We start from the raw sequence: 57,075 nt of genomic DNA on the forward strand, positions 1-57,075 counted from the left end.
GGTTCAAATCCAACCCCCGCAACCATCAAACCACACACAGCCGCCCCACACCGGGCGGCCTTTTTATTGCCCAACGCAGACGCAGCCAGGTCAGCCGATCAGCGCCGCGAAGAATTCGGGCTTCAGCGCGACGAACAGGGCCAGGACCAGGCCGATCGTCAGCCCGGTGATCGTACCGGCGGCAAGGCCGCGGCCATGCGCCTTTCGCTCTGCTTCGGTCATGTCTCTCTCCATGCCTGGATCCACAATCTACGCCCAAATTCCGGTGACCGTAAGCCCGCTTTGCGCTGTCCGCCCCGGCGAGCCCCCGCTATCCTGCGGGGGACGATCAGCAGGGACGCGGCATGCCGGCACAGTATAATCTTCATCGCCGGATCTTCCTGACCGGAGCACTCGCATCGGGCGCCCTGCCCGCCGTCGCCCGGGCCGCGAAGGAAGCCGACGTCCCCTATGTCCCGACGCCTCCCGAAGTGGTCGAGGGGATGCTCGACATGGCGGCGCTCAAGGCCGGCGAGCGGCTGATCGATCTGGGCTCCGGCGATGGCCGGATCCCGCGTGCGGCCGCGCGGCGTGGCGCGAACGCCCTGGGCGTCGAGATCGATGCCGCGCTGGTCGCACGCGCCCGATCGCTCACCCGGCTCGAGGGGCTGGAGGAGCGCGCCCGTTTCATGCGCAACGACTTGTTTACCGTATCGCTGCGCGACGCCGATGTGGTCACGCTCTATTTGCTTCCGGACGTCAACGAACGGCTGAAACCCAAACTTCTCAGCGAGATGAGGCCCGGTGCGCGCGTCGTCAGCCATGCCTTTGACATGGGGGACTGGCCGCCTGAAGAGCGTCGCGAGATCGCTGACAAGCGGGTCTATCGCTGGACGATTCCAGCGGTAGCAGGCGGCGAATGGCGGCTGATCCGCGCCGACGGGTCGATGGCTCTGCTTGTGATCGACCAGCGCTACAGCCGCGTCTCGGGCGCATTGGATGGTCGCCCGATCCGCGAAGCCACGCTTGTCGGCGCAGCGTTCCGCTTCGTTGCGGACGGCGCCGCCTATCTGGGCATCGTCGGCGACCGGGGGATTTCCGGCGACAATTGGCGCGCTGAGCGGATCGATTAGATCCGACCCGCTCGACCTTGGTGGTAACCGCCACTAAACCACCTCCCATGCACTACGACGACAATCTCACCGCCGCCCGCCCGACCTTTGTCACCCATCTCGAATGCTCGATGACAGGGGAGCGGTATGAGGCCGATACCCTCCATGGTCTGTCGCGCGTCGGGCGGCCCTTGCTGGTCCGCTATGATCTCGATGCGATCCGCAACGCGGTCTCGCCCGCGGATCTCGCCGGCCGCCCGGCCGATCTGTGGCGCTATCGTGAACTGCTGCCTGTTCGCCGGGCCGAGAATATCGTCAGCCTGGGAGAGATAACGACACCGATCGTGCCGCTGACCAAGATTGCTCAGGGTGCCGGGGCATCGACCTTGCTGGTCAAGGACGAGGGCCGCCTGCCGACCGGATCCTTCAAGGCGCGCGGGCTGGTCATGGCAATTTCGATGGCGAAGGAACTGGGCGTAACCACCATCGCGATGCCGACCAACGGCAATGCCGGTGCCGCCGCTGCGGCCTATGCCGCGCAGGCGGGGATCGAGGCGGTGATCTTCTGCCCCGACGACACGCCGGAGATCAATGTGCGCGAGATCGCTGCGCAGGGCGCGCGCGTCTATCGCGTCAACGGGCTGATTGACGATTGCGGCAAGCTGGTCGGCGCGGGGAAAGAGGCCAATGGCTGGTTCGACCTCTCGACGCTCAAGGAACCCTATCGGATCGAGGGCAAGAAGACGATGGGGCTGGAACTGGCCGAACAGCTTGGCTGGGAGCTGCCCGACGTCATCTTCTATCCCACTGGCGGCGGCACCGGCCTGATCGGCATGTGGAAGGCGTTCGACGAGCTCGAGGCGTTGGGCTGGATCGGATCGAAGCGCCCGCGCATGGTCGCAGTCCAGGCCGAGGGCTGCGCGCCGATGGTCCGCGCATGGGAACAGGGTGAGCGCCACGCTGCCCGTTGGGAGGACGCACACACCGTTGCCGCCGGCATCCGCGTACCGCAGGCGGTTGGGGATTTCCTCATTCTGGACGCGGTGCGCCAGTCGAACGGATTCGCGATGGCGGTCAGCGATGCCGCGATCCTTGAGGCGGTTGACGACGCCGCGCGGCTCGATGGCCTGCTGCTCTGTCCCGAAGGCGGAGCGACGCTTGCCGCGTGGCGCAAGGCATTGGCGGAGGGGCTGATCTCGCCCGACGATCGCGCAGTGCTGTTCAACTGCGCGACCGGCCTCAAATACCCGATGCCCGATCAGTCGCGCACGCTGGATCGTCACGGAGAGATCGACTTCGCTTCGCTTTAGGATGGGACGGAATCCTAGGCTTTCTTCCACCCGTCATCCCGGCCCGGGATGACGGGTGGGGCGTGGCTAAGCCTCCTTCACCCGCAGCATCGCCACCGCCGCGACCAGCAAAGTCACCGCGGCGAAGGCCATCGTCCAGATCGGCTCGCCGGGGAAGAAGCGCTTCATGATCGATCCCATCACCGTCGCGACGAGCAATTGCGGCACGACGACGAATACGTTGAACAGGCCCATATAGATGCCGAGCTTTGCCTGCGGCAGGCTTGAGGCGAGGATGGCATAGGGCATGGCGAGGATCGATGCCCAGGCGATGCCGATGCCGATCTCGCTCAGGATCAGCCAGTGCGGATCGCTGATCGCGAAGAAGCTCGCAAACCCCGCGACGCCGCACAGCAGGCCCACGATGTGTGTCCGTGCCTTGCCGATCCGGCCGGCGAGCAGCGGCAGCAGGGTCAGCGCGGCGACCGCCGCGACGCCGTTATAGACGGTGAACAGCACGCCCACCCAGTTCGCGCCTTCCTGAAAGCGCGGGTCGGCGGCGTCGGCCGCGCCGTAGAAATATTGCGCGACCACGGGCGTGGTGTTGATCCACATGATGAACAGCGCCGACCAGCTGAAGAACTGTGCGAGCGCGAGCTTTTTCATCAACGGCGGCATGCCCGCGAAGTCGCCGACGATATGGCTCAGCATGTTCGCGCCGCTGCCGCGCCGGGCGAGGGCGATCGCGATCAGGCTGGCCACGCCATAACCGGCGAGCAGGCCGCCGAGCAGATAGACTTCCTTCTCCAGTCCCAGCGCTCCGACCGCGACGATCACCGCCGCACCCGCCGCGATCCAGATCAGGCTGGACGTGTTGCCGCGTGCGGCCAGCACGCGCATCGTGCTCTCGTCGGCTTCGGCGCGCGGGCCGTCGAACGCCGCCATTTCCTCCGGGCTGTATTCGCTGGTGCTGAGAACCGTCCACAACACCGCCAGGAACAGTGCTGCGCCGCCGAACCAGAAGGCATAGCGTACCGTGTCGGGGATCCCTCCACCCGGCGCGACGTTCGATACGCCCAGATGCTCGAGCGCCCAGGGGAAGATCGATCCGACCACCGCGCCCGCGCCGATGAAGGCGGTCTGCACCGCATAGCCCGCGCTGTGCTGATCCTTGCGCAGCATGTCGCCGACGAACGCGCGGAACGGCTCCATCGACACGTTGAGCGATGCGTCGAGCACCCACAGCATCACCGCCGCGAACAGCAGCACCGGTGCCAGCGGCATCGCGAACAGCGCCAGCGCGGCCATGATCGCCCCGGCAAGGAAATAGGGCCGCCGCCGGCCGAGCCGGCCGAGCCAGGTGCGATCGCTCATATGGCCGATCACCGGCTGGACGAGCAGGCCGGTCAGCGGCGCTGCCACCCACAGAGCAGGGAGGTCGTCGATGCTGGTGCCGAGCGACTGGAAGATCCGGCTCATATTGGCATTCTGCAACGCAAAGCCGATCTGGATGCCGAAAAAGCCGAACGACAGGTTGAACAGGCCCCAAAAGCCCTGACGGGGTTTTTCCATTATATGTCCTTGAAGAACGCGCTTGGGGTCGCCGCCCCATCAAAGGGATCGTCATCCCCGCGAAGGCGGGGATCCATTCTGGCTGGCCAGGCGGCAAGAGCCTGACCGGAAGCGGCAATGGATTCCCGCCTTTGCGGGCATGACGGTGAAGTCTGAATTGGCCGGCACGATCAACCGCCCGACCCGCACGAGCGGCGGACCACCAGCTTTGCGGGCAACAGCACGTCGTTCACGCGCTCCTCGCGAATGCGGCCAAGCAGCGTCTCGACCAGTGTCCGCCCCGCCGCTCGCGTGTCCTGCAAGACGGTGGTGAGCGGCGGGTTGGTGAAGCTGGCCGCTGCGATATCGTCGAAGCCGACCACCGCGATGTCTTCACCCACCTTGATGCCGCGCGCGGCGAGGGCACGCATCGCGCCGATCGCGATCAGATCGCTCGCAGCAAGGATCGCGTCGAACGTCTCGCCGCTCGCGATCAGCGCTTCGGCCGCGGCGGCGCCGGCTTCCTCGGTTGTGAGCGCGTCGAACTGCAGCCGCTTGCGCGGGATGATCCCGCCTTCCTTCAGCGCCGCGACATGGCCGCGATAACGGTCGTGGAATTCGGGATAGTGGCTCGACGCATGGCCGAGGAACGCGATGTTGCGCCGCCCGAGGCTCAGCAGATGCCGGGTCGCCTCGCGCCCGCCGCCCTGATTGTCGCAGCCGACGGTGAGGCCCAGCCCCTCGGATTGCACCGACCCCCAGCGCACGAAATGCGTGCCCTGCGCCATCAGTTCATTGAGCTTGTCACGGTACAGCTCGTAATCGCCATAGCCGAGCAGGATGAGGCCGTCGGCGCGGCGGCTGTCCTCATAATCCTGATGCCAGTCGCTGCCGAGCTGCTGGAACGACACCAGCATGTCCTGCCCATTGTCGGCGCAGGCGCGCATGATCGATCCCAGCATCGACAGGAAGAAAGGATTGATCGCGCTGTCGTCGGCGCTCTCATCCTGGAAGATCAGGACGGCCAGCGTCTCGGCATGGCGGCTGCGCAGGTTCGATGCGGCCTTGTCGACGCGGTAGTTGAGTTTCTGGGCGATCGCCTCGATCCGCTTGCGCGTCGCCTCGTTGACGCCGGTGCCGCCGCGCAGCGCGCGCGAGACGGTGGGCTGCGAGACCCCCGCGAGGTGCGCGATATCGAACGATGTCGGCTTGCGTTGCATGGCCGCGGCACTTCTCCCCTGGGCGTCCACGGATGTGCCCTCCGCTTGACCCGGCGATGTTCACCCCGTTTCGTCCCCCGCGTCAATGTTGCGCAGCGGTCACGCAGCATGATCGCAGCGTTGAATACGTATGCCGTCTGCTGGCCGCAGCGGCGGCTTGGGGGGCATAGGAAGATCAACGCGCTTTCAACCGGCGCGATCCGGTCAGACATGGGCCGGCATAGGGGAGGAACTATGCGTTACATCGCCACTGGCCGTCTGGCCGCCCGTCTCGCCGTCACCGCCAGCGGTACCGCCATTGCCGCCACCTTGCTCGTCGCTTCACCCGCCTTCGCGCAGGATTCGGAGCAGCCCGCAGCCGAGGAAGGCACCGAGGTCACCGTTACCGGCTTCCGCCGCGCGCTCGAAACCGCGGTCGCGACCAAGCGCGATTCCAACCAGATCGTCGAATCGGTCTCGGCCGAGGATATCGGCAAGCTCCCCGACAATTCGATCGCCGAAGCGATCGCCCGCCTGCCCGGCCTCACCGCACAGCGCCTTGACGGGCGCGCGCAGGTCATCTCGGTGCGCGGCCTCTCGCCCGATTTCGCCGCGACGCTGCTCAACGGGCGCGAGCAGGTCACGACCGGCGACAATCGCGGCGTCGAGTTCGACCAGTACCCGTCCGAGCTGATGGGCGCCGTCGATGTCTACAAGACGCCGTTCGCCGGCCTGATCGGCCAGGGTCTGTCGGGCACGATCAACCTGCGCACGATCCGCCCGCTCGACTATGGCAAGCGTGTGCTCGGCGCCAATGCGCGCGGCGAGATCGTCTCGCCCGGCAAGCTCAACACCGGCACCAACGACAAGGGCTATCGCGCCAGCCTGACCTATATCGACCAGTTCGCGAACGACACGATCGGCATCACGCTGGGCGTCGCCCATCTGAACTCGCCCACCCAGTTCGAGCGTTTCAACAGCTGGGGCTATCCCAGCTTCGACACCAACAACGACCTCTACGGCATCCGCGACACCAAGGGGACGGCCAGCCAGGCCGACGATACCTTCACCCCGCGTCCGGCCTATGCCGCGGCACAGGGCGCAAAGATCATCGGTGGCGCCAAGCCTTATGTGCAGTCGACCGAGCTCGAGCGCACCGGCGTGATGGGCGCGCTCCAGTGGAAGCCGACGCCCGAACTCAACATCGTGCTCGACGGCTATTATTCGAAGTTCAAGGACGCGCAGACGCTGCGCGGCATCGAATTCCCACTGCAATGGGGCGGGGCGGTGCTCCAGCCGGGCTTTACCGTCAAGGACGGCATCATCACCGACGGCACCTGGAGCGGGGTCAAGCCGGTGGTGCGCAACGACGCCAATCTGCGTGAGGCGGATCTCTATTCGGGCGGCCTCAACATCAGCTATGTCACCGGCGGCTGGAAGATCACCGGCGACGCCAGCTATTCGCGCGTCGATCGCGAGGACAAGGTGCTGGAGACCTATTCGGGCACCTCGCGCGGCAACAGCAACGGGCCGTTCGACACGCTCGGCTTCAGCCGCGATGCCGAGGGGCGCTACAGCTTCAAATCGTCGCTCAACTATGCCGATGCCTCGCGCATCTTCCTGACCAGCCCGCAGGGCTGGGGCGGCGACAACACGCCCGGCGGCCAGGACGGCTTCCTCAACAACCCGACCACCAGCGACGAACTGATGGCCTTCCGCCTCGATGTCGAGCGCGAGCTGGGCGACAATCAGGGCAAGCTGGCCTTTGGCGCGAACTACAGCAAGCGCGAGAAGTCGCTCGACCTGAAGCGCTGGTATCTGGGCCTCAAGGCGAATGCCGCCGATCCGCTGCACAACACCAGCGTCGCGATCCCCGCCGACCAGTTGCTCGATCCGACCAAGCTCGCCTATCTCGGCATTCCGGGCATGGTCAGCTACGACCCGCTCAAGCTCGCCTATAGCGGCATCTACAACTTCAACGCGGCGACGGACGCCAACCTCTTCGCCTTTGGCTGGGGCGTGCGCGAAGAGATCCTGACCGGCTATGCGCGCTATGACATCGACGTGGAGATGTCGAACGGGTCGAAGCTCGGCGGCAATGTCGGCATGCAGCTCGTGTCGGTCGATCAATTCTCGAACGGCCAGGGTGCGAGCGGATCGCCGGTCGCGACGGTCACGGACCTGTCGGACGGCGTGCGCTACACCTATGTCCTGCCCAACCTCAACATCGTCGCACGGCTGAACAATGGCCTCACCGTCCGCTTCGGCGCGGCGCGTCAGATGGCCCGCCCGCGCATGGACCAGATGCGCGCGTCGATGAGCTTCACCTACAACGCCTCGCTCGCGGGCAATACCGACATCAACTTCTCGCCCTGGGGTGGTGAAGGCGGCAATCCGCGGCTGCGGCCGTGGATCGCCAATGCGGTCGATCTGTCGGTGGAGAAATATATCGCCCGCGACAGCTACATCGCGCTCGCCGGCTTCTACAAGCACCTGGAAACCTACATCTACCAGGAGAATCAGGTTCACGACTTCACCGGTTTCCCGGTGACCAGCGGGCCTGAACCGCGGCTGCGCCAGGGCATCGCCAAGGTCTTCCGCAACGGCAGTGGCGGGCGGCTCTACGGCGCCGAACTGTCGGCGACCTTCTCGCTGCGCAATCTTTCGAGCGCGCTCGACGGGTTCGGTGTGCTGGGTAGCGTTTCCTATACCGAAAGCTCGATCACGCCCGATCCCAGCAATCCGGCACAGCCGCTGCCGGGCCTGTCGAAGTGGGTCGCCAACGGCACCGTCTATTTCGAGAAATGGGGCTTCTCGGCACGTGCCAGCGTCCGTCACCGGTCGAGTTTCCTTGCGGAGCTGAGCGGCATCGGGACCGATCGTATCCAGCGCCTCGCCAAGCCCGAGACGATTGTCGATGCGCAGATCGGCTATGAGTTCCAGAACGGTCCGCTGAAGGGGCTGGGTATTCTGGCGCAGGCGCAGAACCTGACCGACGAACCGTTCGTGACGCATGAGATGTCGGACGAGGCTCTGACGGTCGACCATCAGCGCTATGGCGTCCGCTACCTGCTCGGGCTCAGCTACAAGCTCTGACTTCCCCCCGCCTCCCCGCCGCGGCATGATCGCGGCGGGGACGTTTTTTGAGGATCGCTGAAGGATGGCCGATCCCGTGCTCCAACGCCGCATCATCATTGCCGGTGGCGGCACTGCGGGCTGGATGACCGCGGCCGCGCTCGCCCGCTTCTGCGGACGGGGCTGGGCGATCACATTGGTCGAATCCGACGCGATCGGCACGGTCGGCGTCGGCGAGGCGACGATCCCGATGATCCGCCTGTTCAACCAGGCGCTCGGGATCGACGAGGCGGAGTTCCTGCGCGAGACGCACGGCACCTGGAAGCTCGCGATCGAGTTCGACGGCTGGGGTACGCCGGGCGAGCGCTATATGCACGCCTTCGGGCAGGTCGGACGCGGGCTGGGACTGCTGCCCTTCCATCATTACTGGCTGCGCGCGCGCGCGGCTGGCCGGGCGGGGCCGCTCGGCGACTATGTGCTCAATGATATCGCGGCGCGGGCCAACCGGTTCGCGCATGTCGAGCGTGCTGCGGACAGCGTGCTGCCGCCCATGCCCTATGCCTTCCATTTCGATGCCGGCCTCTATGCAGCCTATCTGCGCCGCTATGCCGAGGCGCGCGGCGTCACGCGGATCGAAGGGCGGATCGACGGCGTCGAGCGCGACGGCGAGAGCGGCGACGTTGCGGCACTGGTGCTCGCGGACGGCGTGCGGGTCGCGGGCGACCTGTTCGTCGATTGCTCGGGCTTTCGCGGGCTGCTGATCGAAGGCGTCCTCGAAACCGGGTTCGAGGATTGGGGCCATTGGCTGCCCTGCGACCGTGCGCTGGCGGTGCCGTGCGAGCGTGTCGACCCGCTGATCCCCTACACCCGCGCGACGGCACGCGTGGCCGGATGGCAGTGGCGCATCCCGCTCCAGCACCGCACCGGCAATGGCTATGTCTTCTCCTCGGCGCATATCGGTGAGGACGAGGCCGCGTCGGTCCTGCTTGCCAATCTCGACGGCGCACCGCAGGCCGAACCCCGGCTGCTCAAGTTCCGCGCGGGCAAGCGGCGCAAGGCGTGGAACCGCAATGTGGTTGCGATCGGGCTCGCCTCGGGCTTTCTCGAGCCGCTCGAATCGACCAGCATCCACCTGATCCAGAGCGGCATCACCCGGCTGCTCGATTTCCTGCCCAACGGCCCGGTCGCGGATGCGGATCGCGATGCGTACAACCGCATCACCGATTTCGAGATCGAGCGGATCCGCGACTTCGTGATCCTCCACTATGCCGCCAATCGCCGCGAGGGCGAGCCGATGTGGGACGCGCTGCGCCACATGGAATTGCCCGAGACGCTGGCGAACCGCATCGCGATGTTCCGCGCCAACGGCCGGATCGTGCGCGAGCATGATGAGCTGTTCGACGTCCCCGGCTGGATCCAGGTGATGGCCGGGCAGGGGATCGTGCCCGAACGCTGGCATCCGCTTGCCGACGAACTGAGCGGCGATCAGCTCGACCAGTTCCTCGCCACCGTGGCGGATGCCTTCGCGCGCGACGCCGCGCGCCTACCCGGTCACGCCGCCTATCTCACGCGCTTCTGCGGCGTGCCTTCAACCTTCAGCCAGTCGAGTATCGCATGAGAAGCCTTGCCCTTGCCTTGACCCTGTTCGCCGGCACCGCTGCGGTTGCGCAGACTGCCGCTCCGGCCGAGCTGCGCGCGCGCCCGGCCGAGACCGAGGTCCTCTACTTCCTCCTCCCCGACCGGTTCGAGAATGGCGATCCGTCGAACGACAAGGGCGGGCTCAAGGGCGATCGTCTGACCACCGGCTTCGACCCCGCGCACAAGGGCTTCTTCCACGGCGGCGACCTTGCCGGCCTGATCAAGCGGCTCGACTATATCCAGTCGCTCGGCGCCACCGCGATCTGGCTCGGCCCGATCTACAAGAACAAGCCGGTGCAGGGCGGCCCCGGCGAAGAGACCGCCGGCTATCACGGCTACTGGATCACCGATTTCACCCGCGTCGACCCGCATTTCGGCACCAATGCCGAGATGAAGGCGTTCGTCGACGCCGCGCATGCGCGCGGGATCAAGGTCTATCTCGACATCATCACCAACCACACCGCCGACGTGATCCAGTATCGCGAATGCGGCGCGTGCGACTATCGCAGCCGCGCCGACTATCCGTACCAGCGCAAGGGCGGCGTGAAGGGCACGGCGATCAACCCCGGTTTCGCGGGCGACAACGTGCAGACCGCGGAGAATTTCGCGAAGCTCACCGACCCGAGCTACGCCTACACGCCGTTCGTGCCCGAGGCGGAGCGGACCGTGAAGGTCCCTGCCTGGCTCAACGATCCGATCCACTACCACAATCGCGGCAACACCACCTTCCGCAACGAAAGCTCGACGATGGGCGATTTCGTCGGGCTCGATGACCTGATGACCGAAAGCCCGCGCGTGCTGCAGGGGTTCGTCGACATCTATGGCGGCTGGATCGATCAGTTCGGGATCGACGGCTTCCGCATCGATACCGCCCGCCACGTCAATCCGGAGTTCTGGCAGGGCTTTTCCAAGGCGATGATCGAGCGGGCCAAGGCGAGGGGCATCCCCAATTTCCATATCTTTGGTGAGGTGGCGAACGAGGGCGATGTCGGCGATCTCGCGCTGCACACCCGCGTGCACCAGTTGCCCAGCGTGCTCGACTTCGGCTTCCGCGCCGCGGTCCAGCATACGGTGGCGGGCGAGAAGGGCCCCGACGTGCTTGCCGCGATGTTCGATCGCGACGCGCTGTACGAGGGCGGCGCGGCGGCGGCGCTGCTGCTGCCCACCTTCATCTCGAACCACGATCATGGCCGTTTCTCGACCGATGTGCGCAAGGCCTTTCCCAAGGCGAGCGATGACGAGGTGCTGGCGCGGGTGAAGCTCGCCCATGCGATGCTGCTGTTGCTGCGCGGCGTGCCGACCATCTATGCCGGTGACGAGCAGGGCTTCGTCGGCGACGGAAACGATCAGGACGCGCGCGAGGACATGTTCCCGAGCAAGGTCGCGGTCTATAACGACAACCGTCTGCTCGGCACGACCAAGACCACCGCGGAGTCGAACTTCGACACCGGCCATCCGCTCTATGCCGAGATCGCGAAGCTCTCGGCGGTGCGCAAGACGACGCCGGCGCTGTCGCGCGGGCGTCAGATGACGCGCGCCTATGACGAGAAGCCGGGGCTGTTCGCGGTCTCGCGCTTCGATCCGGCGACCGGCGCCGAGATTCTCATCGCGTTCAACACCAGCGCCGCGCCGATCACGCGGCAGGTGGAGGTGGGTGTCGGCTCCTCGGCCTTCACCCCGCTTGTCGGCCAATGCGCGCCGAACGCCAGCGCGCTAGGTAGTGTCTCCATGACCTTGCCACCCTTCGGCTATGTCGCCTGCGTCGCCGTGGGAGGTGCCAAGTGAGCGAACCCTCGCGCGTGCCCGCGACCGAAGCGAACCGCGACTGGTGGCGCGGCGCGGTGATCTACCAGATCTACCCACGCAGCTTCGCCGATACCAACGGTGACGGCATTGGCGATCTGCCGGGCGTTGCCGCGCATCTGGACCACGTCGCCGCGCTTGGCGCGGACGCGATCTGGCTATCGCCCTTCTTCACCTCGCCGATGCGCGACTTCGGCTATGACATCGCCGATTATTGCGGGGTCGATCCGGTGTTCGGCACGCTCGCCGATTTCGACGCGGTGATCGAGAAGGCGCATGCGCTGGGTCTCAAGGTCATCATCGACCAAGTCTATTCGCATACCTCCGACCAGCATGAATGGTTCAAGGAAAGCCGCGCGAGCCGCGATAATCCGAAGGCTGACTGGTATGTCTGGGCGGACGCCAAGGCCGACGGTTCGCCGCCGACCAACTGGCAGTCGGTGTTCGGCGGCCCCGCCTGGACCTGGGACGCTCGCCGCGGCCAATATTATTTCCATAATTTCCTGAGCGAGCAGCCCGACCTCAACATGCACAACCCGCAGGTGCAGGACGCGGCACTGGCGGCGGCGAAATTCTGGCTCGATCGCGGCGTCGATGGCTTCCGCGTCGATGCCATCAACTTCTCGATGCATGACCCGCTGCTGCGCGACAATCCGCCCGCGCCCGACACCGGTGCGCCGCGCACCCGCCCGTTCGATTTCCAGCAGCACATCTACAACCAGAGCCACCCGGACATCGTCCACTTCCTTGAGCGGCATCGCGAACTGACCGACAGCTATGGCGGCCGCTTCACCGTGGCTGAGGTCGGCGGACCGACGCCCGAGGCGGAGATGCACGCCTTCACGGAAGGGACGGGCCGACTCAACAGCGCCTATGGCTTCGACTTCCTCTACGCGAACAAGCTGACTCCGGCTTTGGTCAGGAAGGCGGTCGAGACCTGGCCCGATACGCCGGGTACCGGCTGGCCGAGCTGGGCGTTCGAGAACCACGATGCGCCGCGTGCCGTATCGCGCTGGGTCGATGCCGAGCATCGCGACGCCTTTGCCGCGATGAAGATGCTGCTGCTGATGTGCCTGCGCGGCAACGCCATCCTGTTCCAGGGCGAGGAGCTTGGCCTGACCCAGGTCGAGATCGCCTATGACCAGCTTCAGGATCCGGAAGCGATCGCCAATTGGCCGCTCACGCTCAGCCGTGATGGCGTGCGTACCCCGATGCCCTGGCAGGCGGATGCCGAGAATCTCGGCTTCACGCAGGGCAAGCCGTGGCTGCCGCTCGGTCCCGATCATGCCGCGCTGGCGGTGGACCGGCAGACCACGCAGAACGGTTCGCTGCTCAACCTGACGCGCGGGCTGATCGCGTTGCGCGCCGCCAATCCGGCGTTGCGAGCGGGCGCGATGGAGGTGCTGGAAGCGGACGAGGCGTTGCTCGTTTTCACCCGCACCGCGGACGGACAGGCGCTGACCTGTGCGTTCAATCTGGGCAAGGTGCCGCTGACATGGCATCCAGCACAGCCGGACCGGTTCCGGGTGCTGGCGGCGGTCAATGGCGCCGCACCGGGATCGCTGCCTGCCTATAGCGGGCTGGTGCTCGAACAAATCGCCTGAGAAGATGGCCGCGTAACAGGAGAGTATGATGGGCAGGTTGATCGCGCTGACAGCGTTGACTTCGATGATGGCGATGCCGGCGCTGGCGCAGGGCGTGGTTCAGAACACCGCGCTGAAGGAAGGCGGCGCGACCGCGACCTCGCCCGACGGTAAGCTCCGCGTCACCGTGACCGTCGATGGCGACGGGCGGCCGCATTATGCGGTCGCGCGCAACGGCAAGCCGCTGATCGAACCCTCGCGGCTCGGCTTCCTGCTCACCGACGCGCCCAAGCTCGAACGCCGCTTCGTGATCGAGAGCCAGGCGACGACTTCCTCGGACTCGACCTGGGAGCAGCCTTGGGGCGAGTGGAAGACGATCCGGGATCGCCACACCGAATTCCGCGTGCGCCTCAAGGAGACCACCGCGCTGGCGCGCGTGATGGACGTGGTGTTCCGCATCTTCGACGAAGGCGTCGGCTTCCGGTACGAATTCCCCGATCAGCCCAATTTGAAGCACGCAAACATCGCCGACGAGCTGACCGAGTTCGGGCTGGCGGGCAATGGCACCGCCTGGTGGATCCCGGCGGGCGAGTGGAACCGCTACGAATATCTCTATAACCGCACGCCGATCTCCGAGGTGGGGCAGGCGCATACGCCGATCACCGTGAAGCTGGAGGACGGCACGCATATCGCCTTCCACGAGGCGGCATTGGTCGATTATTCCAGCATGTGGCTGCGCCGGGTGACCGGCACGCGCTTCAAGGCGCAGCTCTCGCCCGGTGCGGGTCCGGCCAAGGTGGTCAAGCAGGGGCCGTTCACCACCCCCTGGCGTACCATGGTGATCGCCGACGACGCCGCGGGCCTCTACACCGGCAGCCGCATGACGCTGAACCTCAACGAGCCGAACAAGCTCGGCGATGTCAGCTGGGTCAAACCCGGCAAGTTCGTCGGTGTGTGGTGGAACATGATCAAGGGCAAGTGGACCTGGGCGCGCGGACCTCAGCACGGCGCTACGACCGCGAATGTTAAGCGCTACATCGATTTTGCCGGCGCGAACGGCATCCCCGGCGTGCTGGTCGAGGGGTGGAATGTCGGCTGGGACGGCGACTGGTTCGGCAACGGCACCGACATGAATTTCTCCGGCCCGACCGAGGATTTCGACGCTGCGGGTCTTGCCGCCTATGCCAGGTCCAAGGGCACCGCGCTGGTCGGCCATCACGAGACTGGCGGCTCGGCCAGCCACTATGACAAGCAGCTCGACACCGCCTTCGCCTGGTCGGCCGCGCATGGGCAGAAAGTAGTGAAGACCGGCTATGTCGCCGATGCCGGGCAGATCGGCCGGGTCGATCCCGACGGGTCGGAACATCGCGAATGGCATGACGGCCAGTGGATGTCGAACCATCACCTGCGCGTCGTGCTCGCCGCCGCCAAGTACAAGATCAGCGTCGATCCGCACGAGCCGATCAAGGATACCGGCCTGCGCCGCACCTATCCCAACTGGCTCGCCCGCGAAGGCGCGCGCGGGCAGGAATATATGGCGTGGCAGGGCAAGAACCCGCCCGAGCATGAAGCCAATCTCGTCTTCACGCGGATGCTGTCGGGGCCGATGGACTTCACCCCCGGCATCCTCAGCCTCAAGGGCGAGAAGGACAGCGACATCCCCTCGACCATCGCCAAGCAGCTCGCGCAATATGTCGTGATCTACTCGCCGGTGCAGATGGCCGCCGACGAGCCGGAGACCTACGCCAAGCTGATGGACGCGTTCCAGTTCATCAAGGACGTGCCGGTCGACTGGGCCGACACCCGCATCCTCAACGGCGAGGTTGGCGACTATGTCACGATCGCGCGCAAGGACCGGAACAGTGCCGACTGGTATCTGGGCTCGGTCGGCGACGAGCTGGCGCGCAATCTGGAGGTGACGCTCGATTTCCTCGATCCGGGCAAGACCTACACCGCGCAAATCTATCGCGACGCGCCCGACACGCGCTTCGACAGCGATACGCGGCACAAGTACGTGATCGAAACGAAGAAGGTGAAGCGCGGCGACAGGCTGATGCTGGCGCTCGCGCCGGGCGGCGGGCAGGCGATCCGCTTCGCGGCGAAATGACGTTCACTTTCCGCTTCGCGGAACGCCGGTGGTGGCTTAGCATCGTGCCTTCAAGGAGGCGCTTCCCATGGCCACCACCTTTCAACTCAACGGCAAGCCTGCAACGTTCGACGGCGATCCCGAGACGCCCCTGCTGTGGGTGCTGCGCGATCATCTGGGGCTGACCGGCACCAAATATGGCTGCGGGATCGCCCAGTGCGGCGCCTGCACCGTGCATCTCGACGGCAAGAACCGGCGGTCCTGCGTGACACCGGTTGGCACGATCGCGGGCAAGTCGGTGACGACGATCGAGGGCGTCGCCGGCAAGACTGCCGATGCGGTCAAGGCCGCCTGGGTGCAGATCGACGTGCCGCAATGCGGCTTCTGCCAGTCGGGGCAGGTGATGTCGGCGATCGGGCTGCTCACCGCCAAGCCGAAGCCGACCGATGCGGACATCGACCATGCGATGGCGGGCAATATCTGCCGCTGCGCAACCTATGTCCGCATCCGTCAGGCGATCAAGGACGCCGCGGGCGTGAAGGGAGCGCGGGCATGAACGTCATCGCCAGCCGCCGCACTTTCCTTGCGGGAAGCGCGCTCACCATTGGCTTCGTGCTGCCCGGAAAACGCGCTCGGGCGCAGACGGGGCAGGGGGTGCTTCAGCCCAATGCGTTCGTCCGCGTCCATGCCGACAATTCGGTGGCGATCATCGCCAAGCATGTCGAGTTCGGCCAGGGGCCGGCCACAGGCGTCGCGACGATCATCGCCGACGAGATGGATGCCGCCTGGGATCAGGTGCGCGTACAATTCGCGACGGCGAACGACCCGCTCTACAAGAACCTCATCTTCGGGACGATGGGCGTCGGCGGATCGACCGCGATCCGCGAAAGCTGGGACCAGATGCGCATGGCAGGCGCGGCCGCGCGCGCGATGCTGGTCGAGGCGGCGGCGAAGCGCTGGAATGTGCCGGCAGGCGAGGTGACGGTCGCCAAGGGTATCGTCAGCGCGGGCAGCCGCAAGGCGACGTTCGGCGAGTTGGCTGAGGATGCCGCACAACTGCCCGTCCCGCAGAACCCGGTACCCAAGACGCCCGACCGCTACGTCTATATCGGCAAGCACGTGCCCAAGGTGGACAGCGCCGCCAAGACCAACGGCTCGGCGAAGTTCACCCAGGACGTGCGCCTGCCCGGCATGGTCCATGCCGCGGTGCGCCGCCCGCCTGCCTTCGGCGCGACGGCGCGCAAGGTCGGGGATGCGGCCGCGCGCGCGATTCCCGGCGTGCTCGACGTGAAGCCGGTGCCGAGCGGGGTCGCGGTCTATGCGCGGGATACCTGGACGGCGCAGCGCGGCGCGGCGGCGCTCGAGGTCGACTGGGATCTGTCGAAGGCCGAGACGCGCTCGACCGCGCAGATCTATGCCGAGCACGCCGCGGCGGTGCGCAATCCCGGCGTGCAGGTCGAGGCGGCAGGCGATGCCGCGGCGGCGCTTGGCCGCGCGGCGAAGCGGATCGACGCGACCTTCTATTTCCCCTTCCTCGCCCATGCCCCGATGGAAACGATGGACTATGTCATCGAGAAGAAGGGCGAGGGGATCGAGGTTCATGCCGGCAGCCAGTTCCAGGTCGGCGAGATGCGCGCGATGTGCGGCGTGGCAGGCGTGCCGTTCGAGAAGAGCAACCTCGTCCAGCATTATGCCGGCGGCAGCTTCGGGCGCCGCGCGACACCGGTGATGTTCGACGGGGTCGAGGCCGCTGCGTGCGCGCGCGCCTATGGCTTTGCCGCGCCGGTCAAGGTGGTGGCGAGCCGCGAGAATGACCTGACCGGGGGCTGGTACCGTCCGCTGACAGTGCATCGCATTCAGGCGGGGATCGACGCTGCGGGCAATATCAGCGGCTGGGATCAGGTGGCGGCCGCCCGGTCGGTCACCAAGGGTACGCCGATGGAGAGCCCGCAGGTCCGCAAGGGCATCGATACCGGCATGGTCGAGGGATCGAACGACACCAGCCAATATACCATCGCCGATTTCCGGCTGGGCCAGCACCTGATGGACACCGGCGTGCCGGGGCTGTGGTGGCGATCGGTGGGCCATACCACCACCGCCTTCGTCAAGGAGACGATGATCGACGAGCTGCTCGAACTGGGCGGCAAGGATCCGGTCGAGGGGCGGCTGGCGCTGCTCAAGCATGACCGGGCCAAGGCCGTGTTGCGCAAGGCGGCCGAGATATCGGGCTTCGGCAAAAAGCCGAAGAAGGGGCGTGCCCGGGGCGTCGCGGTGCATGAGAGTTTCGACACATTCGTCGCGCAGATTGCCGAGGTTTCGGTCGGTGCCGACGGATTGCCCAAGGTCCACAAGGTATGGTGCGCGGTCGATTGCGGGATCGCGGTGAATCCCGACATCATCCGCGCGCAGATGGAGGGCGGGATCGGCTATGGCCTGGGCCATGCGCTCTATGCCGAGCTGTCGCTGGGCGAGGGCGGCGTTGTGCAGCAGACCAATTTCGACAGCTACCGCTCGCTGCGCATCCACGAGATGCCCGATATCGAGGTCGCGATCATCGCGTCGACCGAGAAGCCGAGCGGGGTCGGCGAACCCGGGCTGCCTCCGATCGCGCCGGCGGTCGCCAACGCCTGGCGCAAGCTCACGGGCAAGCCGGTGCGGCGCCTCCCCTTTGCCCATGGAGATAACGCATGAAGCCCCAGACGCTGGGTCTGATCGCCCTTGGCGCTTCGGCGATGGCACTTCCCGCGGCGATGGTGTTCGCGAGCCAGGCGGCAGCGCCCGCCTCGCTCCAGCCGGTCAGCGCGTTCGCCACGATCGCCGATCCCGCGGCGCGATCGGCCGCGATCTTTACCGAGATGGGCAAAGTGCTGACCCATCCGCGCTGCCTCAACTGCCACCCGCGCACCGACAGCCCGACTCAGGGTGACGCGATGCGTTGGCATACCCCGCCCGTCGAGCGCGGGCCGAAGGGCATGGGCGATGCCGGGATGGAATGCGCGACCTGTCACGGCCCGCGCAACGTGACCTATGCCGACGGCAAGAGCGGTATCCCCGGCCATCCGCTGTGGCATCTCGCCCCGATCGAGATGGCCTGGCAGGGCAAGTCGCTGCGTGAGATTTGCGAGCAACTCAAGGATCGCAAGCGCAACGGCAACAAGTCGCTCGAGCAGATCCATGAGCACAACGCCAACGACACCTTGGTCGGCTGGGGCTGGAACCCGGGTGTCAGCCGTACGCCCGCGCCGGGCACCCAGGCGCAGTTCGGCGAACTGACCAGGGCGTGGATCGAGACCGGGGCGAAGTGCCCGGCGTGACCGTCAGGCCCGCACCCACTCCACCTTGGGGTCGTTGAAGTCGATCACGTCGGCGAGCTCCCACACGTTGCGATAGCCATAGCCGACCAGGTTGATGAAGGTCTGGATGTTGAGCGCCAGCGGGCGCGCCTTCATCGGCACCGGCCGCGTGCGGTTCGAGAAATTGTTGTTGCAATAGATCAGGATGCGGCGGTGGACGTTCGGCCCGACCGTCTCTTCCAGCGACTCCGCGTTGAAGTCGGGAAAGGGCAGGTTGACCGCCCCCTTGATATGCCCTTCGCGAAACGCGCTCTCTGACCGCGCATCGAGCAGCAAGGTGCCGGCTGTGGCGGCCTGCTTCTTGAACTGGGCGAAGGGCAGCAACCGCTCGTTGCGCAGCGCGCCGACATCGCCGGTCAGCTGCTGGAAGCCCGGATAGTCGATTTGCGGATTACGCGACTCGTCGATGCGCGGCCCCTGATCGTGAGTTTGGCCAAGGGCGGGGGTCGCGGCGCCAAGGCCGACGAAGGACAGGAAGAGGCGGCGGTCCATCGGTGCTGCTCCGGTTGGCGGGGACGTAACGATCCTGCTCCTGCATCGCTGTCTGTCGCATGAACCGTTGACGGCACGCGGGCCGCGGCGCACCAGTCTCGGCTGCAACAAAGGGGAATGCTATGGCTGGCGGACTGTTTCGGACGAAGAGCGTGAAAGGGGCTGCCGATCACGCGCCCGAGCACCGCCTCGCCGCCACGCTGAGCTGGCCGCACCTCGTCGCACTGGGTGTGGGCGCGATCGTCGGCACCGGTATCCTCACCCTGATCGGGGTCGGCGCGGGCAAGGCCGGACCTGCGGTGATCCTGTCCTTCGTCATCGCCGGCGCGATCTGCGCCTGCGCCGCGCTCGCCTATGCCGAGATGGCGACGATGATGCCCGCCTCGGGTAGCGCATACACCTACAGCTATGCCGTGCTGGGCGAGATCATCGCCTGGGTGGTGGGCTGGTCGCTGATCCTCGAATATTCGCTGGTAGTGAGCACCGTCGCGGTCGGCTGGTCCGGCTATGCCGCGCCCTTGCTTCAGGTCTGGGCGGGGATGCCGATGGACTTCATGCAGGGGCCGCATGCAGGCGGTATCGTCAACCTGCCCGCCATCTTCATCATTGCCGTAGTCGCCGGGCTGCTGTGTCTTGGCAGCAAGGAGAGTGCGACGCTCAACGCCGCGTTGGTGGTGGTCAAGATCATCGCGCTCGCCGTGTTCGTCGCGGTGGCTCTGCCCTATTTCAACGCTGCCAATCTCGAACCGTTCGCGCCGTTCGGCTTCGCCAAGACCATCTCCCCCGATGGTGTCGAGCGCGGGGTGATGGCAGCGGCGGCGATCATCTTCTTCGCCTTTTACGGCTTCGACGCGATCTCGACCGCGGCGGAGGAGACCAAGAATCCCGGCCGCGATCTTGCCATCGGCATCGTCGGGTCGATGATCGCGTGCATCGCCATCTACATGCTGGTTGCGGTGGCAGCGGTCGGCGCGACGCCGTTCACGCATTTCGCCAACAGCCCCGAACCGCTCGCGCTGATTCTGCGCGATCTCGGCCGGCCCGGCTTTGCGACCTTTCTCGCGGTCTCGGCGATCATCGCACTGCCCACGGTGCTGCTTGGTTTCCTGTTCGGACAGAGCCGCATCTTCTTCACCATGGCGCGCGACGGGATGTTGCCGATCGGCCTCGCCAAGGTGTCGCGCCGCGGCTCGCCGGTACGCATCACCCTGTTCACCGCAGCGATCGTCGCGGTGATCGCCGGGCTGCTGCCGATCGACGAGATCGCTGCGCTCGCCAATGCCGGAACGCTCGCGGCGTTCACTGCGGTGGCCGTGTGTATGATGGTGCTGCGCCGACGCGCGCCGGACATGCCGCGCATGTTCCGCACCCCGCTCTGGTGGCTGGTCGGCGGCGGCGCGGTACTCGGCTGCATCTATCTGTTCTTCAGTCTGCCGCTGAAGACTCAGCTCTGGTTCCTCGCCTGGAACGCACTCGGCGTTGTCATCTACTTCGCCTATGCGCGGCCCAGAGTGAGCAAGCAGGGGGTGCAGTGAGCGGCTGGCATATCGGGATCATTGGCGGGTCCGGGCTTTACGATATCGAGGGGATCGAGGACGGCGAATGGGTCAGCGTGGCCTCGCCCTGGGGTGACCCGTCCGACGCGATCTTCACCGGGCGGATGGGGCATGCCCGCGTCTCCTTCCTCCCGCGACATGGGCGCGGGCACCGGATTTCACCTTCGGAACTCAACAGCCGCGCCAATATCGACTGTCTGAAACGGCTCGGTGTGACCGACGTGCTCGCAGTCTCGTCGGTCGGCGGGCTGACCGAGGAGCGCGCGCCGGGGACGTTCAGTGTGGTCGATCAGTTCATCGACCGTACCAAGGGCCGTCCGTCGAGCTTCTACGGCAGCGGCATGGTCGCGCATGTCTCCATGGCCGACCCGGTCTGCCCGCGCCTGTCGGCGCTGGCGGCGGACGCAGCGCGCGCAGCGGGCGCGGAGGTGCATGACGGCGGAACCTATCTTGCGATGGAGGGGCCGCAATTCTCGACCCGCGCTGAGAGCCATCTCTACCGCAGCTGGGGCTGCCACATCATCGGCATGACCGCGATGCCCGAAGCGAAGCTCGCGCGTGAGGCCGAGCTGCCCTACGCACTGGTCGGCATGGCCACCGACTATGATTGCTGGCGCGAGGAAGAGGCGGCGGTGGACGTCGCACAGGTGATCGCCCAGCTTTCGAGCAACGCCGTCAAGGCGCGCGCGATGGTGACGGCACTGCTGCGCAGCCTACCGGAGACGCGCGAAGCATCGCCGATCGATACCTGCCTCGACACGGCGCTCATCACCGCACCGTCCGCGCGCGATCCGGGGTTGCTGGCCAAGCTCGACGCGGTGGCGGGGCGGGCGCTGGCCGGCTAGCTCTGCGCCGCGATCCGCGCGAGGATCTCGCGCCGCCGGTCGTCGCTGGCCATCGACCATTCGGCGATCTCATCCAGCGTGCGGCCGCATCCTTCGCACAGCCCCTCCTTCATGCGGCAGATGCTGACGCATGGGCTTGCGACCGCGGGCAAGGGCGTGAAGGCGAGGAAGTCATCCTCGTCTTCGATTGCGCTCACGCAGGGATCGTGAAGTTGAGGAAGTCGGGGACGGGACCGTTCCAGCCGTCATCGGGGCCGTCGTCGAACGAATCGCGGCGGCGATCACGATCGCGGCGCGGGCGATCGTCCCTGCGCGCTTCGCGTGCTTCGGCGTCCCGTCGCGGTTCGCGCGCTTCAGTGCGGCGTTCCTCACGCGGGGCTTCCTTGCGCGCTTCGCGGGGCTTGTCCGTGGCCTTCTTGTCCGGCCTGGGCTCGTCCGCCTTGGGCTTGCTGCCCTTGCGGCCGCGGCCCTTCTTTTCCTCGGCGGGCTCTTCCTCGACGGGCGGCGCGCCCATCCGGTCGATCTTCTGGCCCTGAAGCTTCTCGATATTGTCGATTGCTTCGGCGTCCGCGCTCGACACCAGCGTGAAGGCAGTGCCGGTGGCGCCCGCGCGGCCGGTGCGGCCGATACGGTGGACATAATCGTCCGGGTGCCAGGGCGCGTCGAAGTTGAAGACGTGGGAGACGCCCTTGATGTCGAGCCCGCGCGCGGCGACGTCCGACGCCACCAGGATGTTGACGTCGCCGGCCTTGAACCGGTCGAGTTCGGCAATGCGCGACGACTGATCCATGTCGCCATGGATCTCCGCCGAGCGATAGCCGTGCTTCCGGAGGCTCTTGTTGAGCTCGCGCACCGTCGTCTTGCGGTTGCAGAAGATGATCGCGGTGCGAACATCCTCGGCGCTCAACAAGCGGCGCAGCGCCTCGCGCTTGCCAAAAGCGCTGTTGGGCACCGGCACCAGCCATTGGGTGATGTTGGTGTTGGTGCTCGCGGGGCGGGCGACCTCGATCGTCTTGGGGTTCGACAGGAACTTGTCGGCCAGCTTCTTGATCGGCGGCGGCATGGTCGCCGAGAAGAGCAGCGTCTGACGGTTCGCGGGCAGCTTGGTGCAGATATTCTCGATATCGGGGATGAACCCCATGTCGAGCATCCGGTCCGCCTCGTCGATCACGAGCAGGTTGCAGCCGGTGAGCAGGATCTTGCCGCGCTCGAACAGGTCCATCAGGCGGCCCGGCGTGGCGATGAGCACATCGACGCCCTTTTCCAGCGCCTTGACCTGATCGCCCATCTGCACGCCGCCGATGAGCAGCGCCATGCTGAGCTTGTGATGGGTGCCGTACTTCTCGAAATTCTCGGCGACCTGCGCAGCGAGCTCGCGCGTCGGCTCGAGGATCAGCGAGCGCGGCATGCGCGCGCGGCTGCGGCCCTCGGCGAGCACGTCGATCATCGGCAGGACGAACGAAGCCGTCTTGCCGGTGCCGGTCTGGGCAATGCCGATCAGGTCGCGCATCATCAGCACCGAAGGGATCGCCTGGCGCTGGATCGGGGTAGGGTCGGTATAGCCGGCCTCAGTGACGGCCTTCAGCAATTCGTCAGAGAGGCCGAGATCGGCGAAGCTCATCCAGATGTCCGGAAAGAAGGGGCAAGGGCCCGCATTAAACAGCCGGGCGCATCGATGAAATGCGCCGCAAAGTCAAGGTAAAGACGAAGAGGCGGGCGCTTAGCGCTGCGGAACCAGCGTGCGGAACGCCTTGATCCGGCATTCACCCCCTGCGCGCGAGCGGAATACGTCGCGCTTGGCGCAGATCATGCCGTCCTTGGTCGGCTTGACGTAGAAGCCGGTATAGAAGTCGAGCGCGGGGCATTCGTCGCCCAGCTTGGCGCGCAGCCGCTTGCCGCCCGACAGGAACAGATCGACACTGTCCGGGCGGGTAATTGTCGCTCCGGCCAGGCTCTGCATCTTGACGCATTTGTCCGCGTCCTTCTCGACCCAGCCGATGGGCGGGAGCGGCGCGGCGGTGGTGGAGACGCGGCGGACGGTGTCGGGGCGCGGCACGCGAATCACGAAATGCTGCTGAATCCGGACCTGCGCCACGCGCGTCGCGCCGACGGTCGCGGGTGCGGCCTTGCGTCCATCTCCCGGAGGGGCCGTGGGCAACAACAACGCAGTCGTGGCGGCAAGCAGCAAGTTCACCATTTCAACATGCCCCATAGCGTGTGCGGTTGAACAGTGCATGAATTGCGGGCGGAGCCCCCCGATGGTAGCGGCACGGCATGACGGCGCAGCAGCAGGTAATCGATGCGGTGACGGCGCGGTTCGGCCCCAGGGCGGTGCTGACCGAGGCGGACGCCATTGCGCCATGGCTGAACGACTGGCGCGGGCGCTACCACGGCGCGGCGGCGGGGATCCTCCAGCCCGATTCGACCGAAGCGGCGGCGGCGATGGTCGCCCTTGCGGGAGAACATGGTGTCGCGCTCGTGCCGCAGGGGGGCAACACCTCCATGGTCGGCGGGGCGACTCCGCCGGCGGACGGATCGGCGCTGATCCTGTCGCTGCGGCGGATGAACCGTGTGCGGCGGATCGATGCGGCCGCCAACCTGGCTGAAGTCGAAGCAGGGGTGATTCTTGCGGATCTCCATGAAGCGGCGCTGGCACAGGGGCGGCGCTTCCCGCTGACGCTGGGGGCGAAGGGCAGCGCGACGGTCGGCGGGCTGGTCTCGACCAACGCCGGAGGTACGCAGGTGCTGCGCTTCGGAACGATGCGCGGACTGGTGCTTGGGCTCGAGGCGGTGCTGCCCGACGGGAGCATCCATCAGGGACTCGCCGCGCTCAAGAAGGACAATCGCGGCTACGACCTCAACCAGCTGCTGATCGGCGCGGAGGGGACGCTGGGGGTCGTCACAGCGGCGAGCCTCAGGCTGGTGCCTGCGGTGCAGGCGCGTGCGGTCGCGTGGATCGGGCTCGCCTCGCCACATGCCGGGCTGGAGTTGCTGCGGCGGCTGGAGGCGGCAACCGACACGATCGAGAGCTTCGAGATCATCCCCGCCCATTCGCTGGGCGCGGTGTTGCGCCACATTCCCGGCACCCGCGCGCCGCTGGCGGCTGAACATGCCTGGCATGTGCTGATCGAGGCGGTGGCGGTCAGCGCCGATCAGGAATCGCCTGTGGTACTGCTTGAGCGGTTGCTGGAACCGGTGCTCGAGTCCGGCCTTGCGGAGGACGCGACCATCGCGGCGAACGAGGCGCAGGCAGAGGCCTTCTGGAAGCTGCGCGAATCGATCTCGGAGGCGGAGCGCGCGAGCGGCCCGGCGCTTCAGCACGATATCTCGGTGCCGGTCGCGGGGATGCCCGATTTCATGATCGATGGCGCCAGGGCGGTCGAGGCGCGCTTTCCGGGCGTCAGCGCGGGAGCCTTCGGCCACCTTGGCGACGGCAATGTTCATTTCCACGTCCGCGCGCCTGCAGGTAGTGCGGCGGACTGGCCGAAGGTCAATTCCGACGTGATCAGTCCCTTTGTCCACGACCTGGTGGTCGCGGCGGGCGGCTCCATCTCTGCCGAGCACGGTATCGGCCAGATGAAGCGCGACGAACTGGCGCGGCTGTCCTCGCCCGCGCGGATGCATGCGCTAACCGCGATCAAACGCGCCTTCGATCCGCGCAATCTATTCAACCCCGGGAAACTCGTTTTCCTTGCGCCGGAGCGCGTGGACCAATAGACCGCGGCAGTTTCATTCCCAGGAGAGTTTCATGGCCAGCGCGCCGCAAGCACAGGGTCTTCCGCTTTTCTACAACGATCTGCAGCCGCTTTCGAGCGACCTGCACAGCAGCTGGCGCATTCGCCAGGCCGATTCGGCGCCGTTCATGGCGACTCAGCACGCCATCCCGCTGACGGTCGAAGAGTTTCCGCTGGTTCAGCGCAGCATGCCGATCGTCTTTTCGGTTGGCGACGATTCGGTGCCGCTCGGCCTGATGGGCCTGAATGAAGGCGTGAACGTCTTCTTCGGCGCCGACGGCAAGATCAAGGAAGGCGAGAATCTCTACATTCCGGCCTATATCCGCCGTTACCCCTATCTGCTCGCGCGGCTGCGTCCGGATTCGGAAGAGCTGTCGCTCTGCTTCGATCCGACCTCCGACACGATCGGTGCGTTCGACGAGGGCGATGCGCTGTTCGAGGACGGCAAGCCGACCGAGCTGGTCCAGAACATCCTCAAGTTCAACGAGGAGTTCGAGATCGCAGGGCAGAAGACCAACGCGTTCCTGAAAGAGCTCAACGATATGGGCCTGCTGATGGATGGCGAAGTCGCGATTCAGCCCGAGGGTGCCGAGCAGCCCTATATCTATCGCGGTTTCCGCATGGTCGACGAAACCAAGCTGAACGATCTTCGCGGCGATCAGCTGCGCAAGATGGCGCAGAACGGCATGCTGCCGCTGATCTATGCGCATCTCTTCTCGCTGGGCCTGATGCGCGAAATCTTCGCGCGCCAGCTGCAGCAGGGTAATGTCGCACCGCAGATCGCCGTGCCGGCCGCCTGACGAATACCGCGCCTCCGCCGCGATCGGGCGGCGGAGGCGCATCTTTCCCGTGCCCGGCCTTGCCGGTGGACGCGGGACACCCGATATCGCCGCAGCGTCGCGCTGCACGCGATTCGCCGCCCCGAATGAAGGGCTTGGCGTCCGATAGCTCCCCATTCATCGCATTTCCGATTGTGGCCTTGAAGCCACGGTCAAGCTTTCCTATATCCTGTTCAGTACGGTTTCGTGTCCCCCCTTTCGCGGAACCGTGCGGCACGCCCTCGGGCGTGTCTCCTCCCTGAACCTTGGCCGCCCGGTGGCAACACCGGGCGGTTTTTTTGTGGGCTGACTTGTTGCCTCGTCTAAGGCGCGCGGTGCTCGAAGGCTATTGCGCCGCCGCCGGGAGCGGCACCGCCTCGTCCGCCACGGCGTCGATGATCCGGCGGAGCAGTGCCGCGGCCGATTCGAAGCCGGGACCGGGCTGGTCGCGGCGGCGGTCGAGGTAGAGGCTGCGGTCGATCTCGATCTGGATCGCGTGGATATTCGCCGCCTGGTCCGCATGGCGGTCGAGGATATGCCCGCCGGCATAGGGGGTATTCACCGCCGTGCGGACGCCCGCCGCATGCGCTACGCCTTCGATTCGCCCGATGAAGCGTGCGGCGGCCGATCGGCCGAATCGGTCGCCGATCACCACCCGCGCGCCGCCGCTTGCCAGCGGCGGCATGGAGTGGATGTCGAGCAGTAGCGCGACCCCGAACCGGTCACGCGCCGCAGCCAGTTCGGCCTTGAGCGCGGCATGATAGGGGCGGTGGTCGCGCTCGATCCGCTGGCGCACTTCCTCGTCGGCGAGGCGGCGGCGCCACAGGTCAGCACCGCCGGCGCGGCGCGGCACGAGGCCGAGCCCGCTGCGCAGCTTGAGCGACATGGCACCCTCGGGAATCGGCGTGGCACCCTCGTCGATCCGGGGGTCGCGCTCATGCTCCGCACGGTTGAGGTCGATCCAGGCGCGTGCGCGGTTGGCGATGAGCAGGGTTTCCGCGCCGCGTGCTGCCAGCGCCAGCGTATCGGCGTGCCTGTCCTCGAGCGGGAGCAGGCTGGGGAGGGGCATACGGAGCGCCGCGCGCAGCGGCAGCGGATAGTCGCGCCCGGCATGCGGTACCGACAGCACGACCGGTGACGCGGGCGCGGCAGGGCCGTGGCGGTCGAAGGATGCGGTGTCGGTCACGGCTCGACCCTATGCGGGCCTGACGCGCGCGGCAACGTCCCTTTGGTCGGGCGTTTGATTGGTGAACGGCTGGAAAATCTTAAGCCCTTCGCGCATAGTCTGTGCCCTGGCGGCCGGGCCGGATTCGCGGGGCCGGTGCAGCGCGAAGAGCGCGACAATGGGGTAGGGATGATCAGGATTCTTCTGGCCGAGGACGATCGGGTGATGCGCGAATATCTCGCGCGCGCCCTTGAGCGTTCCGGCTACGCAGTCACTGCAGTCGATCGCGGTACCGCGGCGCTGCCGCTGATCGAGACCGAACGGTTCGATCTGCTGCTCAGCGATATCGTGATGCCGGAGATGGATGGAATCGAACTGGCGCAGAAGGCGGGAGAGATCGCGCCCGACATGCGCGTGATGTTCATCACCGGCTTCGCGGCGGTGACGCTCAAGGCCGGCAAGCAGATTCCGACGGCGCGCGTGCTGTCCAAGCCGTTCCACCTGCGCGATCTGGTGCTCGAGGTGGATCGGCTGTTCGAGGTGGAGCAGGTTCCGAGCCGGAATTGATTCAGGTGCTTGCATGGGTCGTCGGCCCCCGCTAAAGGGCCGCTTCCCGAGATTCGCCGCAAGGCTATCGGGCGCGTAGCTCAGTGGTAGAGCACTGTGTTGACATCGCAGGGGTCGCAAGTTCAATCCTTGCCGCGCCCACCATATAGAAAGCCCGCCGGTCGCAAGATCGGCGGGCTTTTTCTTTGTCTTGCGCCTCCGCCGGGTCAGAACTCGCCGGCGACACCGACCCGCACGATGTTGTTGCCGTTGCCGCCATAGGCAAAGCCGGCGGTGGCAGCGAGCGGCGCTTCGGTGTTGAGGCGATGGGCGATCGAGCCGCCGATCGCCTGATGGTCGCGGAAGAAGGCGCCGTTGACCGAATAGCTCGTCCGGCCCGGCTCCGACGGCATCGGCGCATGGCCCAGTGCCGCAACCGCCGCGATTCCGCGCCGCGAATCTTCCCTGACCGCATCGAGGTCGAACCCCAGCGCGGCGATTCGGCCGTCGGTATATTGGTTGGCCGATGCGAGCGTCTGCCCCATCCCCGACTGGAGCTGTCCGACATTGACCGCGTCGGTGGGGGCGATCCCCGCTGAGACATAGACGACCCGCCGCGTGGCGGTCGATGAACCCACCGAAACCACGTCGGACATGCCGCCGTCGCTGGCGTTGGCGCCGATCGCCACCGAATTAGTGCCGCTCGCCTGCGCGTTGTTGCCCAGGGCGGTCGCATTCTGCCCGGTTGCTTGCGATCCGTTCCCGATCGCGGTGGCGCCAGCGCCGGAGGCCACCGCGCCCGAGCCGCCCGCCGCCGCATTCGCGCCGGTGGCGCTGGGCCGTGCGGCGCCTGCGACATTGTTCGAGGTGAAGCCGGCGATCTGCTGGTTCGCCACTTCGTCGATCAGCGTCTGGATGCGCACATTGGTCGCGGCGAGCTGCGACCCGTTCACGGCATCGGTCGATGCCGCGTTGAGCGTGCCCGCGGCGACCCCGGTCAGTTGCCGGGTGCCGGCGGTACCTGTGAAATCCACGGTGCTGCCGTCGGTCTGCGCGCCCACGGTCAGCGCGGCACCCGGGGCGGCCTGCTGAACCAGGCCGACCGTGCCCGAATTCACGGCATTGGTAAGGTTCGTGATCGCGGTGGTGTTGGTGCTCATCTGGCCTTGAAGGCTGGTGATGTCGGCGCTGTTGCCCGCCACCTGGGTCTGCAGATTGGTGATCGCCCCGGCGTTCGCCGCGCTTTGCCCCTGAAGCTGCGCGATCGCGCTGCTGTTCGCCGCGATTGCGCCGCTATTGGCGCTTGTCTGCCCCTGCAACGTACTGACCGCGGCGTTGGTGGCGGTCAGCTGGCCGTCGAGCGCGGTCACCGCGCCGCCGACACTTGCGTGGCTTGCGCCCTGGACGGCGTAGGAAGGTGCAGTGACCGCGCCGTTCGTATCGACGCTCGCGCCGCCGCCCAGCGCGTTCGCCACGCTCTGGCTCGCGCCGTGGAGCTGGCTCCCGTTCACGGCGTGGTTCGAACTGGCGCTCACGGTCCCGGCCGCGACGCCTACCAGCTGGCGGTCGCCTGACGTCCCGGTAAAGCTCACCACCGCACCACCCGTCGTCATCGCGACGGTAATCACCGCGGCGGGGCCTGCCTGCTGGACGAGGCCCACGCTACCGTTGTTGAGCGCGCTGATCGCTGCAGCGTTGGTGGCGATATCGGCCTCGGTGACGGTCACACGGTTGTCGATCGCGGTGATCGCGCTGGTGTTGATCGTTACCTGCGTGTCGAGTGCACCCAATGCCGCACCGACATTGGCATGGGCACTGCCCTGGACCGTATAGCTCGGCTGCGTCAGCGTGCCCGTCGCAGAATCATAGGCCGCACCGCTGCCCAGGCTCGCCGCGACGCCCGCGCCCAGGGCATCCGCCTGCGCGTCGATGCCCTGAAGCTGCGCGACATTGACTGCATCGGTCGCCGCGGATCCGGCGGCAAGGCCGGTCAACTGACGCTCACCCGCGGCCGTGCCGATCGCAACCTCACCGATCGAGCTTTGCGGTGCTGCGATCCCGGTCGCGGCATAGCCGGTCTGGGCGCCCCGGCTTGCGGTGGAGGAGCGGCCGAGCGCGACGCTGTTCGCAGCAGTCACGCTCGCCAGACGGCCAAGCGCGACGCCGTCCGCGACCGTGGCCGAGGCGAAGCTGCCCACCGCCATGCTGTCCGCCCCCGACGAATCGGCGCCCTGGCCGAGCGCGGTGCCGCGCAGGCCTGCAGACGCGTTGACGCCGTAGGCGACTGCGGAGTTTCCGGCATTGGCGAGACGGCCGACAGCGGTGCCGTTGGTTCCCGCGATCGCGCCCGATCCGACTGCGGTCGCCTGGACCTGTCCAGCCGATGCACCATCGCCGACGGCGGTCGAGTTCTGTGCGGTCGCCCGCGCGTTGTTGCCGATGGCGACAGTGTTGATGCGCGTGAGGTCGATCGTGTCACCCGCCTGTGCCCCGGCGCCGATCGCGATGCCGTTCGCGCTGGTCGCGAGCGCACCGCTGCCTTGCGCGATGCTGCCTGCGCCGTTCGCGCGGGCGTTGCTGCCCGCCGCGAGCGAGTCGGCGCCGCCGGCGTTCGCGCCTGCACCGAATGCTGCGGCATTGTTGCCGCTCGCAATGGCACCAAAGCCGACCGCGGTGGCGTTACCGGTCCCGGCAGCGCCTGCTCTGGCGCCATTGCCGATCGCGACCGAGTTGCCGGTACCCGCAGTGCGGGTGGGGTTGGCCCGGCTGTTGCCGATCGCGATGCCGCCATCGTCGGTCACCTCGGCGGCGGGGGAGGTCCCCAGCGGGCAATCTGAATTTCCGCTCACCGCGACGCCGGGCGCGCCGCCATTATCGACCACGGCTGGCGGGTTGAGCAGGCAGAGCGGGAGCTGTGGCACCAGTTCGGGGTTGACCACCACCTGCGCGGCGGCGGACGGGGCGAGCGCGCCCATCAGGATCGCGATCAGCGCGGTGTCGTGGAGAAACGTATGCGAACTTGAAGCCGAATGGGTGCGCGGCACGGTCCATCTCCTTCACGCTACGACTCTGTTGTCAGAAGGCGAGGAAAGCTGGCGGGCCAAGTGAGCGCTATTCTAAAGAAGTGCTTTCGATCGCTTCCTGTCTCTCACGCAAACGCTACTATGAGTTACTGCGCAGTTTTGGGTTTCTGATGTTCGATGGCGCCATAATCCTTTAATAAGGTGGCCTATTCGTTGACGCGCATCTAAGAGTTTATTCACCACGATGGCGTGAAAAAGGCCCCGGAAAGCCATCGCTTTCCGGGGCCTTTGGATGCCTGTCAGGCCATGCGCTTATTCGCCCGGCCGCGCCCAGTCGCGGTTGATCGCCAGTGCGGCGAGCGTGCAGGCGGCGCCCGACAACAGATAGGCGCCCACCGACCACAGGCCGAAATTGCTCGCCAGGAACAGCGCGACCAGCGGCGCGAAGCCCGCACCGAGCAGCCAGGCGAGATTGGCGGTGGTCGCGGCGCCCGTATAACGCCGCTCGCTTGAGAAGCTGCCGTTGACCGCCCCCGAAGACTGACCGAAGCCGAGGCCGAGCAGGATGAAGCCGGCCATCATATAGACGGTCTCGCCAACCCCGCCTGCGCCCAGCAGCTGCGGCGCGAAGCCGCTATAGGCGCCGATCAGGACTGCCGACACGCCCAGCACCGCGCGGCGGCCGACGCGGTCGGCGATGAAGCCCGAGGCGAGCATGGCGAGCACGCACACGACCGCGCCGACGATCTCGATCACCAGGAAGCGCTCCGCCGCCTCGCCGGTGTTGAGCAGGATCCAGGAGAGCGGGAAGACCGTGACGAGGTGGAACAACGCGAAGCTTGCCAGCGGCGCGAACGATCCGAGCGCGATCGTGCGCCCCTCCTCGCGCACCGTTTCCCAGAAGGGGGCGGGTTGAAGCTCGCGGCTTTCGAACAGCCGCTCGAATTCCGGCGTCGCGATCATGCGCAGGCGCGCGAACAGCGCGACGACGTTGATCGCGAAGGCGACGAAGAAGGGATAGCGCCAGCCCCAGGCCAGGAAGTCCTCGGGCGTCAGCGTGGTCATGAAGAAGGCGAACAGCCCCGCGGCGACGATCAGGCCGAGCGGCGCGCCGAGCTGCGGGATCATCGCATACCAGCCGCGGCGATTCGCCGGGGCATTGAGCGACAGCAGCGAGGGCAGTCCGTCCCACGCGCCGCCCAGCGCGATTCCCTGTCCGATCCGCAGCAGCGCGAGCACCCAGACCGCGCCGATGCCGATCTGGTTGTAGCCGGGCAGGAACGCGATCGACATGGTCGATCCGCCGAGCAGGAACAGCGCAATGGTGAGCTTCACCCCGCGGCCATGATGGCGGTCGATCCACATGAAGATCGCCGAACCCAGCGGGCGGGCGATGAACGCCAGCGCGAACAGCGCAAAGGAATAGAGCGTGCCGGTCAGCGGATCGACGAAGGGGAAGATCAGCGACGGGAACACCAGCACCGACGCCAGCGCATAGACGAAGAAGTCGAAGAACTCGCTCGTGCGGCCGATGATCACGCCGATCGCGATCTCGCCCGGCGCGATCTTGTGATCGCGCGCGTTCACGGTCCGGGCGTCGCGTTCCAGCGATGTCGAGTTGGCGGCGGCATTCGGTGCGGTCATACGGCTATGGCTCCGGCAGCTTATTCGATACTATTGTGCTTCAGCGTCCGCTGCACCAGAAAAGCGACGCGACGGGGATAGGACAAAATGTCCAATGTCGGCGCGGACGGGCGCCGGGATAGGCGGAGGTCCATGCGCGAAGATACGTCATTGTTCTGGCCATTGCCCGGAAAGAAGCTGGCCAATCTTGGCCGGACGCTGATGCTGCTGCCGTTCGCTCTGTTCGTCTCGGCGTGTCAGAGCGATGTGCTGCATCCCGCAGGCGACATTGCGGTTCAGCAGCGCGACCTGATCTATATCTCGACCGCGCTGATGCTGCTCATCATCGTTCCGGTGATGCTGCTCGTCGTCGTCTTCGCCTGGCGCTATCGCCAGAGCAACGAAGAGGCGACCTACGAGCCCGATTTCGACCATTCGACCGCGCTCGAACTGGTGATCTGGTCGGCGCCGCTGCTGATCATCATCTGCCTCGGCGCACTGACCTGGGCGGCGACTCACCTGCTCGACCCCTATCGCCCGCTTGCGCGCCTCGCGCCCGGAAAGCCGGTTGCCGCGAATGTGAAGCCGCTTGAGGTCCAGGTCGTCGCGCTCGACTGGAAATGGCTGTTCATCTACCCCGAACAGGGCATTGCCACGGTCAACGAGTTCGCCGCGCCGATCGATCGGCCGATCCGCTTCCGCATCTCCGCATCGTCGGTGATGAACAGCTTCTACATCCCCGCGCTCGCCGGACAGATCTACGCGATGCCCGGCATGGAGACCAAGCTGCACGCCGTCTTCAACCGCCCGGGCGAGTTCACCGGCCTCTCCGCCAACTATTCGGGCTGGGGCTTCTCCAACATGCGCTTCGCGGCGAAGAGCCTCGACGATGCCGGCTTCGCCAAATGGGTCGCGCAGGCCAAGGCGTCGGGCGGTACGCTCGACCGCGACGCCTATCTCAAGCTCGAAAAGCCGAGCCAGCGCGATCCCGTGCGCCGCTTCGCCAGCACCGATCCGGCGCTGTTCGACGCCGTGGTCAACCTCTGCGTCGAGCCGGGCAAGATGTGCATGAGCGACATGATGATGATCGACGCCAAGGGCGGTCTCGGCATGGCCGGGCTCTATAACGTCCGCGAGCTCGCCTATGACAAATATGCCGCGCGCGGCACTGCGGGCAGCAGCCGCTATGTCGCGGCGATCTGCACCACGCCGACCCCGCGGCTGGTTCCCAAGCCCGCCACTGCGCCCGCGCAACCTGCGCGCCAGTCCACGCCGCCCCGCATCGCCCGTGAAGGCGAGCCCGGCCAGCCGCTCTCCTGAGGCTAGACCCTAGACATGACCCCGCATCCCGCCCCCGAAGCCGGTCCGATCCTGGGCCGCCTGTCGCTCGAAGCGATCCCGCTGCACGAGCCGATCCTGATCGCCACTTTCGCGGTGGTCGCGATCGGCGGCCTCGCGGTGCTCGCGCTGCTGACCAAATACCGCCTCTGGGGCTATCTGTGGACCGAGTGGTTCACGACGGTCGACCACAAGAAGATCGGGATCATGTACATGATCCTCGGCCTCATCATGTTCCTGCGCGGCTTTGCCGACGCGATCATGATGCGCCTGCAACAGGCGTTGGCGTTCGGCGGGTCGGAAGGGTATCTCAATTCGCATCATTACGACCAGATCTTCACCGCCCATGGGGTGATCATGATCTTCTTCGTGGCGATGCCGTTCATCACCGGGCTGATGAACTATATCGTCCCGCTCCAGATCGGCGCGCGCGACGTCTCCTTCCCGTTCCTCAACAATTTCAGCTTCTGGATGACCACCGCGGGCGCGGTGCTCACCATGGTCTCGCTGTTCATCGGTGAATATGCGCAGACCGGCTGGCTCGCCTATCCGCCGCTGTCGGGCATCGCCTACAGCCCCAATGTCGGCGTCGATTATTACATATGGTCGCTGCAGATAGCCGGTGTCGGGACGACCTTATCCGGCATCAACCTGATCGTGACGATCCTGAAGCTGCGCGCGCCGGGCATGGGCCTGATGAAGATGCCCGTCTTCACCTGGACCTCGCTCTGCTCGAACATCCTGATCGTCGCGTCCTTCCCGATCCTGACCGCGACGCTCGTGCTGCTCAGCCTCGACCGCTATGTCGGCACCAACTTCTTCACCAACGACTTCGGCGGATCGCCGATGATGTACGTGAACCTGATCTGGATCTGGGGCCATCCGGAGGTCTATATCCTGATCCTGCCGCTGTTCGGCGTGTTCAGCGAAGTCACCTCGACCTTCTCGAACAAGCGGCTCTTCGGCTATACGTCGATGGTCTATGCGACGGTGTGCATCACCATCCTGTCGTACCTGGTCTGGCTGCACCACTTCTTCACCATGGGATCGGGCGCCAGCGTCAACAGCTTCTTCGGCATCACGACGATGGTGATCTCGATCCCGACCGGGGCCAAGCTCTTCAACTGGCTGTTCACCATGTATCGCGGCCGCATCCGGTTCGAGCTGCCGATGATGTGGACGATCGCCTTCATGCTGACCTTCACCATCGGCGGCATGACCGGGGTGCTGCTGGCGGTGCCGCCTGCGGACTTCGTGCTGCACAACTCGCTGTTCCTGATCGCGCACTTCCACAATGTGATCATCGGCGGCGTGCTGTTCGGGCTGTTCGCGGCGATCAACTATTGGTGGCCCAAGGCGTTCGGCTTCAAGCTCGACAAGAAATGGGGCCTCGTTTCCTTCTGGTGCTGGGTCGTGGGCTTCTGGCTTGCCTTCACCCCGCTCTACATCCTCGGCCTGATGGGCGTGACCCGCCGGATGCGCGTGTTCGATGACCCGAGCCTGCAGATCTGGTTCGTGATCGCGGGCATCGGCGCCGCCGTCATCGCCGCGGGTATCGGCGCGATGCTGATCCAGTTCGCGGTGAGCATCTGGAAGCGCAAGGAACTCGCCGAGCCGACCGGCGATCCGTGGCACGGCCGCACGCTCGAATGGGCGACGAGCTCGCCGCCGCCGGACTATAATTTCGCTTTCACCCCGGTGATCCACGACCTCGACGCCTGGGCCGACATGAAGACGCGCAACGCGCAGCGCCCGGTGAGCGGCTTCCGCGACATCCACATGCCGAGCAACACCGGCACCGGGATCATCTTGTCGGGCTTCTGTCTGGTCATGGGTTTCGCGCTGGTCTGGCACATCTGGTGGCTGGCCGCGGCAAGCTTCGTGGCGGTGGTCGCCGGCGCGATCTTCCACACCTTCAACTACAAGCGCGATTTCCACATCCCCGCCGCGACGGTGACCGGGGTGGAGGACGCGCGCACCCGCCAGCTGGCGCCGGGAGCCTGACCGCATGAGCGCAACCACCCTCGCCGCGGACAGCCAGGAAGCCCGCTTCTACGAGCTGGATGAGCATCCGCATCCCGAAGGCCACAGCACGATGCTGGGCTTCTGGATCTACCTGATGAGCGACTGCCTCATCTTTGCGATCCTGTTCGCCTGCTACGCCGTGCTCGGCGGCAATTACGCCGCCGGTCCGGGACCGAAGGACCTGTTCGACCTCAAGCTGATCGCGGTGAACACCGCGATGCTGCTCTTCTCGTCGATCACCTATGGCTTCGCGATGCTGCAGATGCAGATGGGCAAGGTCCGCGGCACGCAGATCTGGCTCGGCGTCACCGGCCTGTTCGGTCTCGCCTTCCTTGGCATCGAGCTTTACGAGTTCCATCACCTGATCGAGATCGGCGCCGGGCCGCAGCGCAGCGCCTTCCTCTCGGCCTTCTTCACCCTGGTCGGCACGCACGGGCTGCACGTCACCTTCGGCATCATCTGGCTGGTGACGCTCATGGTTCAGCTCGGCAAGCACGGCCTGATCCCCGCCAACCAGCGCCGCGTCGCGTGCCTCAGCATGTTCTGGCACTTCCTCGACGTGATCTGGATCGGCGTCTTCACCTTTGTCTATCTGATGGGAATGCTGCGATGAGCCAGGACCAGCACGCAGAGCATGGCCACCACGCCGCGGCGGAGCTGCCGCATGCGAGCCTGCGCGAATATCTGATCGGCTTCGTCCTGTCGCTGATCCTCACCGCCGTTCCTTTCTGGCTGGTGATGACGATGCCGCTCTCGCCCGCGCTGACCGCGGCGGTGATCATGGGCTTCGCGGTGGTGCAGATCGTCGTCCATATGGTGTTCTTCCTCCATATGAACTCGAAGTCGGAAGGTGGCTGGACGATGCTGTCGCTGATCTTCACCATCACCGTGGTGGTCATCATGCTGGCCGGATCGTTGTGGGTCATGCACCACCTCAACACCAACATGATGCCGATGCCGCACGACATGAGTGAGATGCGGTGAACCGCCGGCCCGCCGCGGTGCGGGCCGTGCTGGCCGGCCTGATGTTGCTGCTGGCGCTCGGCTTCGTCGCGCTCGGCATCTGGCAGGTCCAGCGGCGCGCATGGAAGCTCGACCTGATCGAACGGGTCGAGGCCGGCGCGCGCGCTGCGCCGATCCCGGCGCCCGGCCCGGCGCAATGGCCGGGACTGGATGTGCGCGGCAGCGAATATCGCCGCGTCACCGCGGCCGGTACCTTCCTCCACGATCGCGAGACGTTGGTGCAGGCGGTCACCGTGCGCGGGGCCGGATTCTGGGTGCTCACTCCGCTGCGCACGTCGCAGGGGACGATCCTGATCAACCGCGGCTTCGTGCCGCCCGATCGCCGCGATCCAGCGAGCCGCGCGGCGGGGCAGGTAGGCGGCCCCGTCACCGTCACCGGGCTGATCCGCGCAACCGAGCCCAAAGGCGGCTTCCTGCGAACCAATGATCCGGCGGGTGGCCGCTGGTATTCGCGCGATGTCCTGGCGATCGCCGCAGCGCAGGGCATCGGTCCGGCGGCGCCCTTCTTCATCGATGCGGATGCGACTCCCAATCCGGGCGGATGGCCGGTAGGCGGGCTCACCGTGCTGCGCTTCAACAACAACCATCTCGTCTACGCGCTCACCTGGTTCGGGCTGGCGGGCATCAGCCTTGCCGCATTCTTCCTGCTGCTGCGGCGGAAACCGGCATGATGGATGCGCCGCTGCTCGCGCTGACCCGCCGCGGTACCGCGCTCACCGCCGAAACCGCGGCGGCGGAGAATATGCGCCAGCTGATCCAGCTGCGCTGGATCGCGGTCGCGGGGCAGACGCTCGCCATCCTGTTCGTCCGTTTTGGGCTCGGCATCCCGCTCCCGGTGGTCGAGATGCTGGGGATCGCCGCGATGCTCGCCGTCGCGAACCTGCTCGCGACGATGGCGCTGCCCCGCCACCAGGTCCATGATGGCGAGGTGATGGTGGCGCTGCTGATCGACATGGGGGCGCTCACCCTCCAGCTCTATTTCAGCGGTGGCGCGACCAACCCGTTCATCTCGCTCTATCTGCTCCAGGTCGTCCTCGGCGCGATCCTGCTCCCGCCGCTTGCGGTTGCGGTGCTGGTGGCCGCCACCGCTTGCGGCTACGCCCTGCTGACGGTCAGCTATGTGCCGCTGGTGCTGCCTGCGGAGCTCGCCGCGTCGCATACCGACCTGTTCGCGATCGGCCATTGGGTCGGCTTCGTCATGGTCGCCTGGCTGCTGGTGCAGTTCATCGTGCGGATCAGCCGCAATTTGCGCGCACGCGATGCGAATGTCGCCGATCTGCGCCAGCATGCCGTGGAGGAGGAGGGCATCGTCCGCATGGGCCTGTTCGCCTCGGGCGCAGCGCACGAGCTGGGGACGCCGCTCAGCACCCTCTCGGTGATCCTCGCCGACTGGCGGCGAATCCCCGCCATTTCCGGCGACCCGCAGCTTGCGGGCGAGGTCGAGGAAATGCAGGCCGAGGTCCAGCGCTGCAAGGCGATCGTCTCCGACATCCTCCACTCCGCCGGGCAGCCGCGCGGCGAAGCGATGGAGAGCATGGCCGCGGCCGCCTTCCTGACCGGACTGGCCGAGGCATGGCAGCCGACCTGGCCGCAGGTCCCGATCGTTGCGAGCGTCGAGGGGGCCGGGGCGGCGACCATCGCGGTCGATCCCGCGCTGCGTCAGGCGGTGACGAACCTGCTCGACAATGCCGCCGAAGCCTCGCCGCTCGGCCTTCGCCTCACCGGCAAGGTCGAGGAGGGGATGCTGGAGATCATCGTGCGCGACTACGGGCCTGGCTTCGATCCCGGGGCGCTCGCGCATGTCGGCGAGCTCTATCGCTCGACCAAGGGCGCGGGGCATGGGCTCGGCCTGTTCCTCGCGACCAATGTCGCCCGGCGGATGGGCGGGCGGATCGAGGCACGCAACCCCGCAGGTGGCGGCGCCGAAGTGCGGCTGATCCTGCCGCTGATCCATGAGGAGGCGCGCTGATGGACATGCCGGACCTGATCCTTGTCGAGGATGATGCAACCTTCGCGCGCACGCTCCAACGCTCGTTCGAGCGGCGCGGCTATCGCGTGCGGGTCGCCGCCAGTCCCGGGGAGCTCGACGCGCTGCTCGAAACCGGCGTTCCGACCCATGCGGTGGTGGATCTGAAGCTCGGGACCGCATCGGGGCTGCCCTGTGTCGCGACGCTGCATGCGCGCGACCCGGCGATGCTGATCGTCGTTCTCACCGGCTATGCCAGCATCGGCACCGCAGTCGAGGCGATCAAGCTCGGCGCCCGCCACTATCTGGTGAAGCCGTCGAACACCGACGATATCGAGGCGGCGTTCGGCAAGGCTGGCGGCGATGCCGGCGTCCCCGTCACCCCCCGCGCCGCGTCGCTCAAGACGCATGAGTGGGAGATGATCAACGAGACGCTGGCCGCGACCGGCTTCAACATCTCCGAAACCGCGCGGCGCCTGGGGATGCATCGCCGGACGCTTGCGCGGAAGCTGGAGAAGCGGCCGGTCAAGTAACTGCGGGATGCGACGGGCTGCGGATCGAACGGCGCAGCAACCCGTTTTGTCATCGAGCGGCGGGCATCGTCAGGAGAGACGTGATGAACCAGCGCGACCAGACCCGGCATCCGGGCGGCCAGCAGCAACAGCAACGCGGCCAGAAGATGGAGAAGCAGCAGCAACAGCAGCCGCAACGCCAGCAGGATGGCGGCGAGAAGAAGCGCCAGCCGGACAAGGACGACCTCGAACGCTAGGGCGCCGAACCGGACGCTTTGAAGGGGCCCGTGCGGCCCCTTCTTCTTTTTGGCGCGCGGCTCGGGCATGCTCGGCGGCATGAATCCGGTCTATTCCGCACTCGGCACCACCATCTTCGAAACCATGTCGGCGCGCGCACGTGCGACAAGCGCGATCAATCTGGGGCAGGGCTTCCCCGATGGCGAGGGCTGCGTGCCGGTGATCCGCGCCGCGGCCGATGCGCTGACGGCGCGGTCGAACCAATATCCGCCGATGGCGGGCCTGCCCGAATTGCGGCGGGCGATTGCCGGCCATTATGCGCGTCACCAGCAGCTCGACCTCACACCCGAAGAGGTGATCGTCACCTCGGGCGCGACCGAGGCGATCGCTGCCTCGTTTACCGCGCTGATCGCGCCGGGGGACGAGGTGATCCTGATCCAGCCGCTCTACGACGCCTATCTGCCGCTGGTGCAGCGCGCGGGCGGGGTGGCGCGGCTCGCGCGGCTGGAGCCGGGAAGCTGGCGGCTGACCCCGGCTGCGCTCGAAGCGGCCGCGGGGCCGCGCACCCGGCTGATCGTGGTCAACAACCCGGTGAACCCCGCGGGTGCGATGCTCTCGTACAGCGAGCTTGCCGATCTCGCGGCCTTCTGCGTCGAGCGCGACCTGATCGCGATCTGCGACGAGGTCTGGGAGCATGTCGTCTATGACGGCGCGCGCCATATCCCGCTGATTGCGATGCCGGGGATGCGCGACCGGACGGTGAAGATCGGATCGGCGGGCAAGATCTTCGCGCTTACGGGCTGGAAGGTCGGCTGGATGTGCGCCGCGCCGCCGCTTGCTGCAGTGCTTGCCCGCGCGCATCAGTTCCTGACCTTCTCGACCGCGCCCAATCTGCAATGGGCGGTGGCGGAGGGGCTGGAGACACAGGACACCTGGATCGCGGACTCGGTCGCCGGTTTCCAGCGATCGCGCGACCGTCTTGCCGCCGGGCTGACCGCGGCCGGTTATCGCGTGCTGCCGAGCGGCGCGACCTGGTTCCTTTCGATCGACCTCGCTGCATCGGGCATTGCGCTCGATGACGCGGCATTCTGCGAACGGCTGGTCGAGGAAGCCGGTGTCGCGGCGATCCCGGTCTCGGCCTTCTATGCCGAAGCCCCGGTCACGCATCTGGTGCGGCTGTGCTTCGCCAAGGCCGATGCCGTGCTCGATGCCGCGATCGAGCGTCTGGCTGCAGCGCGATCGGCGTTCGTGCGTTAGCAATCCCGTGGAGCGGCTCTGGTTCATCACCAACCCCAGTTCGGGATCGGCAACGGCCGAGAAATGCGCGGCGCTGGAGGCCGTGTTCGCGGAACGCGGGCTGGCGCTTGCCGGGCGGACCGGCTTTCCCGGCCAGCCGATCCCTTCGGCGGAGGATCTGGCCGCCGCGCGCGTCGATACCGTCGTGTTGTTCGCCGGGGACGGCACGATCAACGCGGCGCTTTGCGCGCTCGCGGACTGGGACGGCGCGTTCCTGATCCTGCCCGGCGGGACGATGAACCTGCTCGCCAAGGCGCTGCACGGCGACGCCGATCCCGCCGCCATTGTCCATGCCGCGCATGAAGGCGGGCGGCGCGTGGCGCTGCCTTATGTCGAGGCCGGGCCGCACCGCGCGTTCGTCGGCCTGATCCTCGGCCCCGCGGCGCATTGGGCACGGGCACGCGAGGCTGCACGAAAGGGACGAACAGCGCGCGTGTTCCGTGCGATCCGCAACGCCTGGCGCCGGACCTTCGGCAAGGGAATCCGCGTCGCCGGCGTGCCGGGCATGCGCGGGCGCTATCAGGCGGTGTTCGTCTCCCCCGCGCCCGATACGCTCGAAGTGGCCGCGATCGACGCGCGCGACTGGGCGTCGATCGCGGAATTGGGCTGGACCTGGCTGACCGGCGACTGGGTGGCGGCGCGCGCGGTGACCGAACGGCGCGCGGAACGGCTGCGCCCGGTGAGCAGGCGGCCGGTGCTGGCGCTGTTCGACGGCGAGCCGGTGACGCTTGCCCCCGACGCAGAGGTCAGCGGCGGGATGACCCCTCCCGCCTTCATCGCAACGCGCGCGGCATGATCCGCCTGTTCCACGCCAGCGACGTGCATTTCGGCGCCGAGGATCGCGAGGCGCTCGACTGGTTCGCTGCGGTGGTCCGTGCCGAGCAACCTGACGCAGTGGTGGTGACGGGCGACCTCACGATGCGGGCGCGACGGCACGAATTCGCGGCAGCGGCCAGATGGCTCGAGGGGCTCGGGCGGCCGGTGACGGTCGAGGCCGGCAATCACGATCTGCCCTATTTCAACCTCTGGGCGCGGTTCGTGACTCCCTATCGCCGCTACCGCGCGCTCGAGGCGATGATCGAGCGGCCGCTCGACCTGCCCGGCGTGACCATCGTCCCGCTCAAGACCACCGCGCGGTTCCAGTGGCGGCTCAACTGGTCGAAGGGGCATGTCAGTGTCCGTGCGTTGCAAGAGACGCTGGCGCTGATCGAGTCGGTCCCACAGGGGCACCGCATCCTCATCGCCTGCCATCACCCCCTCGTCGAAGCGGGGACGCGCAGCAGCTCGCGCACGCACGGCGGCGGCGAAGCGCTTGAGGCATTGGCGGCGGCGGGGGCGGATGCGGTGCTGACCGGCCATGTCCACGATCCGTTCGACATCTGCCATTCTGCCTGCGCGCAGGAGGTGCGGCTGATCGGTGCGGGGACACTCTCCGAACGCGTGCGCGAATCCCCGCCTTCGTTCAACGAGATCCGCATCGGTGACGCGATCGAGACGATCGCGCGCCGTATGGGCGATGCGCCCGACCAGACGCTCTCGCCACGCTAACCGCAAGCAAAAGGGCCGCCCCGGGGGGGACGGCCCTTTCGTGTTCGAGGCGGTCGATCAGAAGCGGAAGGTGACCGATCCGCGATAGGTCTGCACCGACAGGTCGCTGCGCGCGATCGTGGTGTCGGCCGAGATCGAAAGGTCCGCCGACCCCGCCTTGAGCGTCAGCCCGCCGCTGAGTTCGCCCCAGTCCTTGTCCTGTCCATTGAGCGCGAAGGCGAAGCCGCTCGGCGCGCCGACCAGGTTGGCGAAGACCGAACCCGGCTGGTCGTTGAACTCATGGACATAGGTGCCGGTGACGAACGGCCGCACCTTGGACGCCTTGCCCGCGCCGAAGGTGACGCCTGCGCGGCCCTGCCAGCTGTTATACTCCTGACGCCGCAGGTCGAGCGCGACCGGCCCGCCGCTCTCCAATGCACTGCCGAAGCCGATATAGGTGCCGCGCCCGGCGATCCGCGGGGTGATCTCGAACGCGTCGCCGCCGAGAGTCTTGCTGATGCCAAGCTCGGTGCTGAGCACCAGCGCGTTGTCGGTGGCGCGCAGATTGTAGGTGGTCCCCAGGAAGTTGACCACGCGCCGGCTCTTCATGTTGAGCGCACCCGCGGTGACATAGCCGTCGAAGGTCACCCCGCCGGCGGTCGTGGTCTTGGCGTAGAGCGTGCCCTGGAAGGCCTTGTTCTGTGCCGTCTGACCGGCGAGCGCCGCGGTTCCGTCGATGTCGGTATAGGACAGCGCGAAGCCGGCGAACCCGTTGTCGCCCGCGGCGACCTCGATGCCGCCGCCGACATACCAGCCGTCGAAATTGTCACGCCCGCCGATCCCGGTCATGCCGCGGCCATCGCCGGTCAGGTATCCGCCCGAGATGAAGCCGCTCATATTGTCGGGCAGTGCGCCTTCCTGCAGCATCACCGGCGCGGCCATGTCGCTGGCCATCGGCTTGGCGCCGAATGCCGGGGACAGGCCGAGGGCTGCGACCTGAATCGGACGCCCGTAATGCGCGAGCGTGCCGTCCAGATTCGCTGCATCGAGGTTGCGGATGCGGTTGCGGATGAAGTTCGCATTCGCATCCACCGCCGCGAAGCCCAGCGTCTGCACCGTCGATTCGCTCGCGGGAGCAAGGCCGGCCAGCGTCGTGTTGATCGTCGCGGCGTTCTGCAGGTCGAGCGGGCCGTAGAGCGTATCGAAGCTCGCCGCCCGGCTGCGGTTGGCGTCGAGGATGCCGGCATAGGTGTAGGCGATCGTGTTCGACGGCGACACCACGTCGCGATAATTGCCCGCGGCGATGTTCAGCACGACCGAATTGGCCGTGTAGCTGAGCGTCGGGCGCAGGATCGCGCTGAGCGCGGCCGGCGTCGTGAACGTGCCGGTGACGCCGCCCTGCGCGGTCAGGATGGTGTAGCTGTTGCCCGCGCGCAGCGTCGCTGCAGAGAAAGAGAGCTGAAGCCCGCCGCCGATATTGGCGGTGTTGCCGGCGCCTGCGACGACGATCCGGTCGGACACGCCATTGGCGCCGAGATCGACCAGATAGCCCGATCCCGACGACATCACGAGGCCGCCGTTGAAGGTCAGCGTGCCGGTGGTGGTCAGCGTGCCCGGGGCGAAGCTGCCCATCACGCTGGTCGTGAACGGCGCGTTGATCGTGCCGGTGCCGGTCAGCAGACCCGACAGGATCAGATAGTCGCCCGGCGACGTGAGCGTCCCGTTGTTCAGGATCGTGCCGGTGTTCTGGCGAATCTCGATCAGGCTGGTGAGCGAAGCCCCCGCCGCAATCGTCAGCTGCGAGGTCGCACCCATGATCGTGAAGCGATCGATGGTGACCGCCGAGTTGAGCGTCACCACGCCGGTATTGCGCAACGTCACGTCGTAATAGCGGCCGATCACTCCGGTCGTGCGCACGCCGTCGACATTGTTGGGGGTGAAGCCCGTCGCGCCCGGCAGGCCGTTGGCGATGGTCGGCGCCGGGCGCGCCGTATCGGTATAGCCGGGGGCGGCCTGCGCGGTCTCGACCGGCATGGTCAGGCCGTTCGCGCCGGCGATATCGACGATCGCGGGTGCGTTGGTATCGGTCGCGCCATTGGGGACGTTGTCGCGGGGCAGACCCGTGGCGATGTTCTCGCACAAATTGGTCGCCGGGTTGGTCGAGGTGCTCGGCGACTGGAAGCACATCTCGCCGAATTGCGGGCCGTTACCCGAATTGGCCGCGCCGGTGTGGGTCGGCACGCCGTTGACCAGCTGGCCATTGGTGATGATCTGGTAATTGGGGTCGAGCTCGGTCACCCAGGCGGTGGTGTCTTCCCAATTCTTGTTGCCTGCGGTCGCCGTGACGTAGCGATACGGGTTGTTGGCGACGACCCAGTCCCAATAGAGGAACAACGGCTGGTAGAAGCTCTGCGTGCCGTAGCTGCCGCCCGGCTGCCCGGTGAAGAAGGTCGAACCGCCCGACAGCACGCCGATCACCACCTGCTTGGAGAAGGTGCGGTCGAGGATCAGCGGACCGCCGGAATCGCCCGGACCGGTGGTGCCTTCGCGGGGGAGCGCATTGTCACGGAAGCCGTTGAAGTCGCGCGAGTTGGCGGTGGCGGTGCCACGCGCAGGATCGTCGAAATCGAGGAAATAGAGCAATTGCGGCCGCGACGGCGTGCCGGGCGAGCCGAACAGGAATTCGTTGCGCGTGTTGAGCGAGACCAGCGCGCCCAGCATGTTTTCGGCGGCGCGACGGCGGAAGTTGCCGTTGGTGGACGATCCGGTCGTACCGTTGCCGAACGAACCATAGCCGCCGATGTTGACGTGATAGCCGGTGCCGGTCGCGGTATCGATGGTGCCCGGAGTAGGCAGGGGCGAGAACAGCAGCGCCCAGGTCGGGATGTTGCGGGCAGGGGTGTCGAGCACGGCGGTGGCGACGTCGGCCTCGAGGAAGCATGAGGTCGCCCCGGTGCACGAGGCCGGCGCCAGCGAGCGCGGATCGTAGAACACCTGGTTGATGTTGTAGAAGGCTTGCGCTTCGTTGGACTGGAAGCGGCCTGCGCCGCCGGTGCCGCCGAGCAGCCAGCGGACGAGTTCGTCGACCTGTCCCGCCGCGTTGGCGCGGGTATTGGTCTCGAAGCCGACGCCGATACCGACGCCGCCCGAATTGGCGCCATAAGCGGTCGCCGCCCGGGTGTTCACGCAATGCGCCGCGAAGATGATCGTGCGCGGGTTGATCAGCGTGCCGGTGCAGGTGCCGATGAAGCCGCCGCCGGCATCGCTGATCACCTGGCCAATGCCGGTGATATTGGTCGGATCATAAGCCTGGACGGGCGTGAAGTTGTTGTTGATCGTGATCTGCGGCGTCTCTTCCACCTCGTCCGGCGTAATGAAGCCGCCCTGGGTCAGGGGGGCGACGCTGAGCGGCGCGTTGTGCGGCGTCTCGACGGCCTCGGCGATGCGTATGGTTGCGTGCGGGCTGTCGACGACGTCACCGGCATCGAGCGATTGTGCCTGCGCGATTCCCGGCGCGGTGAGCGCCAGACCAAGTCCTGCTGCAGAAAGGAGAAGTGAAGCGCGAACGCGCCCCCGCTGACGAGCGAAGTGCATGATAGCCCCCTATGTTGACCCGGCCGGCCCAGACCGGGTGATTGGGAGGAGGCTATGCGGATGCGGAATCGCGTCAAGTCTCGGTTGTTACGATTTAGTCTATTTGCTTCGCGATAGATGCGCGGTGGACACACTTTCTGGTCAGACTGGGTAATTTCTAACCGGTCCGGGTGCTGGTCTGGGCCCCGGGGGGGGAACATCTTGTCCGACCCGGCGGGTGTTCAGCGCAGCCAGCGCGTCATTGCGGGAAACGGCGCGCGGCCGAGCGCCGCCGCCTGACGCGGTTCGGCGCTCATCCCGTAATATTGCAGCATCGGCACGCCGATCCCGGTGCCGCCATTGCGGTAGGATTCCAGATAGTTCCTCCCCCCGCCATGATAGCCACCGGCGTGGAAGACATGGATCGGATCGATCTCCAGCGCCACGGCGGCGGCATAGGACCAGGCCATCGCCGCCATCTCGTCGGTCTGATCGTCGAGGATGTCTGCCTGCGTGGCGCGCATCGCGGGGTCGCTCACCGCGATATGGCCCGCTTCGTGGAGCAGGTCGCCCGGCCATTCGAGCGTCGCGGGATCGAAGACTAATGTTCCGCCGCGCACCGTCGCGCCGGGCAGTAGCGAGCCGGGCACCGGCTCTACGGCAACCGGAATGCCGATGCCTTCGAGGAAGGGGACGATGCGGGCGACGATGGGGTCGGCGAAGATCATGGGTGTCCGAACCCTAGCCGCTTCGGCGGCGTGTTACCCAACGAAAAAGGGCGGCCCGTTGCGGGGCCGCCCTTGTTCTTGTCGATCCGGGAAGGATCAGCGCTTCGAGAACTGGAAGCTGCGGCGGGCCTTGGCCTTGCCGTACTTCTTGCGCTCTACGGCGCGGCTGTCGCGGGTCAGGAACCCGGCGGCCTTGACCGGTGCGCGCAGCACCGGCTCATACTTGGTCAGCGCCTGGGCGATGCCGTGCTTGACCGCGCCGGCCTGGCCCGAAAGCCCGCCGCCCTTGACGGTGCAGATCACGTCATACTGGCCGTCACGCTCGGCGACGCCGAACGGCTGGTTGATGACGAGACGCAGCGTCGGACGCGCGAAATAGACTTCCTGATCGCGGCCGTTGATCGTGATCTTGCCCGAACCGGGCTTGATCCACACGCGGGCGACGGCGTCCTTGCGGCGGCCGGTCGCATAGGCGCGGCCATAGGCGTCGAGTTCCTGCTGGCGCAGCGGCGTGGTCGAAACGACCGGGGCACCGGCCAGATAGGCGTCGGCGCTGGTCGCGGCTTCGGCACCCTCGGGCGCGCCGGCGGCGATCTCGGCGAGATCGGAAAGGGACTGGCGATTGTCGGACATTATGCGCCCACCTTGTTCTTGCGGCTCATGGCCGCGATATCCAGGACTTCAGGGTTCTGGGCTTCGTGCGGATGCTCGGCGCCCTTGTAGATGCGCAGGTTGCGCATCTGCTGACGGCCCAGCGGGCCGCGCGGGATCATGCGCTCGACGGCCTTTTCCAGCACGCGCTCGGGGAAGCGGCCTTCCAGCACCTTCTGTGCGGTGACTTCCTTGATGCCGCCGGCATAGCCGGTGTGCTTGTAATAGACCTTGTCGGCCAGCTTCTTGCCGGTGAACCGGACCTTGTCGGCGTTGATGACGATGACATTGTCACCGCAATCGACGTGCGGGGTGAAGCTGGTCTTGTGCTTGCCGCGCAGGACGTTGGCGATCACCACCGCGGCGCGGCCGACGACCAGATTCTCGGCATCGACGATATGCCACTTCTTCTCCACCTCGGCCGGCTTCACCGACTTGGTGGTCTTCATCAGCGCCTTCATGGGGCCAGACCTCGTGTTAAATGCATGACGCCGCCCATCACGGACGGCGCGAACCGCGGCCAAATGACGAATAGGGGTGAGAAAGTCAAGAAAACTGCGGGTTTGTTGGCGGGTATTATGATACCTGTTGCGTGAAGCGTGCCGCCTGACGGTCAACCCGGCCGGTCACGGCGTGTGGACCGTCGTCACGGTCAGCCGCGTGGCCGGAGGCGCTCCGGCAATCTCTGTGCGCACCGTGTCGCGGCTTTCCAGCACCAGCCCGGTGACCGGGTCGATGCGCCGCACGGTCTCCAGCGTGATCCGGCCCGTGGCCTGGCCCGTGGGTGTGCGCTGCGTCACCTCGCCTGCCGCGCTGACCGACACGATGAGGTGGCCGCGCTCGCGCCGCACGGCGCGAATGCCGTCGAGCTGGGCGCCGCCAAAGGCCGATCCGGCAGGAACGCGTATGGGGCGGGGCGGCGTTTCCCCTGCACCGGCGATGTCGGCGGCGATCAGCGGTTCGACCAGCGTCGCAAGCGTCGCGCGCTGGCGTTCGGGCGGCATCGGGGTGAGCGCCGCGAGGATCGCGCGAATCTGTCCGGCACGCCTGCGGTCGAGATCGCCCGTACCCGGCGGGGCGAGCGCCGCGATGCCGTCGAGAAACGCTTTCCAGATGGTGTCCTGCCCCTCGATCGCAGAGACGCGGCCCGCCGGGTCGAGGTGCAGCACCACCGTTCGTCCCGCGATCCGCGCGAACCCGGCGCGGAACATCGCGACGGGGTCGTCTTCACCCGGCACTGCGCCCGGCAGGGCAGGCGCGCCCGGTTCGATCGTCACTTCCGCACGATAGCCCGTGGCGGAGCGGCGAAAGACGATGCGGCGGGCATTGGCGAAACGCCGGGTGACGCCTGCATCGGTCCGGCTCGTTTCGGTCACCGCGCGCAGCGGCTGGTCGAGCGGCGGGGCGAAACTTGCGGCCTGTGCCGCGAACAGGATGGCCGCGATCAACGTGTCGAATCGTCGACCCAGCCGGCGACCGCATCGCCTGCGGCGGCGGGCCAGATCTCGATCACGGGCAGGTCATAGCTGTGCAGCGCCGCGATCCGGTCGGCCAGCTCCCGGGCGAGCTGCGGCGTCGTCTTGAACAGCGCCCGATATTCGGTGCCGGTCTCGACCGCGCCATGCCAGCGATAGATCGAAGTGCAGGGCCCAAGCAGGTTCACGCACGCGGCAAGCTGCTCCTCGACCACGCGCTGCCCGATCGTCTCCGCCTCCTCCGCCGAGGCGAAGCTCGCATGGAGGAGTGCGATGTCGCTCACCGCCGGCGCCCGACCGAATGGGCGCCCCAGGCCGTAGCGGCGACGACCAGCGCGCCCACCACCTGATGCGTCGCTGCGACATGCAGGTGCACGCCCGTCCACACCGTTGCGATGCCGAGCAGGATCTGCGTGCCGAAGGCGATGTGGATCGCGACCGATGCCTTGCGGTCGCCCGCGGCGCGCGCGCGCCGCGCCAGCACGATCAGCGCTGCCACGGTCACCCAGGCCCACCAGCGATGGAACCAGTGGATCATCGCCGGATCGTTGAGCATCGCATCGAGGAAGGGGCGCACCGCCAGCACTTCGCTCGGGAAGAACTTGCCGTTCATCAGCGGCCATTGGTTGGTGACGAGGCCGGCGTTGAGCCCCGCGACGAACGCGCCATAGACCAGCTGGACGAACAGGATCAGCCCCGTCCACACCGCGACCGCGGTCAGCCGCGCCGGGCGATAGCCCGGATCGCGGGCCAGCGCGCGCAGGTCGAGCGCGGTCCATACCAGCGCCGCGAGGATGAAGAGTGCGAGCAACAGATGTGCCGCGAGCCGGAAATGGCTGACATCGGTCCGCTCGGCGAGGCCCGAGGTGACCATCCACCAGCCGATCACGCCCTGCAGGCCACCCAGGATCAGCAGGCCGACAAGGCGCGGGCCATAGCCCTGCGGGATTGCACGGCGGATTGCGAACCACAGCAAAGGCAGTGCGAACGCCACGCCGATCAGCCGCCCGAGCAGCCGGTGGAGATACTCCCAGAAATAGATGCCCTTGAACGCCTCCAGGCTCATTCCCGCGTTGATCTGCTGATATTCGGGGATGCGCTTGTACTTCTCGAACTCGGCCATCCACGCGGCTTCGGACAGGGGGGGCAGCGTGCCCGTCACCAGCTTCCATTCGGTGATCGACAGGCCGGATTCGGTGAGGCGCGTGATCCCGCCGACACCCACCATCAGAACGATCAGGATGGCGACGGCGAACAGCCAGTTGGCGACGGCGCGGGGGCGGGCGGTTTGGGTAAAGCGGGACACGCCCCGCCGTTTATGCCCTGCGGACGGCAAATGCCAGCCAAAGGCCCGAAAATCAGGCCGTATCCTGCGACGCATGTTATGTTGTAACTTTTCCGGCTCGCTTCTATATGCCGCGCATGGCCCATGCGCTCGCCCCCCGATTCTGGGAACAGGTCGATTCGCGGTTCGATCGCTTTGCGATCGGGCTGTCGAGCCTGTGTCTGGCGCATTGCGTGGCGAGCACGGTGCTGCTTGCGCTGGCATCGGCGGCGGGGGCGTTTCTTCATCCCGCCATCCACGAGATCGGCCTGGTCCTCGCGATCCTGTTCGGGCTGGTCGCGCTCGGCCGCGGCATCTGGAAGCACGGTTATATGATGCCGTCCGCGGTCGGCGCCTTCGGCCTCGGCATGATGGCCGGCGCGCTGACCTTGCCGCATGGCGGGCAGGAGATATTGTGGACCGTCATCGGCGTCGCCGTCCTAGCGCTCGGCCACGACCTCAACCGCCGGGCGACCTACTAGACTTCCTCACCCTGGAACGCAGTGCACGGGACCAGCCGATCGATTCCGAAGCCATCGTCGAACGCGTTCGGCAAGCGGGTGCGCCGCACCCCTCAGCGGCCGGTTTCAACGCCGATGATCAGGCAGTCCCGGCCGGGCGTGCGACGGGGATCGAGTTGAGCTCGAAGATCTGCATCTGCCCGGATCCAAAGTGTTCGGGCATCGCGATGCGTTCGAGCCTCGACCGATCGCTTGGTTTTTCCGACAACCTCAGCCTGGACCGTTTCAATGTGCGTCGATGCTTCCGCGAAAGCGGCCATCTCGACAGCGGCGCGCAGATAGAAGGTTGCGAGCACCGCCGATAGCACCGGGGTCATCACCATGGCTCCATAGGTCCGCCAATCCCGTTGTGCCTTTAGCCATGGGTCCAGCAGAATGAGCAGGTAGAAGCCGGCCGCGCCGCCCGATATCGCCGCAATCGCTGTGGCCCATCGCGGTAACGGATCGATCAACGCTCCGCGCAACAGGAGTGGTGGAAGGATCAGCGCAACGGACGAGAGGCCGATTGCCCACCGCCAGCGTACCGGCAGCATCGAGTCCGTCGTCGAGGTTGGTGCCGGTACCATCGGCGGAACGCTGCATTTGCGCGTTGACCGCGTCAAGCTGCGTAACCTCGGCAAGCTTGCTGCGAAGGCCAGCTGCGCCTACATTAGGCCCATGCACGCGCACGATCATCACGAACATCATGGCGCCGATCTGGCACGCGCCGCGCAGGCGACGCTGGAGAAGGCCGGCGAGCAATGGACCGCGATGCGCGCCTCGATCTTCGAGGCGCTGTCGGGCTTCGAAAAGCCGGCTTCGGCCTATGATATCGCCGAAGCGGTATCGAAGCGCGAGGGACGCCGCGTCGCCGCCAACAGCGTCTACCGCATCCTCGACCTGTTCGTGACGTCGAACCTTGCCCGCCGGGTCGAAAGCGCCAACGCCTATGTCGCGAACGCGCATCCCGACTGCCTGCACGACTGCATCTTTCTGGTCTGCGATTCATGCGGTCAGACCACGCATATCGACGACGATACGATCACCAAATCCGTACGCTCGGCGGCCAAGGGCGCCGGCTTCACGCCCGTCCGCCCGGTGATCGAAGTGCGCGGCAAGTGCGCGGACTGCGACTGAACTAGACTTCGGTCATCGCATGGATCGCACGCGCCAGCGCCGCGATCGCCTCTTCGCGCGTCACTTCGCCGATGGTTGCGGCATAGGACAGCAATTGCGCCGCCCCCATCATGCTCCACAGCGCCGGGTCGCGGATTTCGCCTGAAGGGGCGAAGGGCACGAACAGCGCACGGCATTTCTCGAGGAACATCGCGCGGAATGCGCGCATGATCTGCTCCAGTTCGGGCGATCCCTCCAGCGCGGCGACCACGCCGGGGATTTCTCGCCCCTGCGCCAGTACGCAATCGACATAGGCGGCGGCCATCGCCTGCGCGCGGTCGCCGAGCGTTACCGGACTGGCGGCGAGCGCCGCATCCATCAACGCGTCTTGACGCGCATCGAAATCGCGGAACAGCGCCGCAAGCAGCCCGGCCCGCGTCCCGAAATGGTCATACACCACCGGCTTGGTCACCCCCGCGCGCTCGGCGAGGTGTCCCAGCGTCAGCGCGTCGCTGCCTTCCGCGCGGATGATGCCCCAGGCGGTCGCGATCAGCTGCGCGAGCCGGCTTTCACGCGACATGCGGGTACGGGTTGACATATAACCTACCATTAGTAACTTACTATGAGTATATAAGCTCGATGACGTTTGTTCCATACCCCGTTGGAGGCCGATGATGCGTAACCTGGTGGTGATTTCCCATCCTGATCCGGAGTCGCTGACCCACGCGATCGCGGCAGCGGTCGCGGACGGGCTCCGTGAGCAGGATGCGGCGGCTTCGGTCGAGATTGCCGATCTCGCCGCCGAAGGGTTCGATCCGCGCGAAACCGCGCGCGACCTTGCCGTCCACCTCCAGACCGCGTCTCCGGCGGACGATGTTCTCGCCGAACAGGCGCGGATCGACCGGGCGGACCGGCTGGTGCTGGTCTATCCGGTCTATTGGTGGTCCTTCCCGGCCTTGCTCAAGGGCTGGATCGACCGCGTCTTTTCCAACGGCTGGGCCTATGGGTCGGGGGCGGCAGGGTCGAAGAAGAAGCTCTCCCGGCTGGAAATCGTGCTGGTCGCCGTTGCGGGTGCCGATTCCGGCACCTATGCGCGCCACGGCTATTTCGGCGCGATGCGGACCCAGATCGATCACGGCATCTTCGACTATTGCGGCGCGCGCGTGGTGCGGCACGAGCTGCTGCTCGAATCGCATGGCGCGGACCAGCGGGCCAATCTCGACGCCGCGTTCCGCCTCGGGCGATCGCTGGCGCAACGCCGCGCCGCCTGAGATTTCACCGGCTCCTCATCTTTTGCTCATGACCCCTGCACATCGCACGTGCAGGGAGCGTCCGGCCCGCCGGGGCGTTGGCAATCGACACCATGAAGGTGCTGGAGTAAGTGCGCTAGATGGCCGACCTTCCCAAGACGCCGTTGCTCGACACCGTCGACACGCCGCACGACCTCCGTAAGCTCAAGCCGAATCAACTGCGCCAGCTGGCCGATGAACTGCGCGCGGAGACGATCAGCGCGGTGGGCACCACTGGCGGGCATCTTGGTTCGGGACTCGGCGTGGTCGAACTGACCGTCGCGATTCACTATGTCTTCGACACGCCCGAGGACCGGCTGGTCTGGGACGTCGGGCATCAATGCTATCCGCACAAGATCCTCACCGGACGCCGCGACCGCATCCGGACGCTGCGGCAGGGCGGTGGCCTCAGCGGGTTCACCAAGCGCAGCGAGAGCGAGTACGACCCGTTCGGCGCCGCGCACAGCTCGACCTCGATCTCCGCCGCGCTCGGGTTCGCCGTCGCGAACAAGCTGTCCGACCGGCCCGGCCGCGGCATCGCAGTGATCGGCGACGGATCGATGAGCGCGGGCATGGCCTATGAGGCGATGAACAATGCCGAACAGGCGGGCAATCGCCTGATCGTCATCCTCAACGACAACGACATGTCGATCGCGCCGCCGGTGGGCGGACTCTCGGCCTATCTGGCGCGCGTCGTCTCTTCGTCCGAATATCTCGGCCTGCGCAGCCTCGCGAGCAAGGTGGTGCGCAAGCTGTCGCGCCGCGTCCATTCCGCCGCATCGAAGGCCGAGGAATATACCCGCGGCATGGTGACCGGGGGCACGCTCTTCGAAGAGCTGGGCTTCTACTATGTCGGTCCGATCGACGGCCATAACCTCGACCACCTGATCCCGGTGCTCGAGAATGTCCGCGACGCGAAGGAAGGGCCGGTGCTGGTCCATGTCGTGACCAAGAAGGGCAAGGGCTATGCCCCGGCCGAAAACAGCGCCGACAAATATCATGGCGTCCAGAAGTTCGACGTCATCACCGGCACGCAGGTCAAGGCGCCGCCGGGCCCGCCAGCCTATCAGAATGTGTTCGGCGAGACGCTGGCAAAGCTCGCAGACAGCGATCCGAAGATCTGCGCGATCACCGCGGCGATGCCCTCGGGGACCGGGGTGGACAAGTTCGCCAAGGCGCATCCCGACCGTGCCTTCGACGTCGGCATTGCCGAACAGCATGCCGTGACCTTCGCCGCGGGCCTCGCGGCGCAGGGCATGCGGCCCTTCTGCGCGATCTATTCGACCTTCCTCCAGCGCGCCTATGATCAGGTCGTCCACGATGTCGCGATCCAGAACCTGCCGGTCCGTTTCGCGATCGACCGCGCGGGTCTGGTCGGCGCGGACGGTGCGACCCATGCGGGCAGCTTCGACGTCACCTATCTGGCGACCCTGCCCAATTTCGTGGTGATGGCCGCCGCGGACGAGGCGGAACTGGTCCATATGACCCGTACTGCCGCCGAATATGACGCCGGCCCGATCGCGCTCCGCTATCCGCGCGGCAACGGCGTCGGCGTGCCGCTGCCCGAGCCCGAGTTGCTCGAGATCGGCAAGGGCCGCGTGGTGCGGGAAGGCAAGAAGGTTGCGATCCTCTCGCTCGGCACCCGCCTTGCCGAGGCGCTCAAGGCCGCCGACATGCTCGAGGCCAAGGGGCTGTCGACCACCGTCGCCGACCTGCGCTTTGCCAAGCCGCTCGACGAGGCGCTGATCCGCCGTCTGCTCACCACGCACGAAGTCGCGGTGACGATTGAGGAGAACGCCGTCGGCGGGCTCGGCGCGCATGTGCTGACGATGGCGAGCGACGCCGGGCTGATCGACAACGGCCTCAAGCTGCGCACGATGCGCCTGCCCGACATCTTCCAGGATCAGGACAAGCCCGAAGCGCAATATGACGAGGCCGGCCTCAACGCGCCCAATATCGTCGATACGGTGCTCAAGGCGCTGCGCTGGAACGAGGCCACGGCCGAGGGCGGCGCGAGGGCCTGAACGTGACGCGCTTCCGGCTGGTCGATCGCGATTGGGGAAGCGAGATCGAGGCAGCGGCAGCGCTCAGGGCCGATCGTCTGTGGATCGTGTGCCCCTTCATCAAGGCGCCAACGGTCCGAAGGCTGATAGGACGCCGCCCGCCTGCCGATGTTCGTGTTGTGACGCGCTTCAACCTGGCTGATTTCGACGCCGGTGTAAGCGATACGAGTGCCTTGCGTGCGCTGATCGATGCCGGCGCCCGCGTACGCGGGATTCGGGGTCTTCACGCTAAACTCTACATTTTTGGGGATGCTCGTGTCATCCTGACCTCCGCAAATCTCACTGAGCGCGCGATGTGGCACAATCAGGAATTCGGGTTCGTATCTTCCGACCCCGACATAGTCCGTCAGTGTCACAACTATTTCCATTCGCTTTGGCCGCCTGGCGCTACCGATCTTGACGGCGAAACCCTGGACGCTTGGGAGCGGGCGCTGGCTGCCGTGCGCACGGGCAGCGCACCGGTGCCGGGCATGATGCTGCCCGACTATGGTGTGAAGAGCGATGTGGCTGGGGAGGTCGAACCGGAATTTCCGGGGGAGCTCGGAAATGCCTATGCAAAGTTCTTTGGCAGCGCGAACAATCGTGCGCCACGCGATCTGCCGGTTTTCGAGGAGGTGCTTCGGTCGGGATCGCATTGGGCGTGTACGTACCCAAGCGGCAAGCGTCCGCGCCGTATTGCCGATGGGGATCGGATATTCATGGCGCGGATGGTCGCCGCCCCCGACGACTATCTGGTCTATGGCGATGCCGTCGCTCGCCGCCATCAGCCCGGCGTCGATGATGCAAGTGCGGCCGACCTCGCCCGGCGGGATTGGAAGGCCGACTGGCCGCACTATGTGCGTGTGACGCGCCCCCGCTTCCTGAATGGTTCGATCTCGAACGGCGTGTCGCTTCGGGCATTGATGGATGCACTTGGCTCGAATGCCTTTGCATCCACCCAACGCAATGCGCATGCGGGCCAGGGAAATACCGTGCCCAGCAGGGCGTTGATGCAAAAGCCCGATGTCCAGCTGACGCCCGCCGCGCACGATTGGCTCCGATTGCAGCTGGACCGCAAGTTCGCGCTGCATGGGCAGATGGATCTGACAGATCCGCGCCTCGACTGGCCGGACTGACAGTGTCGATAGGCTGGATGATTTTCGTGCAGGGATAGCGTGATCCGGACGCGCTTGGGGACGTCCGGACCGCGCCTCGGGAGAACCTAGTTGGAACCCAGATAGTGCCGCTGCGCCGCATCGGTCGCGTTGACCGCGAGCAAGGTGTGCTGTTCCACCCGCCGCGGCCGCGCGCGCCGGTCGCTTGCAGCGTCGAGCACGCGGTCAAGCAGCCGCTGCCCCTCCTGCCACCAGCCCAGATCGCTGTCGGCGTTGAGATGTCCCTGCGCACCCGCGTCCACGAACACGCTGCCCCAGTTGGCGGCAAGGTTGCGGGCATGGTCGATATGCACCCACGGATCGTCGGTGCTGGCGACCAGGATCGAGGGGAAGGGCAGGGGTTTGGCGGGCGAAGGGGCGAAGGCACGCAGCGCCGGATGCTCCCCGCCATCGACATCGGCCGGGGCGACCAGCAGCGCGCCCGCGACCGGCCAGCCATAGGGTTGCCCCGCCAGCTCCGCCCACCAGGCGACGGCCAGACAGCCCAGGCTGTGCGCGGCGAGCACCACCGGTGCCTGCGCCTCGCGGATCGCCTGATCCAGCTTGGTCACCCAGCTGTTGCGATGCGGGGTGCTCCACATGCCGAGCTCCACCCGGCGGGTATCGGGGCGCGATTCCTCCCACAGGCTCTGCCAGTGCGAGGGTCCCGAACTGCCCAGACCCGGAACGGTCAGAACGATCGGCGAATTCACGTCATGGGGCGAGAAAATGGACATGCCCGTTTCTCCAGATGACGACTCCATGGGGTTCATCTTATTCCTATCGATAAGATAGGCAATAAACATTGCGTTGAATGGCGCGAAGCATG

51 protein-coding genes and 1 tRNA gene are annotated in these 57,075 nt (G+C 66.5%); 32 read left to right on the forward strand and 20 right to left on the reverse strand.

Features of this window, described 5'->3' with window-relative positions:
* Positions 1–90: 90 nt before the first annotated feature.
* Positions 91–222 (reverse strand): hypothetical protein, encoded by a 132-nt coding sequence (locus AC07TU_RS16585; protein WP_495189030.1) that lies wholly within the window; start codon positions 220–222, stop codon positions 91–93.
* A 122-nt stretch (positions 223–344) separates the two neighbouring features.
* On the opposite strand from AC07TU_RS16585, the gene AC07TU_RS16590 reads away from it, so the two are divergent.
* Complete coding sequence (locus tag AC07TU_RS16590; RefSeq protein WP_495189031.1) at positions 345–1,112, forward strand: class I SAM-dependent methyltransferase; 768 nt, start codon at positions 345–347, stop codon at positions 1,110–1,112.
* A gap of 47 nt (positions 1,113–1,159) precedes the next feature.
* Entirely contained in the window at positions 1,160–2,401 is a 1,242-nt protein-coding gene (locus AC07TU_RS16595) for a threonine synthase (RefSeq protein WP_495189032.1), read from the forward strand.
* Positions 2,402–2,467: 66 nt separating this feature from the next.
* Here the strand turns inward: AC07TU_RS16595 and AC07TU_RS16600 are convergent, their stop codons facing one another.
* Both AC07TU_RS16600 and AC07TU_RS16605 read right to left on the reverse strand, forming a co-directional pair.
* Positions 2,468–3,952 (reverse strand): MFS transporter, encoded by a 1,485-nt coding sequence (locus AC07TU_RS16600; RefSeq protein ID WP_495189033.1) that lies wholly within the window; start codon positions 3,950–3,952, stop codon positions 2,468–2,470.
* Between the two features lie 170 nt (positions 3,953–4,122).
* Positions 4,123–5,151, reverse strand: coding sequence for a LacI family DNA-binding transcriptional regulator (locus AC07TU_RS16605; protein WP_495189034.1), 1,029 nt, complete (start codon positions 5,149–5,151; stop codon positions 4,123–4,125).
* Between the two features lie 234 nt (positions 5,152–5,385).
* Here AC07TU_RS16605 and AC07TU_RS16610 point away from each other — a divergent pair, with 234 nt between their 5' ends.
* The 8 genes from AC07TU_RS16610 to AC07TU_RS16645 all read left to right on the forward strand — a co-directional run bounded on the left by AC07TU_RS16610 (position 5,386) and on the right by AC07TU_RS16645 (position 18,629).
* Positions 5,386–8,226: a TonB-dependent receptor gene (locus AC07TU_RS16610; protein ID WP_495189035.1), complete on the forward strand. Its 2,841-nt coding sequence runs from the start codon at positions 5,386–5,388 to the stop codon at positions 8,224–8,226.
* Positions 8,227–8,290: 64 nt separating this feature from the next.
* A complete protein-coding gene (locus AC07TU_RS16615) occupies positions 8,291–9,823 on the forward strand; it encodes a tryptophan halogenase family protein (protein ID WP_495189036.1) in 1,533 nt (510 codons plus the stop codon).
* Positions 9,820–11,628, forward strand: coding sequence for an alpha-amylase family glycosyl hydrolase (locus AC07TU_RS16620; RefSeq protein WP_495189037.1), 1,809 nt, complete (start codon positions 9,820–9,822; stop codon positions 11,626–11,628). The genes AC07TU_RS16615 and AC07TU_RS16620 overlap by 4 nt, the downstream gene beginning before the upstream one ends.
* A complete protein-coding gene (locus AC07TU_RS16625; protein WP_495189038.1) occupies positions 11,625–13,250 on the forward strand; it encodes an alpha-amylase family glycosyl hydrolase in 1,626 nt (541 codons plus the stop codon). Before AC07TU_RS16620 ends, AC07TU_RS16625 begins: the two co-directional genes overlap by 4 nt.
* A gap of 28 nt (positions 13,251–13,278) precedes the next feature.
* Positions 13,279–15,336, forward strand: a complete 2,058-nt coding sequence (locus AC07TU_RS16630; RefSeq protein ID WP_495189039.1) for a glycoside hydrolase family 97 protein — start codon at positions 13,279–13,281, stop codon at positions 15,334–15,336.
* 67 nt (positions 15,337–15,403) lie between these two features.
* Positions 15,404–15,871 carry a (2Fe-2S)-binding protein gene (locus AC07TU_RS16635; RefSeq protein ID WP_495189040.1) on the forward strand — a complete coding sequence of 156 codons (468 nt, stop codon included), beginning with the start codon at positions 15,404–15,406 and terminating at the stop codon, positions 15,869–15,871.
* Entirely contained in the window at positions 15,868–18,006 is a 2,139-nt protein-coding gene (locus tag AC07TU_RS16640; protein ID WP_495189041.1) for a xanthine dehydrogenase family protein molybdopterin-binding subunit, read from the forward strand. The genes AC07TU_RS16635 and AC07TU_RS16640 overlap by 4 nt, the downstream gene beginning before the upstream one ends.
* The gene (locus AC07TU_RS16645) at positions 18,003–18,629 is read left to right on the forward strand and encodes an Isoquinoline 1-oxidoreductase subunit (RefSeq protein ID WP_495189042.1); all 627 of its coding nucleotides are present in this window, start codon (positions 18,003–18,005) and stop codon (positions 18,627–18,629) included. The genes AC07TU_RS16640 and AC07TU_RS16645 overlap by 4 nt, the downstream gene beginning before the upstream one ends.
* Positions 18,630–18,632: 3 nt before the next feature.
* Here AC07TU_RS16645 and AC07TU_RS16650 read toward each other — a convergent pair whose 3' ends face one another.
* Positions 18,633–19,160: a rhodanese-like domain-containing protein gene (locus AC07TU_RS16650; protein ID WP_495189043.1), complete on the reverse strand. Its 528-nt coding sequence runs from the start codon at positions 19,158–19,160 to the stop codon at positions 18,633–18,635.
* 122 nt (positions 19,161–19,282) lie between these two features.
* Between AC07TU_RS16650 and AC07TU_RS16655 the strand changes: the two genes are divergently transcribed.
* Together AC07TU_RS16655 and mtnP are read left to right on the forward strand one after the other, a co-directional pair.
* Entirely contained in the window at positions 19,283–20,695 is a 1,413-nt protein-coding gene (locus tag AC07TU_RS16655; protein WP_495189044.1) for an amino acid permease, read from the forward strand.
* Entirely contained in the window at positions 20,692–21,561 is an 870-nt protein-coding gene (mtnP, locus tag AC07TU_RS16660) for an S-methyl-5'-thioadenosine phosphorylase (RefSeq protein WP_495189045.1), read from the forward strand. Before AC07TU_RS16655 ends, mtnP begins: the two co-directional genes overlap by 4 nt.
* Here mtnP and AC07TU_RS16665 read toward each other — a convergent pair.
* From AC07TU_RS16665 to AC07TU_RS16675, 3 genes are all read right to left on the reverse strand, one after another.
* Positions 21,558–21,758, reverse strand: a complete 201-nt coding sequence (locus AC07TU_RS16665; RefSeq protein WP_495189046.1) for a DUF1289 domain-containing protein — start codon at positions 21,756–21,758, stop codon at positions 21,558–21,560. The two genes, mtnP and AC07TU_RS16665, sit on opposite strands and share 4 nt — an antisense overlap.
* Positions 21,755–23,182: a DEAD/DEAH box helicase gene (locus tag AC07TU_RS16670; protein ID WP_495189047.1), complete on the reverse strand. Its 1,428-nt coding sequence runs from the start codon at positions 23,180–23,182 to the stop codon at positions 21,755–21,757. Before AC07TU_RS16670 ends, AC07TU_RS16665 begins: the two co-directional genes overlap by 4 nt.
* 99 nt (positions 23,183–23,281) lie before the next feature.
* Complete coding sequence (locus AC07TU_RS16675) at positions 23,282–23,758, reverse strand: hypothetical protein (RefSeq protein ID WP_495189048.1); 477 nt, start codon at positions 23,756–23,758, stop codon at positions 23,282–23,284.
* A 77-nt stretch (positions 23,759–23,835) separates the two neighbouring features.
* Between AC07TU_RS16675 and AC07TU_RS16680 the strand changes: the two genes are divergently transcribed.
* Complete coding sequence (locus tag AC07TU_RS16680; RefSeq protein ID WP_495189049.1) at positions 23,836–25,278, forward strand: FAD-binding oxidoreductase; 1,443 nt, start codon at positions 23,836–23,838, stop codon at positions 25,276–25,278.
* Positions 25,279–25,309: 31 nt separating this feature from the next.
* Positions 25,310–26,095 (forward strand): SapC family protein, encoded by a 786-nt coding sequence (locus tag AC07TU_RS16685; RefSeq protein WP_495189050.1) that lies wholly within the window; start codon positions 25,310–25,312, stop codon positions 26,093–26,095.
* 364 nt (positions 26,096–26,459) lie between these two features.
* On the opposite strand, the gene AC07TU_RS16690 is transcribed toward AC07TU_RS16685, so the two are convergent.
* A complete protein-coding gene (locus tag AC07TU_RS16690) occupies positions 26,460–27,299 on the reverse strand; it encodes an N-formylglutamate amidohydrolase (RefSeq protein ID WP_495189051.1) in 840 nt (279 codons plus the stop codon).
* A 168-nt stretch (positions 27,300–27,467) separates the two neighbouring features.
* Between AC07TU_RS16690 and cpdR the strand changes: the two genes are divergently transcribed.
* The gene (cpdR, locus tag AC07TU_RS16695; RefSeq protein WP_495189052.1) at positions 27,468–27,845 is read left to right on the forward strand and encodes a cell cycle two-component system response regulator CpdR; all 378 of its coding nucleotides are present in this window, start codon (positions 27,468–27,470) and stop codon (positions 27,843–27,845) included.
* Positions 27,846–27,914: 69 nt separating this feature from the next.
* Positions 27,915–27,989 (forward strand) — tRNA-Val (locus AC07TU_RS16700).
* A gap of 62 nt (positions 27,990–28,051) precedes the next feature.
* On the opposite strand, the gene AC07TU_RS16705 is transcribed toward AC07TU_RS16700, so the two are convergent.
* Entirely contained in the window at positions 28,052–30,868 is a 2,817-nt protein-coding gene (locus AC07TU_RS16705) for a YadA family autotransporter adhesin (RefSeq protein ID WP_495189053.1), read from the reverse strand.
* 291 nt (positions 30,869–31,159) lie between these two features.
* Positions 31,160–32,491, reverse strand: coding sequence for an MFS transporter (locus AC07TU_RS16710; RefSeq protein WP_495189054.1), 1,332 nt, complete (start codon positions 32,489–32,491; stop codon positions 31,160–31,162).
* A gap of 132 nt (positions 32,492–32,623) precedes the next feature.
* On the opposite strand from AC07TU_RS16710, the gene cyoA reads away from it, so the two are divergent.
* From cyoA to AC07TU_RS16765, 11 genes are all read left to right on the forward strand, one after another.
* On the forward strand, positions 32,624–33,790 hold the full coding sequence (gene cyoA, locus AC07TU_RS16715; protein ID WP_495189055.1) for a ubiquinol oxidase subunit II: 1,167 nt from the start codon (positions 32,624–32,626) through the stop codon (positions 33,788–33,790).
* Between the two features lie 15 nt (positions 33,791–33,805).
* On the forward strand, positions 33,806–35,812 hold the full coding sequence (cyoB, locus tag AC07TU_RS16720; RefSeq protein ID WP_495189056.1) for a cytochrome o ubiquinol oxidase subunit I: 2,007 nt from the start codon (positions 33,806–33,808) through the stop codon (positions 35,810–35,812).
* Between the two features lie 4 nt (positions 35,813–35,816).
* Positions 35,817–36,446, forward strand: a complete 630-nt coding sequence (cyoC, locus tag AC07TU_RS16725) for a cytochrome o ubiquinol oxidase subunit III (RefSeq protein ID WP_495189057.1) — start codon at positions 35,817–35,819, stop codon at positions 36,444–36,446.
* Positions 36,443–36,817, forward strand: a complete 375-nt coding sequence (cyoD, locus tag AC07TU_RS16730; RefSeq protein WP_495189058.1) for a cytochrome o ubiquinol oxidase subunit IV — start codon at positions 36,443–36,445, stop codon at positions 36,815–36,817. Before cyoC ends, cyoD begins: the two co-directional genes overlap by 4 nt.
* Before the next feature lie 41 nt (positions 36,818–36,858).
* Positions 36,859–37,527, forward strand: coding sequence for an SURF1 family protein (locus tag AC07TU_RS16735; RefSeq protein ID WP_495189325.1), 669 nt, complete (start codon positions 36,859–36,861; stop codon positions 37,525–37,527).
* Positions 37,524–38,825, forward strand: coding sequence for an ATP-binding protein (locus tag AC07TU_RS16740; protein ID WP_495189059.1), 1,302 nt, complete (start codon positions 37,524–37,526; stop codon positions 38,823–38,825). The genes AC07TU_RS16735 and AC07TU_RS16740 overlap by 4 nt, the downstream gene beginning before the upstream one ends.
* On the forward strand, positions 38,825–39,355 hold the full coding sequence (locus AC07TU_RS16745) for a response regulator transcription factor (protein ID WP_495189060.1): 531 nt from the start codon (positions 38,825–38,827) through the stop codon (positions 39,353–39,355). The genes AC07TU_RS16740 and AC07TU_RS16745 overlap by 1 nt, the downstream gene beginning before the upstream one ends.
* A gap of 83 nt (positions 39,356–39,438) precedes the next feature.
* Positions 39,439–39,591, forward strand: coding sequence for a hypothetical protein (locus AC07TU_RS16750; RefSeq protein ID WP_495189061.1), 153 nt, complete (start codon positions 39,439–39,441; stop codon positions 39,589–39,591).
* A 79-nt stretch (positions 39,592–39,670) separates the two neighbouring features.
* Complete coding sequence (locus AC07TU_RS16755) at positions 39,671–40,828, forward strand: aminotransferase (protein ID WP_495189062.1); 1,158 nt, start codon at positions 39,671–39,673, stop codon at positions 40,826–40,828.
* A gap of 7 nt (positions 40,829–40,835) precedes the next feature.
* Positions 40,836–41,663, forward strand: a complete 828-nt coding sequence (locus AC07TU_RS16760; protein ID WP_495189063.1) for a diacylglycerol/lipid kinase family protein — start codon at positions 40,836–40,838, stop codon at positions 41,661–41,663.
* Complete coding sequence (locus AC07TU_RS16765; protein WP_495189064.1) at positions 41,660–42,415, forward strand: metallophosphoesterase family protein; 756 nt, start codon at positions 41,660–41,662, stop codon at positions 42,413–42,415. Before AC07TU_RS16760 ends, AC07TU_RS16765 begins: the two co-directional genes overlap by 4 nt.
* A gap of 57 nt (positions 42,416–42,472) precedes the next feature.
* On the opposite strand, the gene AC07TU_RS16770 is transcribed toward AC07TU_RS16765, so the two are convergent.
* The 7 genes from AC07TU_RS16770 to AC07TU_RS16800 all read right to left on the reverse strand — a co-directional run bounded on the left by AC07TU_RS16770 (position 42,473) and on the right by AC07TU_RS16800 (position 50,127).
* The gene (locus AC07TU_RS16770) at positions 42,473–45,988 is read right to left on the reverse strand and encodes an autotransporter domain-containing protein (protein WP_495189065.1); all 3,516 of its coding nucleotides are present in this window, start codon (positions 45,986–45,988) and stop codon (positions 42,473–42,475) included.
* Positions 45,989–46,209: 221 nt separating this feature from the next.
* Positions 46,210–46,695 carry a hypothetical protein gene (locus AC07TU_RS16775; RefSeq protein ID WP_495189066.1) on the reverse strand — a complete coding sequence of 162 codons (486 nt, stop codon included), beginning with the start codon at positions 46,693–46,695 and terminating at the stop codon, positions 46,210–46,212.
* A 96-nt stretch (positions 46,696–46,791) separates the two neighbouring features.
* The gene (gene rpsI / locus AC07TU_RS16780; protein ID WP_495189067.1) at positions 46,792–47,328 is read right to left on the reverse strand and encodes a 30S ribosomal protein S9; all 537 of its coding nucleotides are present in this window, start codon (positions 47,326–47,328) and stop codon (positions 46,792–46,794) included.
* The gene (rplM, locus tag AC07TU_RS16785) at positions 47,328–47,807 is read right to left on the reverse strand and encodes a 50S ribosomal protein L13 (RefSeq protein WP_495189068.1); all 480 of its coding nucleotides are present in this window, start codon (positions 47,805–47,807) and stop codon (positions 47,328–47,330) included. The genes rpsI and rplM overlap by 1 nt, the downstream gene beginning before the upstream one ends.
* A gap of 165 nt (positions 47,808–47,972) precedes the next feature.
* A complete protein-coding gene (locus AC07TU_RS16790; RefSeq protein WP_495189069.1) occupies positions 47,973–48,794 on the reverse strand; it encodes a hypothetical protein in 822 nt (273 codons plus the stop codon).
* Positions 48,791–49,105: a divalent-cation tolerance protein CutA gene (cutA, locus tag AC07TU_RS16795; RefSeq protein WP_495189070.1), complete on the reverse strand. Its 315-nt coding sequence runs from the start codon at positions 49,103–49,105 to the stop codon at positions 48,791–48,793. The genes AC07TU_RS16790 and cutA overlap by 4 nt, the downstream gene beginning before the upstream one ends.
* Entirely contained in the window at positions 49,102–50,127 is a 1,026-nt protein-coding gene (locus tag AC07TU_RS16800) for a COX15/CtaA family protein (RefSeq protein WP_495189071.1), read from the reverse strand. The genes cutA and AC07TU_RS16800 overlap by 4 nt, the downstream gene beginning before the upstream one ends.
* Before the next feature lie 116 nt (positions 50,128–50,243).
* On the opposite strand from AC07TU_RS16800, the gene AC07TU_RS16805 reads away from it, so the two are divergent.
* Positions 50,244–50,627 (forward strand): MerC domain-containing protein, encoded by a 384-nt coding sequence (locus tag AC07TU_RS16805; RefSeq protein ID WP_495189072.1) that lies wholly within the window; start codon positions 50,244–50,246, stop codon positions 50,625–50,627.
* A 92-nt stretch (positions 50,628–50,719) separates the two neighbouring features.
* Here AC07TU_RS16805 and AC07TU_RS16810 read toward each other — a convergent pair whose 3' ends face one another.
* The gene (locus tag AC07TU_RS16810) at positions 50,720–51,232 is read right to left on the reverse strand and encodes a hypothetical protein (RefSeq protein WP_495189073.1); all 513 of its coding nucleotides are present in this window, start codon (positions 51,230–51,232) and stop codon (positions 50,720–50,722) included.
* Positions 51,233–51,323: 91 nt separating this feature from the next.
* Here AC07TU_RS16810 and AC07TU_RS16815 point away from each other — a divergent pair, with 91 nt between their 5' ends.
* Positions 51,324–51,782, forward strand: a complete 459-nt coding sequence (locus tag AC07TU_RS16815; RefSeq protein WP_495189074.1) for a Fur family transcriptional regulator — start codon at positions 51,324–51,326, stop codon at positions 51,780–51,782.
* 1 nt (position 51,783) lies between these two features.
* On the opposite strand, the gene AC07TU_RS16820 is transcribed toward AC07TU_RS16815, so the two are convergent.
* Entirely contained in the window at positions 51,784–52,359 is a 576-nt protein-coding gene (locus AC07TU_RS16820; protein WP_495189075.1) for a TetR/AcrR family transcriptional regulator, read from the reverse strand.
* A 76-nt stretch (positions 52,360–52,435) separates the two neighbouring features.
* Between AC07TU_RS16820 and AC07TU_RS16825 the strand changes: the two genes are divergently transcribed.
* The 3 genes from AC07TU_RS16825 to AC07TU_RS16835 all read left to right on the forward strand — a co-directional run bounded on the left by AC07TU_RS16825 (position 52,436) and on the right by AC07TU_RS16835 (position 56,228).
* Positions 52,436–53,032: an NAD(P)H-dependent oxidoreductase gene (locus AC07TU_RS16825; protein ID WP_495189076.1), complete on the forward strand. Its 597-nt coding sequence runs from the start codon at positions 52,436–52,438 to the stop codon at positions 53,030–53,032.
* A 119-nt stretch (positions 53,033–53,151) separates the two neighbouring features.
* Complete coding sequence (gene dxs, locus AC07TU_RS16830) at positions 53,152–55,074, forward strand: 1-deoxy-D-xylulose-5-phosphate synthase (RefSeq protein WP_495189077.1); 1,923 nt, start codon at positions 53,152–53,154, stop codon at positions 55,072–55,074.
* 2 nt (positions 55,075–55,076) lie between these two features.
* Positions 55,077–56,228, forward strand: coding sequence for a phospholipase D family protein (locus AC07TU_RS16835; protein WP_495189078.1), 1,152 nt, complete (start codon positions 55,077–55,079; stop codon positions 56,226–56,228).
* An 86-nt stretch (positions 56,229–56,314) separates the two neighbouring features.
* Here AC07TU_RS16835 and AC07TU_RS16840 read toward each other — a convergent pair whose 3' ends face one another.
* Entirely contained in the window at positions 56,315–56,983 is a 669-nt protein-coding gene (locus tag AC07TU_RS16840; RefSeq protein ID WP_495189079.1) for an RBBP9/YdeN family alpha/beta hydrolase, read from the reverse strand.
* Positions 56,984–57,075: the final 92 nt, after the last annotated feature.

The organism is Sphingomonas sp. GW821-FHT03E12 (genome assembly GCF_059420685.1).

What these genes read in the sequence shown, in the direction of transcription:
- AC07TU_RS16585 (WP_495189030.1), bottom strand. Translation starts at nt 222, where the DNA reads ATGACCGAAGCAGAGCGAAAGGCGCATGGCCGCGGCCTTGCCGCCGGT.
- AC07TU_RS16590 (WP_495189031.1), top strand. Translation starts at nt 345, where the DNA reads ATGCCGGCACAGTATAATCTTCATCGCCGGATCTTCCTGACCGGAGCA.
- AC07TU_RS16595 (WP_495189032.1), top strand. Translation starts at nt 1,160, where the DNA reads ATGCACTACGACGACAATCTCACCGCCGCCCGCCCGACCTTTGTCACC.
- AC07TU_RS16600 (WP_495189033.1), bottom strand. Translation starts at nt 3,952, where the DNA reads ATGGAAAAACCCCGTCAGGGCTTTTGGGGCCTGTTCAACCTGTCGTTC.
- AC07TU_RS16605 (WP_495189034.1), bottom strand. Translation starts at nt 5,151, where the DNA reads ATGCAACGCAAGCCGACATCGTTCGATATCGCGCACCTCGCGGGGGTC.
- AC07TU_RS16610 (WP_495189035.1), top strand. Translation starts at nt 5,386, where the DNA reads ATGCGTTACATCGCCACTGGCCGTCTGGCCGCCCGTCTCGCCGTCACC.
- AC07TU_RS16615 (WP_495189036.1), top strand. Translation starts at nt 8,291, where the DNA reads ATGGCCGATCCCGTGCTCCAACGCCGCATCATCATTGCCGGTGGCGGC.
- AC07TU_RS16620 (WP_495189037.1), top strand. Translation starts at nt 9,820, where the DNA reads ATGAGAAGCCTTGCCCTTGCCTTGACCCTGTTCGCCGGCACCGCTGCG.
- AC07TU_RS16630 (WP_495189039.1), top strand. Translation starts at nt 13,279, where the DNA reads ATGGGCAGGTTGATCGCGCTGACAGCGTTGACTTCGATGATGGCGATG.
- AC07TU_RS16635 (WP_495189040.1), top strand. Translation starts at nt 15,404, where the DNA reads ATGGCCACCACCTTTCAACTCAACGGCAAGCCTGCAACGTTCGACGGC.
- AC07TU_RS16640 (WP_495189041.1), top strand. Translation starts at nt 15,868, where the DNA reads ATGAACGTCATCGCCAGCCGCCGCACTTTCCTTGCGGGAAGCGCGCTC.
- AC07TU_RS16645 (WP_495189042.1), top strand. Translation starts at nt 18,003, where the DNA reads ATGAAGCCCCAGACGCTGGGTCTGATCGCCCTTGGCGCTTCGGCGATG.
- AC07TU_RS16650 (WP_495189043.1), bottom strand. Translation starts at nt 19,160, where the DNA reads ATGGACCGCCGCCTCTTCCTGTCCTTCGTCGGCCTTGGCGCCGCGACC.
- AC07TU_RS16655 (WP_495189044.1), top strand. Translation starts at nt 19,283, where the DNA reads ATGGCTGGCGGACTGTTTCGGACGAAGAGCGTGAAAGGGGCTGCCGAT.
- AC07TU_RS16670 (WP_495189047.1), bottom strand. Translation starts at nt 23,182, where the DNA reads ATGAGCTTCGCCGATCTCGGCCTCTCTGACGAATTGCTGAAGGCCGTC.
- AC07TU_RS16675 (WP_495189048.1), bottom strand. Translation starts at nt 23,758, where the DNA reads ATGGTGAACTTGCTGCTTGCCGCCACGACTGCGTTGTTGTTGCCCACG.
- AC07TU_RS16680 (WP_495189049.1), top strand. Translation starts at nt 23,836, where the DNA reads ATGACGGCGCAGCAGCAGGTAATCGATGCGGTGACGGCGCGGTTCGGC.
- AC07TU_RS16685 (WP_495189050.1), top strand. Translation starts at nt 25,310, where the DNA reads ATGGCCAGCGCGCCGCAAGCACAGGGTCTTCCGCTTTTCTACAACGAT.
- cpdR (WP_495189052.1), top strand. Translation starts at nt 27,468, where the DNA reads ATGATCAGGATTCTTCTGGCCGAGGACGATCGGGTGATGCGCGAATAT.
- AC07TU_RS16710 (WP_495189054.1), bottom strand. Translation starts at nt 32,491, where the DNA reads ATGACCGCACCGAATGCCGCCGCCAACTCGACATCGCTGGAACGCGAC.
- cyoA (WP_495189055.1), top strand. Translation starts at nt 32,624, where the DNA reads ATGCGCGAAGATACGTCATTGTTCTGGCCATTGCCCGGAAAGAAGCTG.
- cyoB (WP_495189056.1), top strand. Translation starts at nt 33,806, where the DNA reads ATGACCCCGCATCCCGCCCCCGAAGCCGGTCCGATCCTGGGCCGCCTG.
- cyoC (WP_495189057.1), top strand. Translation starts at nt 35,817, where the DNA reads ATGAGCGCAACCACCCTCGCCGCGGACAGCCAGGAAGCCCGCTTCTAC.
- cyoD (WP_495189058.1), top strand. Translation starts at nt 36,443, where the DNA reads ATGAGCCAGGACCAGCACGCAGAGCATGGCCACCACGCCGCGGCGGAG.
- AC07TU_RS16735 (WP_495189325.1), top strand. Translation starts at nt 36,859, where the DNA reads ATGTTGCTGCTGGCGCTCGGCTTCGTCGCGCTCGGCATCTGGCAGGTC.
- AC07TU_RS16740 (WP_495189059.1), top strand. Translation starts at nt 37,524, where the DNA reads ATGATGGATGCGCCGCTGCTCGCGCTGACCCGCCGCGGTACCGCGCTC.
- AC07TU_RS16745 (WP_495189060.1), top strand. Translation starts at nt 38,825, where the DNA reads ATGGACATGCCGGACCTGATCCTTGTCGAGGATGATGCAACCTTCGCG.
- AC07TU_RS16750 (WP_495189061.1), top strand. Translation starts at nt 39,439, where the DNA reads ATGAACCAGCGCGACCAGACCCGGCATCCGGGCGGCCAGCAGCAACAG.
- AC07TU_RS16755 (WP_495189062.1), top strand. Translation starts at nt 39,671, where the DNA reads ATGAATCCGGTCTATTCCGCACTCGGCACCACCATCTTCGAAACCATG.
- AC07TU_RS16765 (WP_495189064.1), top strand. Translation starts at nt 41,660, where the DNA reads ATGATCCGCCTGTTCCACGCCAGCGACGTGCATTTCGGCGCCGAGGAT.
- AC07TU_RS16770 (WP_495189065.1), bottom strand. Translation starts at nt 45,988, where the DNA reads ATGCACTTCGCTCGTCAGCGGGGGCGCGTTCGCGCTTCACTTCTCCTT.
- AC07TU_RS16775 (WP_495189066.1), bottom strand. Translation starts at nt 46,695, where the DNA reads ATGATCTTCGCCGACCCCATCGTCGCCCGCATCGTCCCCTTCCTCGAA.
- rpsI (WP_495189067.1), bottom strand. Translation starts at nt 47,328, where the DNA reads ATGTCCGACAATCGCCAGTCCCTTTCCGATCTCGCCGAGATCGCCGCC.
- rplM (WP_495189068.1), bottom strand. Translation starts at nt 47,807, where the DNA reads ATGAAGGCGCTGATGAAGACCACCAAGTCGGTGAAGCCGGCCGAGGTG.
- AC07TU_RS16805 (WP_495189072.1), top strand. Translation starts at nt 50,244, where the DNA reads ATGGCCCATGCGCTCGCCCCCCGATTCTGGGAACAGGTCGATTCGCGG.
- AC07TU_RS16810 (WP_495189073.1), bottom strand. Translation starts at nt 51,232, where the DNA reads ATGGTACCGGCACCAACCTCGACGACGGACTCGATGCTGCCGGTACGC.
- AC07TU_RS16815 (WP_495189074.1), top strand. Translation starts at nt 51,324, where the DNA reads ATGCACGCGCACGATCATCACGAACATCATGGCGCCGATCTGGCACGC.
- AC07TU_RS16820 (WP_495189075.1), bottom strand. Translation starts at nt 52,359, where the DNA reads ATGTCAACCCGTACCCGCATGTCGCGTGAAAGCCGGCTCGCGCAGCTG.
- AC07TU_RS16825 (WP_495189076.1), top strand. Translation starts at nt 52,436, where the DNA reads ATGCGTAACCTGGTGGTGATTTCCCATCCTGATCCGGAGTCGCTGACC.
- dxs (WP_495189077.1), top strand. Translation starts at nt 53,152, where the DNA reads ATGGCCGACCTTCCCAAGACGCCGTTGCTCGACACCGTCGACACGCCG.
- AC07TU_RS16840 (WP_495189079.1), bottom strand. Translation starts at nt 56,983, where the DNA reads ATGTCCATTTTCTCGCCCCATGACGTGAATTCGCCGATCGTTCTGACC.